The following is a 57124-nucleotide window of genomic DNA, read 5'->3' on the forward strand; positions in this document are numbered from 1 at the left end:
CTGTTCAACTACGTTGATGCGCGGGACGTCGCGGACTTCCTGGACCTGCTGCTCCAAAAGATGGACGCCATTCCCAACGGGGAAACCTTCTTCGTGGGCGCCGCCGACGCCCTCGCAACGGCCCCGCTCGCGGAGCTGATGCCAAGGTACCTGCCAGGCAGCGAAGCGCTCAGCGCGGGCCTCACCGGCACCAGCCCCGCCTTTTCCATCGCGAAAGCCCAGGAACTCCTGGGCTGGCAACCCAGGCGCAGCTGGCGCACTGAACTCACGTCCCACCATCCCCTCAACGACGAGGCTTCCGCGCTGGTTGAGGCCAGCAGCGGCGGCAAGGAGACACCATGAAATTCGACGGCGTACTGTTCTTTCCCGTCACCCCGTTCACGGCCGAAGGCGCCGTTGACGTGGAACTGCTCAGGGAGCACATCGGCTCCCGGCTGCCCTTTGGTCCCGGCGGCGTCTTTCCTGCCTGCGGCACCGGCGAATTCCACGCCCTCAGCATCGACGAGGTCCGCACCGTGGTAGCGGCCGCCGTCGAGGTTGTGGCCGGGAAGGTTCCCGTCGTGGCGGGTGCCGGCGGACCGCTGGGACACGCCCTTGCGGCCGCCCGGGCAGCTGAAGAGGCCGGCGCCGACGCCCTCCTGGTGCTCCCGCCCTATCTGGTCACCGGCCCCACCGACGGCCTGGTGGCCTACATCGAGGCGGTCGCCAACGCCAGCAGCCTGCCCGTCATTGTGTACCACCGCGGCAACGCAAAGTTCACCGCCGCTGCCATGGCCAAGCTGGCCGCGAACCCCAAGGTCATAGGCTTCAAGGACGGCCTGGGCGACGTTGGCCTGGCCCAGGAAATCGTCACTGCCGTCAACGCAACGGGCCGAACCGACTTCGCCTTCTTCAACGGACTCCTCACGGCTGAACTGACGCAGGGCGCCTACCGCGGCCTGGGCATCCCGCTGTACTCCTCCGCGGCGTTCGCCATGGCACCGGAAATCGCAAAGGCCTACTACGACGCCTACGCAGCGGGGAACGAGGACCGCCGCAACGCCCTGCTCGAAGGGTTCTACGCGCCCCTGGTCCGCCTGCGCGACCAGACTCCGGGGTTCGGGGTGTCCCTGATCAAGGCCGGCCTGCGGCTGGGTGGACTGCCAGTCGGTTCGGTACGGCCGCCGCTGGTGGATCCCACGGAGGACCAGCTGGTGGAGCTCAAGGCCATCCTCGCCAGGGGCTACGAGCTGGCCGGGCACTGATGAGCGCCCCGGCGGCCGCGGCCACACGAAGCACCCCTCGCATCACCGGCCTGTCCACCCGGCTCCTTACCGTGCCGCTGCGCCGGCACTGGGGCGCGGAGGCGCCGGAGAACCACGTGATCGTCACTGAGCTTCACACGGACGACGGCGGTGCGGGGCACGGTTTCTCCTGGACGCCCACCATCGGCCCGCAGGCGGTCAAGGCGCTGCTGGACTACGACATCGCTCCGTTTGTCAGCGGCCTGCCGTCGAACCCCGAGACTGTCTGGGACGCCCTGTGGAAACGGCTGCATGAAGCGGGCGGGGGCGGCCTCACCACCATTGCGATGGCCGGCGTGGACCTTGCGCTGTGGGACCTGCAGGCGCGCGGCGCTGGGACGTCCGTCACCGGCCTCCTGGGCCAGCGGCAGGATTCGGCTGAGGTCTACGGCTCCGGGGTGAACCTGCACTACACCCTGGACGAGCTCGTCGCACAGACCGAACGCTGGGTCGCTGCCGGGCACCGCGCGGTCAAAATCAAGGTGGGCAAGCCGGACCTGCGCGAGGACGCCGAACGCGTGGCAGCAGTACGGTCAGTCCTGGGACCGGACCGCAGGCTCATGATCGACGCCAACCAGCGCTGGGACCTGCCCACCACCCTGCGCGCGCTGGAAGTCCTGGGTGAATTCGGGCTGGACTGGCTGGAGGAACCCCTCCGCGCGGACGATCTGTGGGCCTACCGCAGGCTGCGCAAGCATTCCCCGGTCCCCATCGCCCTCGGCGAAAACCTGCACACCATCTACAGGTTCCGCGATTTCATCGAGGCAGAGGCGGTGGACATTATTCAGCCGAACATTATCCGGGTGGGTGGGATCACCCCGTTCCGGCGGATCGTGGAGCTCGCCCGTACCCACAGCATCAAGGTCATGCCGCACCTGCTGCCGGAACTCTCCGGCCAACTGGCACTGACCCTGGCGGAGGCCACCCTGGTGGAGGACGTCGAGGAGGCGTCGTTCGGGCAGCTGGGGATCCTGGACGGGCCGGCGCCCGTGCGGTTCAGCAACAGCCGCGTGACCCTCACGGACCAGCCCGGACTGGGGTTCCGCTTCCGGGACGCTTTGTAGCCAAGAATTCCAAAAGAACAGGTACCTGACGTGACAACAGCAACGCTTTCCCTGCCCGGACTCACCACCGCCGCCACGGCGGCAGCCAGGCTCTCCGCCGCCGCTTCTGATGTTGAGCGTGCGGGATGGCTTCACGCGGTGGCCGACGCGCTGGACGCCAACGCCGCCGAGCTGGTGGAGATCGCCGACGCCGAAACCAGCCTGGGCGTCCCCCGCCTGACGGGGGAAGTGGCACGCACCACCGGCCAGCTGCGGCTGTTCGCGGGCGTCATCACCGAGGGCTCCTACCTCGAAGCGATCATCGACCACGCGGACCCCTCTGCCACCCCGCCCAAGCCGGACCTGCGCCGCATCCTGCGGCCCATTGGCCCCGTCGCGGTGTTCTCAGCCTCGAACTTCCCCTTTGCCTTCTCCGTGGCCGGGGGCGACACCGCCTCGGCGCTCGCCGTCGGCTGTTCCGTGATCGTCAAGGCGCACTCGGGCCACCTCCGCCTTTCGGAACGGACCGCCGCCATCGTCGCGGAGGCTCTCCGCGGGGCGGGCGCACCGGAATGCCTGTTCGCACTGGTCAGCGGCCGCGACGTGGGCACGGCACTGGTGCAGGATCCCGCCATCAAAGCCGTGGGCTTCACCGGGTCCATTCCCGGCGGCCGTGCCCTGTTCGACCTCGCCACGTCCCGTCCGGACCCCATCCCGTTCTACGGCGAGCTGGGCAGCCTGAACCCCGTGGTCATCACGGCGGCCGCGCTGCGTGAGCGCTCCGCGGAACTCGCCACGGGGCTGGCCGGGTCCTTCACCCTTGGTGCCGGCCAGTTCTGCACCAAGCCCGGCCTGGTGTTCATCCCCGCCGGAACATCCTTCGCGGCCGACGTGGCCGAGGCCAGCAAGGACAAGCCCGCCCATGCCATGCTGACCGGGAGGATCGCGGAGGCGTACCCGGCCGGGCTGCGCAGCTTTGCTTCCGTGGACGGGGTGGACGTGGTGGGCGGCACCGTGGACCAGGACGCAACCGCCAACGGTGCGGCCCCGGTGGTTTTCGCCACCACCGCGGCCAACGTGCTGGACAATCCGGAACAGTTGCTCGAAGAGTGCTTCGGCCCCACCACCATCCTCATCGAGTACGCGGACCAGGACGAGCTGTCCGCAGTGCTGGCCGCGGTTCCGGGGAGCCTGACGGCCACCCTCCATGCCCAGCCCGGCGAGGACATTGCCGGCCTGGTGGAGCAGCTGTCCGGGCTCGCCGGACGCGTCCTGTTCGAAGGCTGGCCCACGGGTGTCGCCGTGAACTGGGCCCAGCAGCACGGCGGTCCCTACCCGGCCACCACATCGCTGTTCACCTCGGTGGGCGCGACGGCGGTCCGCAGGTTCCAGCGCCCCGTGGCCTACCAGGACGCCCCCGAATCCGTCCTGCACCCGGCACTGCACGACGGCAACCCGCTGCGCATTCCCCGCCGCGTGGACGGTGAACTGCAGCTGCCGTAACCGGCCAAGAAGAAATCCCCCGCAGCCATTCGGCTCCGGGGGATTTCTTTGTGTTTCCTACAGTTGCAGCGTCACCGGCCGGTCCAGCCCGTTTACGGTGGCCACCGGCCAGCGCGGGTCCACGGTGAGGACCTGCAGCCCGTTCTCCGTGAGCTGCACCGTGTCCTCGATCTTGACGCCCGGACCGGACGGGTTCCAGGTGAAGGCCTGGGCCGGGACCACCGTGTCCGTAGCGGCGGAGGTCACCCTCGGGTCCCGGCCCGCGTAGCCGGCCGGCCCGCCCTGATGGTGCTGCTCCCACTGGTCCGCCCCGAAACCATGGCGGACATAGGCGGCCTGGATCTCGGCGAAGATCCTGTCCAGCCGTGCGCCGGGGACCGTGGCGTCGAAGATGTCCGCCTCAACTGCCGCGATGCGGGCCTCGGCGTCGCGCTCTTCGGGGGTGCCGTCGTCGAACCTTATCCAGCGGGTGATGTTGGCAATGAGGCCGTCGCGGCGGGCGCAGACCACCGCCATTGCACGCCTGCCGAGGGGGGAATGCGTTGCCAGCGGGTGGCGGAAGGTGCTGCGGGAGCTGCCGTTGCACAGGAGCACCAGGGGCTCCGCGCCGGCCGCCACCACGCGCCCGGCAAGAGCTGCAGCGAGTTCAAATTCCGTGGTGTCCGGCCGGGCAGCGGACAGGACGTCCGTCATGATGCCTGCCAGCTCCGCGCCCAGGCGGGAGTAGCGGCCGCTCTCCGCGGGAAGGAGCCGTTGGCGGGCGGCGCGCAGTTGGAGAGCAGCGTCCGCTTCCGCCAGCGGTGGAGCGGAGGAACTGCCGACGGCGGCCGCAGCCTGGTGCAGGTCCCCGTACCAGGGGGCGGTGTGCAGGGTAACGCCGGCCGGCAGCTCTTCGGCAGCAATCCGGGCAGCTTCATTGTTGAAAGTCACCAGGTGGTCGCCATCGCGGTCCACCAGGAGGGCGGCGATGGGGTCTCCGGCCAGGCTGATGTGCACCCGGCTGCCGTCCAGGTACCAGGTGAGGGCCGTGTTCGTGGTCAGGAGCAGGGAGTCGCGGCCCGCGGAATCCAGGATGTCCAGGACGCGCCGGCGCTTGATGGCGCGGTCTGCCGGCGCTCCGGGAGCCAGGCGCCGCTCCTGCCCGGGAACAGCCGTGGTTGTTGTCTCGGTCATGAGGGGTCCCCCTGCTGATGGATCAATGTTTCAATGTCGGGCGTGGCCAGGAAGCCGTCGGCCAGGAAAACGGTGATGCTGCGCCGCACCGGGCTGCCCGGCCGGGCGATAACGGGGCTGTCCCACGCCAGGGACTGCCCGACGCCCGGGTAGCCGTCCACCCGCACGAACCACGGGTCCGCAGCATGGTCGGGGGCGGCGAACACCAAGGTGGCCGGGCCGCCGTCGAATGTTCCCGCCCAGGCGAGCCAACGCGTGACGCTGCCATGCGTTGCCGACTCGCCGCTTCCCGCCGGCGTCCAGACCGTGGCCCCTTCGCAGGCGGGCAGGCGCCAGAAGAATCCGCCATATCCGCCTTCGAACCGGCCGTTGGAGCCGGGGCTGCCAAGGCTGACCGGCTTGTTTCCGGCGGGGGAGAGAGCGAAGTCCAGGGACAGGCGCCAGATGGCGGGCGCGACGCCGGACCACGCCCAGGTGCGTTCCTCCACGAGGATGGGGGCGCCGTCCGGGCCCTTCCAGCTCAAGGTCTCCTGCAGGGTTCCCCCGTGTCCGCCGGCGGCATCGGTCTGCTGTACGGCCGTGGCGCTGATGCTGCCGTGGTCCGGGCGCCATACGTATTGCCCGGCGTCACGGGTGTAGGTGCGTCCGCCCCAGAAGTTCACGCCGTCCACATCCTGCAGGGCCACCCCGGCGCCCAGGTGCCACACATGGTCCAGTGGCTGGTGGTCCGTGACCACCGTGCCGCCCAGGGTGCGGACCGGATGCAGGTAGGGACGCGGGGAGGAGACTGCCCGGATGTGGCTGCCGTCCTGGTACTCGGCTACGGGGCTGCCGTCCACGCTCAGCGTATGGACGGGCGGAAGGTGCCGGGCCCAGGGGACGCCGAGTTCGGCGAAGGTGGATTGTGCCTTGACAGCGCGCTGGATCAGGTCTGGGATGCCGCGAACCACGGGGTGGGCGTCGTCGCCCTCGCCGTCCCAGGACAGGTGTTCCGCGCCTATCGGGGCCGGTGCGGGGGAGGTGCGGATGGCCTCCAGCACGGTGGTGAACGCACCGGTGTCCTCCAACCCGCACAGCAGCGGCTCACCGGTGGCGCGGGCGGCGAGCAGGTTCTCCAGCAGGTCGGTCCGCCCGTACGACTCGCGGCGCTCGCCGTCCGGGGAGGTGATGACCACCTCGTCTTTCGTGTAGGAGAGGGTGATGTCGCCCAGCGTCCCGTGCACGGTCACGGTGGGGTCGAGCTGTTCAGGCGCGCAGAGCGTCAGGGCACACAGCAGCGTGGTTCCCTGCGCGGTGCGGACCCGGATGATGGAGGTGTCATCGCTTTCGGTGCTGTTGGCCCGGTACAGGTCAGTTTCCACGGAAGTGACGTCGGCAGCAGAGTGCGCGCCGGCCAGATGCAGCCCGGTGGCAACGGCGTGGGCCAGCGCATTGGTTGCCACGCCATCCACCACGTCGGTGCCGTCCAGGCTGCGTTTCCCGGCCCAGCGCGACCGCTTAAAATAGGCCTTGGTCCGCAGCCACTGTCCGCTGGCACTGATGCCCAGGACGGTACCGATGTTCCCTGCGTCCACCATCTCCCTGATGGCCGGCAAGGCGTGGGAGCCCAGGCTCTGGAAGCCCACCTGGACCAGGCGGCCGCTGCCTTTCGCGGCAGCAACAACCTGCTCAAACTGGGCCAGCGACGCTACGGGAGGCTTTTCGACGTAGACATCCATTCTGGCTTCCAGTGCCGCGGCCGCCAGCGGGGCATGCGTCTGGATGGGGGTGGCAATAATGACGACGTCGGCCCCCGGCTGGGCGGCCAGCAGCGCGGCAAGATCGGGGAACACGGCGACCGACCCGGCGAGGGTGCCCGGGTGCGGCGGGTTTGGATCGGCCACAGCTACCAGTTCAAGGGCGCCGGCTTTTTCAAGCCGCGCAAGGTTGGCGAGATGGCGCTCGCCGAAGCCGTGTACGCCTACCAGGGCCACCCGCGGGATGGCGGCGGAATGCTGTGTGGTCATCGGGGTCCTTGGGGAGTGTTGTGAATGGGCCGCAGGGCCAAGGCCTGCGCCAGGAAAGCGAGGGCTTCGTCCTGCATGGCAGCAGTGAATACGTGGCCCCCGGGCCACAAGCTGCCCGTGTACCTGTCGGTGCCGGCATGGATTGATTCCAGCAGTTGGTGCGCCTGGCGCATACCGTCCTCCGGAAAGAGTTGATCGGCCAGGGCGTATTGCACCAGGAACCGGGCGGCCGCCGACCTGCCGGTCAGCTCCGGCCAGTCGCCCAGCTTCCAGAGGCCGGGAGTCTGAAGCAGCCACGAGTGTGCGTCCAGGTAGGCGGGGAGGAGGGATTCGAAAGTGGTCATCATGCATGCCACCACGGAGGCCTTGATCCGGGGGCTCAGGGCCGCCAGGGTGAGCGAGCGGCCCCCTCCGCCGGAGAATCCGATGCAGCCCAGCCGGTCCTGGACCACGCCTGGCTGGGCGGCCAGGACTTCCAGGGCGGCGAGGTCGTCATGGGCCACCATGCCTGCCAGGCTGGTGCCCAGCAGTCCTGCAGTTTTGGCAACCGTGTCCTCGTGGAAGCCCGCGGCCACGTTGTATTCGTCCGCAGCGGAAGGAACGACGCCGTCCTCCCGCCATTGTGCGTGCTGCGCCTCGACTGCCGCTGCAGTACGCCACGGAGCTGCGGAGAGGTCGAAGCGGCGGCTGCCCCAGGCGAAGGTGTCGTGGGCCAGGACAACAAAGCCTTGTCGGGCGATGTCAGTAGCCAGGGCGCGGCCATCGTAGTGCCCGGCACGGGCGGATGCGGCTGACGGGTGGTTATCGGGGAGCTCCACCAGCCGGTCCGCGCCGCCGAACTTGTTGCCGCCGTGGCAGTGCAGTGCCAGGACGCCCGGCAGGGGATCCTGGATCCCGGCAGGCCGCACAAGCCAACCCGTGGTGCGCGGCCCAAAGCCCAACTGCCAGCTGAGCTGGGAGGTGGTGGCGCCGTCGTCCGTTTGGTCCCACTGCACCGTCACTTCCGGCGGTGCCACCGAACCCGGCACACCCAGGGCGTCCGATAGTTCCTGCGCCGCTCCCGACGACGTCCGGTGCCGGGGGTTGCTGCGCACGTAGGCAGGCCAGTCCTCGTAGCCGGCGATGGCACTGGGCCGTGGTGGTGGGCTCATTGTGGCCGGCTCCTTCCTCGGATCGCGTATTGGGTGGGACCAGTGGCCCTGGCCGTTTCCACGGCTGGCGTAGATTCCAAGAAAACGGTTTCTGCCAACTTAACAAAGGGTTGTTGGCGCGTCAACCGGTGGCCGTTCCAGGTTGCACGGGCCCCTACGGGCCTGGGACTGAACGCGCTTGGCGGCCGGGACGCTGTCGCTTCCAATTTTCCGGTGGAGCACCTTGTTCTACAAGTTTAAAGCTTGTAACATCAGTTCCGGAAAGCGCTTTCACACTCTCCCTCACATTCAGCAGCCATCCCCAACAGATCAACGATGATCGGAGTACACAGTGCCACGTTCACCCCGTCCTGCGCCGCCTGCACATCAGCCCCCAGAAGCATCTGCACCCGGCGCCCCCAGCCGCTCCAGAAAGGGCCGTGTCCGATGGGCGGCCGCGGTTGCTGCCGCGACGGCTGCCGTCCTGGCCCTCAGCGCCTGTGGCGGCGGAGCAGCACCGAAAAGCGCGGACGGCAAAGTGGAAATCCGCTTCACTTGGTGGGGTGGTGACAAACGCGCGCAGCTGACCCAGGCGGCCATCGCAGCGTTCGAGGCCGAAAATCCCAACATCACGGTAAAGCCGGAGTTCGGTGACTGGAGTGGCTACTGGGACAAGCTCGCCACCCAGACGGCGGCCAACGATGCTCCCGACGTCATCCAGATGGACGAAAAGTACATCACCGAATACTCAAGCCGCGGCGCGCTCCTCGACCTCTCCAAGTACGGCATTGACACCTCAAAGCTTGACCAGGCAGCGCTGAATGCCGGCAAGAGCGACAAAGGATTAACTGGCATTGCTGCCGGTATCAACGCGGCCACCATCCTGGCCAACCCCGCGGTCTTCCAGGCAGCCGGCGTACCACTGCCCGATGACTCCACGTGGACCTGGGAGGATTTTGGGCGCATCGCGGCGGACATTACTGCCAAGTCCCCGAAGGGTACGTACGGTTCGGCCGCCTACGGAACCGACGAGGCATCCCTCGGTGTGTGGCTCCGACAGAACGGTAAGTCCCTGTACACCTCAGACGGCAAGCTGGGCTTCGAACCGGGTGACATCGCCGGCTGGTGGGCCTTCCTGAAGCAGTTGAGCCAAAACAAGGCCGTGCCCCCTGCTGCCGAAGTGGTGGAGGCTGATGCCGCGCCGCTGGACCAGAGCGGCCTGGCAACCGGAAAGAACGCGATGGCCTTCTGGTGGTCCAACCAAGCGCCCGCGCTGGAGAAGGCATCCGGCGGCGACCTGAAGATCCTGCGCTTCCCCTCCAAAGCCGGTGCCGCCGATGAGGCCCAGCTTTGGTACAAGGCCTCGCAGTTTTGGTCTGCCTCTTCACGCACCAAACACCCGCAGGAGGCGGCAAAGTTCATCAATTTCCTCACCAACAATGTGAAAGCCGGCGAGGCACTCTTGGCGGACCGCGGCGTGTATCCCAATTCGGATGTCCGTGCGGCTATCGCTCCCAAGCTGACCCCGGCCGATACCAAAGTGGTCAAGTTCATTGACGAGATCAAGGATGAACTGGGCGAGGCTCCGGCCCCGCCGCCGAAGGGTGCCGGTGCCATCCAGGAGATCATCAAGCGGTACACCTCAGAGGTCCTCTTTGAACGCTTGTCCCCGGATGAGGCCGGCAAGAAGGCAACAGACGAAATGAAGACAGCCATCCGCGGTTAGGCAGTGCGCAAATATGCCAACCCGGTTCTGCCCCGGGGGGACTAGCGGTTCCCCCGGGGCGGAGCTGTTTAAGGGCAGAGCAGTTCGAGCCAAGCGCAGCTGCCTGACGTTGGTTCCCTATGGGACGCTGCTCTCCCTGGGCCGCGACCGCTGCCGACCATCCCCCGGTCCGTGGGCCCGTGGTGCTGCCACCCTTCCCAGTACGTGGACGGCGGGGCCCTTCAACCGCTTACCGGGCTCCAGTCCGTACTCGCCCCGAAGCGGCGGGCATTCCTCGCGGCCCCGCTGCGGCACGTTGGCGGACGGCACGTCGGCGGTCGGAAGTGCGGTGCCGGGGAGCGGTGGGGCTGTGGAGTGGCAGGTGTGGCCGGTGGGGGTGGTGGTTGCGACGGTGTGGCGTGGGCCGGGGATGGTTTTGGCGGTCCAGCCTGGTGTTTCCTTGGTGTGGTTGCAGGCTTCGCAGAGGCCTTGGCCGTTGCTGCTCGTGGTGGGTCCGCCGTTGTGCCAGGAGGTGATGTGGTCGTGGTGCCTGATGGGGGCGTCGCAGTACGGGGTCCGGCAGGTGTCATCCCGGACCTGGAGGAGCCGTTTCAGTCCGGCCGGGAAGAGCCGGGCTTTGGAGTCCATCGCCACGAGTTCGCCGCTGCCGGGGGCGGTGTAGAGCCGGCGGACCCACAGCTGTAGTTCGTCCGCACCCGCGTGCCCGGCCGCCGGCGCCGCGGCCATTGTGGATCCTCCGGTGAGGGCGATGGTCCGTGCCCGTTCGGCGGGGATGGTCTCGTAGCCGGGGAGCCGTGCTGGTTCTGCATCGGCCTGGAAGAGGGTGCGGTCGGTCATGACGAGCTGGATCTCCACCCCGCTCATGCCGCCGGGGGTACCGGTGAGGCGTTCGACGAGGGTGTCGGCCATGACCTGCCCCCGCGACCGGTCGTCCCCGGCAGTCCGGGTAGTGTCGGCGTCCCGAACCAGGGCTGCGTAGGCGGCGACGCCCTGGGCGGCGGGGAGCAGCGCGGTCAGGTAGGTCATAGTGTCAGGGGCCGGGCGCAGGCTCACACCCCGTTCCGTGACAGCCCGGGCTGCCCGCTTCGCCACGGAGGCGGGGTCCCTTCGGTACGCCGCGGCCCGGACGGCGGCGATGATGGCTTTGTCTCCCGTGCCGTTCAGGGTGCCGGTATCAGGGGCGAGTTCCTCATCAACTCCGGCCCGGTCCTCGGGGGTCAGGCAGATGGTTTCCTTCACGATCAGTGTTACCCGCCACTCGTTCAACAACCCGGTCCGGAACGCGGCGAAGGTGTGCGGCATTCCGGTCAGGGCTTTGGCCAGGCCCAGCAGCCGGGAACCTTTTGCCGGGGACTCCCGCCGCGCCAGCGCGATCTGCGCCGCGACCCCGGCACCCTGCTCGACGGCCGGGACCCCGGCGTCGGCCTGTTCCCGCCGCTGCGATAGATCAAAGGCCACAGTTGTATCGGCCTGCCGGGCACAGGCGAGTGATTTCAGGTCTTCGAGGCCGCGAATCTGGTCAATCATGCCCGCAGCATCAGCAGGAAGCGGGACCCGGGCAAGCAGCGCCAGGACATCCGCGATGGAAGGTACCGGAGGCTTCGCCTCCAGTACTGTTGCCGCCCCCATAACCGCTTCCATAGCCAGAGTCTTCCAGCACCCTCCGACAATTCCATTGGTCTTTGCGTCCTATGTGGAAAAGGCGGCTTCTAACCATCCCCGTCACTGCTGAAAGTGGTTGATTGATGGGTACTCCACTCGGCGGCGGACAGGATTCTTGAGTTCGGCATGGACGCTGGCCCCGGTGACTGTCCCGTAAGAGGATCCCCTACCGGACGCCACACTGTTGCGAACCAGGACACTTGCCCGCGGGTCTTCAGTTAAAGCTGACCGGCACGGGCTTGAACCTGAATGGGCCCCCGCATCCGACACCGAATGGATGCTCTCCAGTAGATTCCGTTTCCACTGGCAAGTTAAGGACTGTTCGGCCGCCGAGCGCAGAAGTCGCTTCAACATGGATTGAGCTGACGCTGACCGGCTGGGTTCGGTAAGGCGCAGATTGAGGTACCAACCACTTCCGCTCGTCATCAGGTTCAACCGCTTGAGGCATGCACCCTTCCCCAAAACACGCTGCCACGGATTCCGGTGGAGTTGAGAAGAGCAACTCCACGGGACCTGTGTAGGCATAACCAACGGCTGGGCACACTCTGGGATCCCGGGACATGCCGGCGATTACAGTGATGACCATCAGCACTGCGGCAATGATGCCGCCTGCCAGGAGGAATGCCCACCTACGCCTCATGAAGTGAGACTAGTCCTCGATGTCCCTGTGCCGGATCCTTTACCCAACTACTGAGACTGTCTTTTTCGAATCTGAGTAGCCCAAACGGCGACTGCATTCGTATCCCGCCGGGACAGCTTGGCTGTCAGGGACTGCATCGCAGAGCGATCCCCGAGCGGGCGCGCGCTGTGATTGCGCTGCAGACTCAACCTTCCGGGGCCGAAGAGGTGATTGAGCTCAGCTGGCGGGGCGTGAGAACAGGTTGACAAGGTTTCCATCAGGATCGCGGAAAAGCGTCGACCTGTTTCCCCACGGCATGGTGGTCGGTTCGAGCACGATATTTTCCAGCGCAGCTTGGAGTCGAGCAAAATCGGCGTCCACGTCCGGCACGAGGAATTCGATGATGAGACTGTCATTGCTACCGGACCTGGGAGCCTGGTCACCAAGCATGCTCACGGTCTCTGTGCTCCCGATCGCGATAACGCATGTCCCGCTACGGATCTCTGCGAACACGGGAGCCGGCCGCAGAGCGGTCGCGCCCGTGACTGTCTCATAGAAACGGGTGAGCCGCTCTACGTCGTGGGTGATGATGCGGATTGATGCGAAGTCCATAGGTGCTCCAGTATGTAGGGGTCTTGCCTCGACCCGTCCAGCCTAAATTGATGTCCCGACACCGTAGTGTCGGTGTTTAGCGACTTCTCCGTTTGGGTTGACCTCGCGGAGAACCCCATGGACTATGCCGAGGTCCTCGGGATGCAGTGGGCGCTGCGGCGGCTTTTCGCCGGTCGGTTCAGCCATGCTGATGCGATCGCCACGGAACGCACGAACGCCTTCCCGGAGACGGCACCAGGCGACCAGATACCAGTCGCGGCCCTTGCCGATGTAGCCCATAGGTTCGACTTCCCGCGAAGTCATGATGGTGTTCCTGTCGACGTAGGCGATGCGAAGGACCTGCCCGGATCGGAGTGCCTTTGCGAATTCGTCAGGCACCACTGCCGTGGGGCCCTCGTCAAGGAGATGGATGCGCATAGCAAGTTCCGCAGTCTCTCTAACATGTCGATCGTCCATGACGGCAGCGACTTTCCGGAGCGCAGAACTGGCCGCGTCTCCGAACGGAGACGTCGCCAGCATCCCAAGCGCGATTGTCACGGCGAGAGCTTCGTCAACGGTGAACCCGAGCGGCGCCAGGGTGTGCGCCCTATCAAGACAGTAGCCACCGGAACGTCCAGGTTCTGCCCAAATAGGGACGCCACTCTGTTGGAGCGCCGACAAGTCCCGCTCAATGGTGCGCGCACTGACACCAAATTTCTCGGCAAGCCACCGGGCACTCCTAGGGCGCGGCGCCACAGCTCGCAGCTCCTCAACGAGTGCGTAGAGCCGGTCCGTGCGAGTCACGTCTCGATCCTATAATTCCTACCCCCTAAACCAGCCTGGTGATTTTCGCGGAAGAACTGCTGCGACGCCGGTTAGAAACCGCCAATCATCCGAAAGAGGCGCAGCAGCCTCTAAAACAGAAACAGCTACCGGCCAACAACGATCCAGCCACAACGGCGGCACCCTAAGCCGAGTGCCGCCGTCGGGTGTTCCAGGACGCGTGTGCCTAGCCCTCGGCGACTACCGCAACACCGCCGGCCGGAACCGCGCCGCCAAAGGGCTCACCCGTAAGCAGGTCGGTGCCGGTGGCAGTAACCGAGGCATCCGAGCGCGTGTGGTTGATCGCGAACAGGAAGCCCTTCCCGTCCTCGGAAAGACGGCGGACAAGCTCCACCCCCGCATCGGCCTCGGCAACAGCGGCAACCCCGGATTCGGCGAGCAGCCTGTCCAAGAGGGCATCGATCCCGTCCGGGTCCGGGAACGTGGCAAGGTACCAGGCCGCCCCGGAACCCACGGGCCGCCGGGTGAGGGAAGGTACGCCGTCCAGCGGATACTCCGTAAAGGTCTGTACCGCCTCGGCGCCGGCCAGATGCACATGCTCGCTCCACACCGACGAGACCGTCCCGTCGCTGAGTTTCAGCTGGGACCCGTCGAGCAACGGGTGGAACTCTTCCACACGCACGCCCAACAGCTCGCGGAACGCACCCGGATAGCCGCCCAGCCGCACGTGGTCCTGCATATCCACAATCCCGCTGAAATAGCTCACCAGCACCGTGGCCCCGGCTGCGGCGGCCGCAGCGATGTTGGCGGCGGAGTCATCGGACACGGCGTACAGCGTGCACACCAGCACCAGGTCATACCCCTCCAGCGACGCGGACGGGTGCACCACGTCCACGGAAATTCCGCGGAGGAACAGGGCACGGTGGAACGCCCGCAGCAGGTCCAAATACTTCACGTCGATACTGGGCTTCGAATCAATCTCGCTGGCCCACCACGCCTCATAGTCGAAAACAATGGCGGCCCGGGATTGAACCCGCGAACCGCGGACGGGTTCCAGCCGTCTCAGCGCGGCGCCCAGCTCCACAACCTCGCGCCACACCCGCGTGTCCCGGCCGCCGTGCGGCACCATCGCGGAATGGAACTTTTCCGAGCCGGCAAAGCTCTGGCGCCACTGGAAGAACATCACGGCGTCCGCCCCGCGCGCCACGTGCGCCAGGGAATTGCGCAGCATCTCGCCGGGCAGCTTGGGCTGGTTGCGCGGCTGCCAGTTCACGGCCGACGTCGAATGTTCCATCAGGATCCATGGGTCACCGCCCGCAATGCCCCGGGTAAGGTCCGCGCTGAACGCGAGTTCCACCTGCCGTTCAGGGTCGGCGGCCACGAGGTAGTGGTCGTTGGCGATGACGTCCAGATCGTTGGCCCACGCGAAGTAGTCCATGGACTTGGTGGCGCTGGAGGCCATCAGGTTGGTGGTGCAGGGGATGTCCGGGGTCACTTCGCGCAGCACAGCCACGAGGTCCCGGTAGTAGTCCATCAGGGCCCAGGAGTTGAACCGTTGGAAGTCCAGCTGCTGGCCCGGGTTGAGCGTGGACGGGGCGACGGACGGCGGCAGGATTTCGTCAAAGGAACCGTAGTTCTGGGACCAGAACGCCGTGCCCCAGGAGGCGTTGAGCGCATCGACGGTCCCGTACCGGCGCTCCAGCCAGGCGCGGAAGGCGGCCGCGTCCTCATCCCCGTAGAACTCGGAGATGTGGCAGCCGAGTTCGTTGTCCACGTGCCACAGGGCCAGGGCCGGGTGGTCCTTGTAGCGTTCGGCGATCACGCGGGTAATGCCGGTGGCGTAGCGGCGGTACACGGCCGACGACGGCGTATAGTGCCGCCGCGAGCCCGGCCCCAGCACGGTCCCGTCAGCCGTGACCGGCAGGATTTCCGGGTGCTTGCGGACCAGCCAGGCCGGGGGAGCGGCGGTGGCGGTGGCCAGCGCCACCTTCACCCCGATGCCCGCGAGGTTGTCCATGACCTCGTCCAGCCAGCCGAAATCGTACCGACCCTCGGCCGGCTCCAGCAGGGCCCAGGAAAAAATGCCCACGCTGAGGAAATTCACCCCAGCCTCCTGCATCAGTTCCAGATCCTCCGCCCGCACGCTGCGGGGCCACTGTTCCGGGTTGTAGTCGCCTCCGAAGGCGAGGCCCTGCACCCTGCTCCAGACAGGGGACGGGCCGCTGGTTTCCTGCATATTTGGGGCTCCTCGTGTGTTCATCTGGCTTCTTCACTCCGGCGCGAAGGTCCACGTTCCAGTGTGGACCCGGAATTCCCTGGTGGTCCCGGCAGTACTGGCTGCACCTTCCGGAAGCGACCTGGGGGCCGGCCCATCCGGCGTCGGCCCCTTGACCTCGTAGGGACCTGCCGGCAGCCGGACTGTAGCCAGCACTCCCGGCGGCACGCTGCACTCCACCTCCACGAGGGGACCGTGCCGGCGCCAGCTGACGTCCGCCCAGCCGTTCCCGGCGGGCACACGGCCCCGGGCGTGGTCCAGGCAGCACAGCGGCGGCTCAATCAGGACTTCGCCGGGCGTCACGTTCCGGACGCCCAGCAGGTGTTCGAGAATCTCCTGGATTACCGATGCGGACCAGGCGTGGGACTGGCTGTAGTCGGTGCCGTCCACCAGGTCCCAGGCCTCCCAGGTGAATGTGGCGCCGCGTTCCAGGAGCCGGGCCCAGCCTGGCTGGCCGCTGTTGGTCAGCAGGTCCAGGACCGCGTCGGTCATGCCCTGGCCCAGCAAAGCGCGGACCAGCCGGTGCACGGTCATCGGCCCCTGCCGCATCCCCATGGCCGCGATCCGGACGGCATCCTCTTGGGCGTCGGCCGGATCGGTGATGCCCAGGGACAGCGGGAAGGAGGTGGCGTGCTGCGACGCGTGGGAACTGGGTGTCCCGTCCCCGTGGAGGCCGTCGATCATCACCCCGTCAACCCGCAGGCGTGACCGGATGGCACCGGCCAGGGTCCGGGCCGACGCCGCATAGCGGGCTGCTGCATCCGCGTCACCAACTGCGCCGCAGAGCCGTGCCGTTGACATCAGTGCCGAGTACGCCTGGGCGTTGACTGTGGTTTTGGCCGCACACTCCATGTCGTACCCGAACCGGCCAGGCGCGGGCCAGTCGACAATGCCGTGCAGGTAAGGGCCGGAGCCGCCGCCCAGCCTGGTGACCAGCCCCGCCGTCGGGCCTTCCCCGGGAATGTACCGCAGCGCATAGTCCGCCGTATCGCAAAGGTGCGGCAGCAGCTCGCGGATGAGCGCGAGGTCCCCGGTGCGGCGGTGGTACTCCTCGGCCCACTCCGGGACCATCAGGGAGAAATCGGGAATGTCGCGCTTGCCGTCCCCATTGGGGTAGACGGCGTTGTAGCGCCCTTTGTCCTCCCCATCGGTCCAGTAACGGCGCGCAGACCAGCCGAACTCCCGCAGCGCCTGCGCCGTGTAGGCATGCTCGCCGAACAGGGCCATGGTGGCGTAGGAAATGTTCGCGGCGTCAGCCAGGAACTGGCCTTTTTCCCGCGTTGGTGTGTCCACGAACTGCTCCTGCACCCCGTACAGCGCCGAATCCCGCAGCAGCCGGAAGACGGCGTCCAGGGTCGGGTCCGAGCTGGAGAAGCTGCCCTCGCCGGGATGGCGTCCGCGGACCACCACAGCACCGACCCTGGACACCTCAGCAGCATCAACGCCGGGAAGCTCCAGGTAACGGAAGCCCAGGTGCACGGTGGCGCGGAACTGCTGGGGCCCTGCCGCCTGGGTATAGGGGAAGGACATGTCAGTGTTTTGGCTGGCCGTCTTTCCGGCGTCCACCCGGCCGTCCGGGCGGAGGACGTAGCCGGCCCGCAGCATCACGGTGCGGCCGGGGACGCCGTCCAGGAAGTCGACCATCGGGCGCCCGGGCAGGACCTGGCCGAAGTCCGCAACCAGGGTGCCGTCGCCGGCCGCCAGGAATTCGCGCGGAGCCACGAACTCCTCAGCCAGGGACGTGCGGCGCGGGTGGAGGCGGGGAAAGTCCGACGACGGGTGGTGGCCGCACAGGATGGCGGCGGGCAGGTGGTCGGCAGGGTTGAGGGACGCAGCGGCCTCCCCGTCCAGGTGTTCCACGGGGTCGCCCTCGTCGTTCCGGTACCCCGACTGCCGGTACGGCGCCTCACCTGCGGACCAACCGGGACCCGAACCGAACACCTCGCGGCGCCCGTCCGTGTATTGCACGCTGAGCCGGGCCAGGAGGCCCGGAAGTCCCGCGGCCCTGCCCTGGCCCGGGCCGTACCAGTGCAGCAGGGCTGTCACCGGGACCGCCGTCCCTTGCGGCTGTGCGGCCAGCACGACGGTGACGTCCGCGGCGTCGTAGTAGCCTTCCCCGGGGTAACCGAAGGACGTCACGCTGAGGCTGTGGACCCCTGCGATCGACACTTGTGCGTGATGGTTGGCTGCCAGGTACAGGCGCGCCCGTTCGACCTCGCCGGTGAGCTCAATGGTGGTGCGGAACAACGTCCATTCGTCAGGCTGGCGGAAGGCAGTGGTCCGGGTCCAGGCGGCCAGGCTGTCGCACCCGGCCTCCGCGCCGCCGTCGAACTTTTGATCCATCAGCGGCGAGCCCCCGGCGACAACCCGGAGGGACGCGTACTCAGCCTGGCTGCGCGGGCCTTGGTGCAGGGCCAGGCGCCCCTCCAGCCCGGCCGGCTCCTGCACCGCCATCAGCTCGGCGCCGTTCACGCACACCGTGATGCGGTTGCCGTCGTCCGCCACGGCCACGTCCAGCCAGCCCCCATCCGGCCCCGGCTGGATCCCCGCATCCGCACTTGCCAGCACTGTGGTGGGCGGAGTGGCTGCGGCGGGAATCTCCCATGCGGGAGTCCGCCGCAGCACCACGGTGCCGGCCTGGTCCAGTTCGAGGAGCACACCGGTCCCTGGTCCGCCGCTACGCAGGATCATGCCCGCCCAGCCCATCACGGGCCGGAGCCGGGCTTCCAGCGTGAAGTTGCGCACTGGCGGGCAGGGGAGGGGGAGGAAAGGCGATCCGGCCACGCGGAGCGCGCCGTCCAGAATCTCGAGCGGTGCCCGGCCGCCGGGAGTACGGCGGATCCATTCCGCCTGCCAGGAGGCGTCATCCAGGCCCGTGCTGAATGGGCTGGCAGCCGACCATTCGCCGGCGGCTCCGGTGGCGTCCCGGACCCGGACGCGCCAGGCATAATCCGCATCGGTTTCCAGCCCGGGACCGGTGTAGGGGATATGCCGGTGCTTGTTGTCCGCAACCCAGCCGGAGCTCCAGGCCTTGGCCCCGGAGCCGTCCTCCAGCGCTATTTCATAGGCGGCCTGCCGGGCCCGCCCGGGGTCGTGGTCCCCGGCCTGGGCCAGGTCCCAGCCGAAGGTCGGGTGGCCGGAGGCCGTGAGGCATTCTTCGAGCCCGTCCGTCAGGAGGTGGACGGCCAGGAGTTGGCCGGAACTGGATTCATCGTTCATGGGGCCGCGGGAACCGTGAAGGCCACAGGAGCCGAGTGCGCCCAGGGAAGTCCAAGTTCGCTGAACGTGGCGTGCTGCCGGCCGGCCTGTTCAAGGGCCGCCTCGATCCCCGCGACCACTGCATGCGCGGCGTCGCCTTCGCCTTCCCAGCGGACGTGTTCCGCGGCGATCAGTGCGGGCGCCGGTGCGGTGCGGATGGCCTCCAGGACCAGCATGAAGGCGCCGCTGTCCAGGAGCGGACTGATCAACGGCGTGCCGTTGCTGCGGTGGGCCAGGAGGTTTTCCGTAAGGTCGTCCCGGCAGAAGGTCTCTTCCGTGGTGCCGGCTTCCGTTGAAACGGTGAGGCGGTCTTCGGTGTAGTGGAACACCGCTGTTCCCGCGGTTCCCTGGAGGGTCACGCAGGGTTCAACGGACCCGGCGGCGCACAGCGTCAGGGCGCAGGTGATGGGCAGGCCTGCGGTGGTGCGGATCCTGATGACGGATGTGTCGTCGGATTCGATGCCGTTGGCGCGGTAGAGCTCGGTTTCCACGGAGGCGAGATCGGAGGTGGTGCGTGCACCGGCGATCCGGAGGGCTGTTGCGACGGCGTGCGCCAGCGGGTTGGTTGCCACGCCGTCCACGACGTCCACGCCGTCGATGGTGCGCTTTCCGGCCCAGCGTGACCGTTTGTAGTAGGCCTTGTCCCGGACCCAGCGCCCGGTCGTGGAGATGCCCTGGAGCGTGCCGATTGTACCGGCCGCCAGGAGGTCTACGATCGCCGCCAGGGCGTGCGAACCAAGGCTTTGGAACCCGATCTGCACGCTGCGGCCTGACGCCGATGCCGCCTCTGCAAGGCGCGTGAAGTCGGCCAGGGATGCCACGGGCGGCTTCTCCAGGTAGAGGTCCGCGTGGGTGGCCAGCGCTGCAAGTCCCAGCGGTGCATGGGTCTGGATGGGGGTGGCCACAATGATGGCATCCAGGTCCGGGGTATGGGCCAGGAGCTCGGGCAACCCCGGGAAGACCATGGACGACGCCGGCAGGGACCCCGGTGCGGGCGGATTGGGATCTGCTGCGGCAACGAGTTCGACGGCGCCTGCCGTGGCGAGCCGTTCAAGGTTCAGCAGGTGCTGGGCACCGAAGCCGTGCACGCCGACCAGCGCCACGCGCGCCGGCGCATTTCCCTGTTGGGGCCGGCCGGTCCTGCGGTCCCCAGATTCCCGTTCAAGTGTTGTTGGAAGTGCCGCGCCGGCAGGCGTTGCCATGGTTCTCCATTCGGCCCAGCAGGGCAATCAGGTCTGGGGCGCCGTCGTCTGTGGCTGGCGCGCTTCAAAATAGGGGCCCGCCGGGACGTGCAGCGGGCAGGCAAAGGCCGGGGTGCTTGTTTGGCCACGCACCCCGGCCAGTGCTTATTTGATGCCGGTGGTGGCGATGCCTTTGACCAGGAATTTCTGGCCGACGAGGAAGGCGATGAAGACGGGCAGCAGGGTTACGACGGACATCGCGAACATGGAACCCCAGTCGGTGCTGGATTGTGCGTCGACGAAGCTGCGTAGCGCGACGGGGACGGTGAACACGTCAGGGGAGGTGAGGTAGATGAGTTGGCTGAAGAAGTCGGACCAGGTCCAGATGAACGTGAAGATGGTGGTGGTGGCCAGGGCGGGGGTCATCAGGGGGAGGATGACCTGCAGGAAGATGCGGGGGTGGCCTGCGCCGTCGATCCTGGCCGCTTCATCGAGTTCGCGGGGGATGCCGCGGATGAACTGGACCATGAGGAAGGTGAAGAACGCGTCGGTGGCGAGGAACTTCGGGACGATCAGGGGCGCGAAGGTGTTTACCCAACCGATCTGGGAGAACAGGATGTACTGCGGGACGATCACCACGTGGATGGGGAGCATGATCGTGACGAGCATGGCACCGAACATCCATTTTTTGCCACGGAAGTCCAGCCGGGCGAAGGCGTACGCGGCCATCGAGCAGGAGACGAGGTTGCCGATCACGGCGCCCAGGACCACGAGGGCCGAATTGATCAGGTAGGTGCTGAACGGTGAGGTCAGGGCGTTCCAGCCGGTGGCGTAGTTCTCCGCGTGGACCTCGGTGAGCCACAGGCCCGGGGCCCGGAAGACGTCCTCGCTGGGGCGGAACGAGGACACGACCATCCACAGCAGCGGGTAGATCATGATGATTGCCGTGGCGATCAGGACCGCGTGTTTCAGGACGCTCTTGGCCCGGTGCTTGGGGCGGGGCGGATTGCCGGCCGGAGTGTTGGGCTCCCGGCGGCCGTTTGCGGGGCCCGGGGTGGACAGGGGGGCGTCGGTGGTGACGCGCGGGGCTGATTCAGTCGTCATAGAACACCCAGAATTTCGATGCGTAGAAGTTGACGGCGGTGAAGGCGCCGACGATGACAAGCAGGACCCAGGCCATCGCCGAGGCGTAGCCCATGTCGAACTGGCCGAAGCCTCGCTGGTAGAGGTACAGGGTGAAGAACATGGTTGAGTCGGACGGGCCGCCGGTACCGCCGGAGACGATGAACGCCTGCGTAAAGGACTGGAATGCGCCGATGATCTGCAGCACGAGGTTGAAGAAAATGATCGGGCTGAGCAGGGGCAGGGTGATCTTCAGGAAGCGGGTGGTCCGTCCGGCACCGTCCACGGCTGCGGCTTCGTAGTACATGGTGGGAATCTGCCGCAGCCCGGCCAGGAAGATGATCATGGGCGAGCCGAAGGTCCAGACGTGCAGCAGGATGATGCTGCCCAGGGCGGTGCTGGGGTCCGAGATCCAGCCAGGGCCGGTAATGCCGACCATGGCCAGGAGCTGGTTGACCAGGCCGGAGGTTCCGAACATCTGCTTCCAGAGGATTGCAACCGCCACCGAAGAGCCCAGGAGGGACGGCAGGTAGAACACCGAGCGGTAGAACGGCAGGCCCTTGATGCCTTTGTCCAGGGCCATGGCCACGGCCAGTGCCAGGCCGAGCTGCAGCGGGACGCCGACTATCACGTATGTCAGCGTGACCCGCAGGGAGTTCCAGAACCGGTCGTCCTGCATCATGCGGGTGAAGTTGTCGCCGCCGATGAAGTTCGGGTCCTGGATCAGGTTGTAGTCCGTGAACGAGAGGTACAGGGAGATCAGCATCGGCCCGATGGTGATGGCGACAAGGCCCACGATCCAAGGGGCTAGGAACACCATGGCGGCGCGGTTGTCCTTGAAGGTCCGCTTGACGTTGTCACGTCCGCCTCGGGATTTCTTGCCGAGGCTGCCCAGCTCGGTGAGGACGCTCATTTCTTGGCACTCTTGATCATGTTGTCCGCTTCGGACTTGAATGCAGCGGCTGCATCCTGGGCGCTGGCGCGCCCGAACAGGACATCGGTGGCGTGGCGGCCCAGGGCGTCGGCGGCCTTGCTCGACCCCGTCGGCGGGACAGCGGGCGCGTCGCCGAGCTCGGGCTTGATCGCCGTGAGGTAGTCGAGGGCGGTCTTGTCGGTCGGGGTGAGCTGGGGCTTGATGGCGTCCTGGATCTTCGCGGATGTCGAGAACCCGCGCTCGGTGGTGATGATCTTGGCAGCGTCCGTGCTGTTGACGAGGAAGTCGATGAACGTCGCCGCTTCGGCCGCGTTCTTCGAGCGGGACGACGCGGACCAATACATCGAGGGCTTGTAAAAGAGCCCGTCATCCTTGGGGTTGCCGTCCTGGCTCGGAACGCGCAGCAGCTTGATGTCGCTGCCGGTGGCCTTCTGGAGGGCGCCGAGCTGATTGGTCCACCAGAACGACATGCCGGTCCGGTTCGTAGCGGCGAGGGTCTGCTCGACGGGGGCGCCGATGTCCTCTTGCGCCACGCTCGCCGGAGGCGCCGCATTGGCGTCCATCAGTTTCTTCTGGAACGCCATGTAGGAGGCCACGCCGTCCACGGTGAAGCCGGTTTGGCCATCCTGCGTGTAGAGCTGCTCTCCCCGCTGGCGCAGCCAGATGTTGAGGCTCTGGTCCGTCAAACCATACGAGGATCCAAAGGTGCCAGTGGCTGCCGCGAGAGCCTGGGCCGTCTTCAGGTAGTCGTCCCACGTCCACTTCGAGTCGTCGGGGATGGCGACGCCGGCCTTCTTGAACAGGTTGACGTTGGCGAAGACGGCAAGCGCGTTCTGGCCGGTGCTGATGCCGTTCAGCTTGCCGTTGTACTGGCCGGCCTTGATCGTGTTCTGGTCGAAGGCGGACAGGTCCAGCTGGTTCTGCTTGGAGAGGTCCAGGAGCGCGCCGCGTCCGCCATACTCGGCAATGTAGGCGAGATCCATCTGGATCACGTCAGGGGCATCGTTTGCGGCGGTCTGGGTGGCCAGTTTGTCCCAGTACCCCGACCACACGCCGGGCTCGCCCTGGATCTTGATGTTCGGATGGGCCTGCTGGAAGGCGTCGATAACCTGCTGGGTCTGGCTATTACGCACGTCGTTGCCCCACCAGGAGACACGCAGTGTTACGGAACCATCAGCGTTCTTCGCGCCGCCGCCGGTGCCGCAAGCGGAAAGCGCCCCCACAGCGGCAGTTCCGGCAAATAGTGCCAGCGCCGATCGTCGGGTAAACGTTGTCATTGTCTCTCCTTTGAGGTCATGAGTTGCTGTGCTGCGCATCCGCTATGGAATCGGGGGATGCATGTGTTCTACGCCACGTTCTTCTCCCTACTAGGAAAGCGCATTCCGGAGCACTTGGCAAGGGCTTTCCCAATCCGCATCGCAGGTTGCCTGATTCGACCGCGCAACTGCGGGGCATTTCCATCCATGGGGTGGCTCAAGAATTTGCGGGGAAGCGCTTTCCTCCTTGCACCGCAAGGGGAGCAAGCTTGGGCGATGGGCTTATGTAACGATTCAAAATTGCACTTGACCAGCCGGCACTCCGGGTCTAGATTTTCGAGAAACCGATTACTGGGGTGGAGCGGACGCGCATATTCCGCACCCGAAGCCATGAAGAACAGAAGGGAGCCGTGCCATGTTGTCCGGAACCTTCAGTGCGCGTGCCTACGCATTTTTCGACACGCTCTTGTGGATAGCGGGCCTGAACCTGCTGTGGATCGCCTTCACGCTGATGGGCGCCGGCGTACTTGGTGCCGGACCCGCCACCGCCGCCGCGCACATTGTGGTCCGCAGGAGGGCCGCCGGGGACGGCGCTCCGCTGCTGCGCGGGTTCACCTCGGCCTACTTCCGGAACTTCGCCAGGGCCAACCTCCTGTCGGTTCCGGTCATGGCCGTCACGGCGGCGCTTGTCCTGAACTGGAACTACTTTGCGGGAAGTGGCGGAATCTTCGCCCGGTCCATGGCGGCGGCAGTCCTTGCCGCGGCAATCTTCCTGGCCGGCGCAGTCTGCTACCTGTTCCCCATGTACGCCCGGTATGAGCTGCCATTGCCGCAGTACCTGCTGATGTCATCCCGGTTCGCCGTGCGGCACCTGGCGGGAACGGTCATCCTGCTCTTCGTCTCCGCGGCAGTGGTATTTGCCAGCAGTTGCCTCCCGGGACTGGTTCCGTTCTTCAGTATCGGAGCCTGGCTCTACCTCACGGGCTGGTTGTGTGACCGTTTCTTCACGGCCAATGACCAGTCGGTGGCCCCGGACGGTGGACCTGCCGCCGGAAGCACCCTCCAGGGAGCGTCCACCGCCTGACAATCCGTCCGGCTTCCGGGCGGTTCCAGTACTCTGCGCGGAAGCGCAAATGAAACGTATCAATCGCGGGTCCAGCGAACCCAACCCCCAATGAAGTGGAAAAGGAAGAAACATGATCCATCGGAAACTGACCCTGGCCGCCGCCGTCGTCACTGCCACTGCGCTGTCCCTCACGGCGTGCAGTGGTGGAAACGCCCCCGCCGCGGACCTCACCTCGGTGTCCATCATGGCGCCGTTCCTGGAAGCCCAGCCGCCGGCAGCGGACGGCGCGGTCCAGAAGAAGCTGGAGGAGCTCACCGGCAAGCAGGTCAAGATCAACTGGGCACCCAATGCTTCCTATGAGGACAAGACCAACATCACTCTTGCAGGGTCCGACATCCCCCAGGTCATGGTGATCCAGACCAAGAGCCCCGGGTTCGTCAAGAACGCCCAGGCAGGTGCGTTCTGGGACCTCACCGACAAGCTCGACAAATACCCGAACCTCAAAACCACCTTCCCGGACATCCAGAAGAACTCCAGCGTCAACGGAAAGGTCTACGGCCTGTTCCGTGAACGCTCTCCGATGCGCACCGCCGTGATGTTCCGGCAGGACTGGCTGGACAAGCTGGGCCTGCAGCCGCCCAAGACCGTGGAGGACCTGTACAAGGTGGCAAAGGCCTTCACCGAACAGGACCCGGACGGGAACGGCATCAACGACACTTGGGGCATCACCATCCCCAAATGGGGTGCACTGGGAACCAACAGCCCCTACGACGTGATCGAGGAATGGTTCGGCGCCGGAAACCGGTGGACCGAGCGGGACGGGAAGCTGGTTCCCAGCTTCGAAACCGACGAGTTCCTCCAGGCCGACCGGTTCATCAAGAAGATGGTGGACGAAAAGCTCATCAACCCTGACTTTGCCACCTTTGATCCGACGAAATGGAACGAGCCGTTCTTCAACGGCAAGGGCGGCATGATTGTCGACGTCGATTCCCGCGTGAGCGTCCTGGTCAACCTCTTCAAGCAGGCAGACCCCAACAACTTCCAGAACAAGGTGGGCTTTGTCGGTAACCTGGTCGGCCCCGACGGCAAGCTGCACGCCCATCCCACCGACGGCTACTCGGGCTTCCTGGCAATCCCCAAGGCGAGTGTGAGGAGCGAGGCCGAACTGGACAAGGTCCTGGAGTTCCTGAACACCATGAACGGCAAGGACGTTGCCGTGTTGCTCAACAACGGCATCGAGAACGTGAACTTCACGGTGCAGGACGGCAAGGCGGCGGCCATCAAGCCGGAAACTCCTGAAGGAAAGGCCGTGAGCACCGACATCAAGAGCTACGCCCAGCTGGGCATGAACGTCGCCGGGAACCAGTTCTACCCCGTCAAGCAGCCCACCGACTACGAACAGCAGGTCTTCGACAAGCGCACTGACGTCATGGCTGAGGACCTCAAGAGCGCCGTCTACAACCCGGCCGCACCCTACGCATCGGCCACCTACGTGGCCAAGGGCGCGCAGCTGGACAACATTGTGGCCGATGCCCGGATCAAGTACCTTGCCGGGCAGATCGATGAGCAGGGCCTGAAGGACGCCATCAAGCTGTGGGACACCAGCGGCGGCGACAAGGTCAAGGAAGAGATCAACAAGCTGTGGCAGGACAACAAGTAAATGGCCACCCCTGTCATTGACACCCTCGCCGGGGAGCGGGCGGGAAAGACCCCGCCCGCTCCCCGGAAAGGGGGCAGGTTCTCCGTCCACTTCGCGCACTACAAGTGGCTCTACCTGCTGCTGGTGCCCGGCGTGGTGTACTTCGCGGTCTTCCGCTACGCCCCCATGTACGGGGTATCCATCGCCTTCAAGGACTACGTCCCGTTCCTCGGCGTGAACGGCAGCCCCTGGGTGGGGCTCCGCAACTTCGAGGACTTCTTCGCCAACCCGGACTTCCCCCGGCTGCTGGGCAACACCCTGATCCTGGCCTTCCTGAACCTGGGCGTGGCCTTCCCGCTGACCATCGTCCTGGCGCTCCTGCTGAACGAAGTCCGGCTGTCCATCCTCAAGCGCACGGTCCAGACGCTGGTGTACATCCCGCACTTCCTGTCCTGGACCATTGTGGCCTCGCTGAGCTTCCTGCTGTTCGCCCTGGACATCGGACCGCTGTTCCAGTTCCTGAACAACACCATGGGTACGCACATCGATTTCCTGAGCGACCCGGCCTGGTTCCGCCCCCTGATCGTGCTCCAGGAGATCTGGAAGAACACCGGCTGGGGCACCATCATCTTCCTGGCTGCCCTCTCCACCGTGGACCAGGACCAGTACGAGGCCGCGATCATCGATGGCGCCGGCCGGTTCCGACGGGTCTGGCACATCACCCTGCCGGCAATCCGCTCCACGATCATCGTGATGCTGATCCTGGCCATCGGGCAGATGCTCAACACCGGCTTCGAACAGATCTACCTGATGACCAACGCTCTGAACCGGGAAGTGGCGGACGTGTTTGACACTTACGTCTACTTCGTGGGCATCACCCAGGGCGCGTACAGCTATTCCACCGCGGTGGGCCTCTTCAAATCCGTGGTGGGCATCGTGCTGATCTTCGGCACCAACTGGCTGGCCAAGCGATTCAACCAGAGCGGACTGTTCTAATGAAGATCCATAACACCCGCGGCGGCCGCATCTTCGACGCCGCCAACTACGTCTTCCTGTCCCTGATCGGCATCATCACGCTGCTGCCGTTCGTCTACGTCTTCGCAGGCTCGTTCGCCACCGAAGCCGAAATCACCCGCCGGGCATTCTTCGTCTGGCCGGAGCAGTTCACCCTGGGTTCCTACGAGTACATCTTCGCCACCCCTGCGTTTGTCCGGGCCCTGGTCACGACCATCCTGGTCACCGCGGTGGGCACCCTGGTCCAACTGGCCTTCACCGTGACCATGGCATACCCGCTGGCCAAGAAGAGCCTGCGCGGCAGGAACGTGATCCTGTCCCTGGTGGTATTCGCCATGGTCTTCTCCGGCGGCATGATTCCCACGTTCCTGCTGGTCAAGGACCTGGGCCTGCTGAACTCCTACTGGGCGCTGGTCCTTCCGGCGGCCATCAATCCGTTCAGCCTGATCATCATCAAGAACTTCTTCCAGGAACTCCCGGCGGAACTCGAGGAGTCGGCCAAGATGGACGGCGCCACGGAGATCGGGATCCTGTGGCGGATCCTCCTGCCGCTGTCCAAACCGGTCCTGGCCACGTTCGCGCTGTTCTACGCGGTGGGCATCTGGAACGACTTCATGTCGCCCCTGCTGTACCTGAGCGACAACTCCAAATGGACCCTGCAGATGTACCTGCGGCAGGTCACGGCGGCCTCGGACCTGCTGGGCACCGGCAACGTTGATCCCAACTACATCCCGCCGGAACAGGGCGTCAAGTTCGCCGTGATCGTGGTGGCCACCCTGCCCATTCTCATCTTCTACCCATTCCTGCAAAAGCACTTCGCCAAGGGCATGCTCATCGGCTCCGTCAAGGGCTGATCCTGCCAGCGCCTACTAGGGAAAGATCAATCATGAAGATCCTGCTGGCCGGAGATTCCACCGTGGCCACCTGCCCCACCCACGAGTTCCCGATGAGCGGCTGGGGCGCGCACCTGGCACGGTTCACCTACACGTGGGGGACTGTGCACAACTTCGCCAAGGGCGGCGCCAATACCGAATCCTTCCGCGACGAGGGGCTCTGGGCGGACCTGCTCGCCACAGCAGGCGCCGGGGACGCGGTGCTCATCCAGTTCGGCCACAACGACCAGAAAAAGCTGCATCTTGCCGCCCGCACGGGCTACGCGGCGAACCTGCGCACCATGGTGGGGGAGGTGCGTGGCGTGGGCGCGGCTCCGGTGCTCTGCACATCGGTGGAGCGCCGGCACTTCCGGGACACGCCGGCGTCGGACGTTCTTGAGGAGAGCCTTGAGGACTATCCGGAGGTGGTCCGCGAACTGGGTCCGGAGCTGGGGGTCCCGGTGATGGACCTGAACGCCTGGACCCGGCGCCTCTATGGTCGGCTGGGGCGGGAGGGTTCCGGGGAGCTCTTCTGCCACTTTGCGCCGGGGGAGCACGCGGCCTGGCCTGCCGGGTTGGCCGACGATACGCATTTCTCGCAGCAGGGTGCCACCCTGGTGGCGGCGGAGGTGGCGCGCCAGCTGGCGGGCCTGGGCTACGGCGCGTCCCGAACCCAGGAACCATCCGGTGCCGGGGAATTCATTACGACGGCGGGACGCCGCTGAGTGGGCGCCACAGGCCTGGGGACAAGCGTCCTCTACCGCAATCCGCTGGCGGGGCCCGGCGACGTTGCCGGGTGGGTGGCCGAAGGGCCGTTAAGCCGGGGCAGCCATAACGGGGCGCTGGAACTGTCCGGCATGCTTGACGACCGGGAGTTCGGCGACCACGCGCACTGGACCTTCTGGTGCCCGGAAGAATTCCCCGACCACATCCGCATCAGCTGGGAGTTCCTGCCGCTCGCGGAGCCCGGCCTGGCGATGCTGTTCTTCGCGGCTGCGGGCCACGGCGGGCGGGATCTCTTCAGCCCGGCCCTGGCGCCCCGGACAGGCTACTATCCGCAGTACCACTCGGGCGATATCGACGCCCTGCACGTCTCCTACTTCCGGCACAAGTTCCCGTCCGAGCGGGCATTCCGGACCTGCAACCTGCGCAGGAGCGCGGGCTTCGAACTGGTGGCGCAGGGTGCGGATCCGCTTCCGCCCACGGAGGACGCCACGGACTTCTACCGCCTGGAGCTGGTGAAGGACGGGCCGGTGGTGGAGTTTTCCATCAATGGGCTGCGCCTCTTTGAGTGGCGTGATTCCGCCGGCAAGGTACTTGGCGGCGGACGGATTGGTTTCCGGCAGATGGCTCCGCTCCGGGCCGCCTACCGGAACCTGGTGGTGGAAAGTCTCTAGGCAAAGACAAAGATGGGCAGTCCCGGGGGACTGCCCATCTTGCTGCCGGTGGACTTCCTGGAACTAGAGTCCCAGGAGCCGGTTGAGCAGGTTGGCCAGGCCGCTCAGGCCGTTGCCACCGTCCAGGAGCCCGGTGACGGCGCAGAGCAGGTTACCCACCAGGTTGCCCGCGCCGGTCTGCGAGGTGATGTTCAGAACCACCTGGTTCAGATCGACGTTGAGGCCCAGCAGGTCCAGGTGCAGTGGGCCGAGGACCAGGTTCAGGACGTCGCAGCTGCCGCCCGAGGCCAAGGCGGCAGCGGTTGAGGGTGCTGCCGCGGCAGTTGTGGTTACCGACTGGTTGACCGGGGTGGGATTACCGGTGAGGTCGGTGAGGGTACCCTGCACCAGGCCTGTGACGTTCAGCTGGCCGTTCTGGGCGCTGAAGCCCGTCGGCGTGAACGAGCCGACGAACGTGCCCACGCCGTCGATGGTCTGGCTGATGGTGCCAGAAACGTTGGCGGTTTGTGTTGTCTTGGAGGCGGCGGAAGGAACCGCGGGTGCCGCTGCTGTCGCCGGGCCTGCCATGCCAAGGAGCATGGCGCCGGAGAGGGCAATGGCGGTGACTGAAGCTGAGACCTTTGTTCGCATTTTCGGTAGATCCTTTCAGCGCCGGGCTGCGGCGCAACGAACCCCCGAGGCTCCGCCCCCATGGAGAACCCCGGCGGAACTGTCTGTTTCGAATGCAGTACATTTCAGATGCAGCCCTTGCGGGCCGCGACACGTGGCCTTGGAAGGTGATCCAGGCCACGGGCACGTCGACCAACCTATTAGTAAGCATGCTGATGAGTCAAGCTGGGTGTCGGGGAAACGGGTGGCCTATGGTGGAGCGATGGGCGCCCTTCCAGTCCCTTGTGGGGCAAGATAGAGGAGTTCAGGAACTGCCCACTGGAGGGAGGCGGGGTATGGAGCCGGTAGTGGTCGACGGCGGCAAGGGCACGGTGGAACTGCGCGCTGACGGGGTCATCCACCTCATCTGGGAGCCCAAGGTCCGCATCGAAGTCGAAGATGCGCAGGCGGCGATGGCCGCGGTAAACCAGATAGCGGGAGACGCAAACTACCCGATGCTCGTGGACATGGCCACCACCGAGAACGTGAGCATCCAGGCCCGCTCAGTGTTCTCCATCCCATGTGCGGCCAACAGGATCGCCCTGCTGGGGACAAGCCCGGTGGACCGGATCATCGCCAACTTCTTCCTGGGCGTCCATGTCCCGCCCTGCCCCACCCGCTTCTTCACCTCGCGGACCGAATCCCTCAAATGGCTGCAGCCCGCGGAGAACTAACCAGCGGCGGCGGTGCTCTGCCGGACCACCAGTTCCGGGGTGAACACCACGGAACGGTGGACGGGGTTCTGGGACTCCACCTCTTCGGACAGCAGCTCGATGGCTGTCCTGCCCAGCAGCTGCGTGGGCTGGCGGATGGAGGACAGGGGAACCACCGCGGAGGCCGCAAAGTCGATGTCGTCGTAGCCGATCAGCGCCACGTCCCCGGGAATGCGGAACGTGTGCGTCATGGTGAGCGACTGCATGACGCCCAGGGCCAGGAGGTCGTTGGCGCAAAAGATGCCGTCCGGCAGATCTGCCCGACCGCGCTCCACCAGCATGTCTCCCACGCTGCGGCCGGCCAGGACGGTCTGCCCCTCCGCATCCAGGACTTCCAGCGTGGCGTCCGGTTCCTCCTTGACGGCCCGCCGGGCCCCCTGCAGGCGGTCCGCCACCTGGCGGATGGAGGTGGAGCCGCCAACAAAGGCGAGCCGGCGGCGTCCGGTGTCCAGCAGGTGCCTGGCCGCCAGGTATCCGCCGGCGTCATCGTCCACGGCAACTGAGCTGAACTTGGACTCGTCGGCCTGTCGGTCCACCAGTACCGTGGGGACGCCACGCTCGCGGAGGAGATCCAGCCTGTCCGTAACATCGCCCACCGGCGATATCAGCAGCCCCTGCACACGCTGCTCCTGGAAGAGGTCGATGTAGTTCGCTTCCCGGCCGGCGTTGTGGCCGCTGTCGCCCAGCAGGACGGCGCTGCCCTGCAGCGCTGCGGCGTCTTCCGCCGCCCGGACAACGGACGTGAAGAACGGGTTGCCTACGTCCAGGACGATAAGCCCGATGGTGCGGCTGTGCCCCACGCGAAGCTGGCGCGCGGCGTCATTGCGGACAAACCCCAGTTCATCGATGGCTGACAGGACCCGCTCCTTGGTCCTGTCCGACACCCGGTCGGGATAGTTGAGGACGTTGGACACAGTGCCAACGGCCACGCCCGCGTGGGTGGCCACGTCCTTGATGCTGGCTGTGCGGTTCATCGGTTCTCCGTGCTGACATTCTGCCGCCGGGAAGATCCCTGCGGCAGATCAAAAGTTTCTGCCATTGCTTGACACCTGCTCAAATCCAAGAGTACTTTGAATCGTACCAATGAAACGATTCAAAAAATCCTGGCGTTTTGGAAGGGGCACCGATGAGGGTGTGTTTCCGTTCTTCGGTCCAGCCGCAGCTGATTGATGAATACCGGCGCCGGCACGCCGCAGTGTGGCCGGAGATGCTGCAAGCACTCAAGGACGCGGGCTGGCACAACTACTCCCTGTTCCTCGGTGGGGACGGGCTCCTGGTGGGATACGTCGAGTGCGACGACTTTGACGCAGCCCGGGCCCGGATGGCCCTGACGGACGTCAACACCCGCTGGCAGGCCGAAATGGCCACACTGTTCGAGAACACCGCCCAGGCGCCCGACGAGGGGTTCCAGGTCCTGGAAGAAGTGTTCAACCTCGACGGCCAGCTTGCAGCCGCAGGCTCCCCAACCCAGTAGTCCACAATCCAGTAGTTCCACACCCCGGCAACCACAGCGAAACCCAGCTCCTGCAGCGGGGCAGCACCAACAGACCACAGCACAAGACACCGGAAAGAACCATCATGAATGACGTAGCAAAGGCGCTGGGCAGGCTCGGGGAGCTTGCCATCGAGGTCCCTTCGTGGGCCTATGGGAATTCGGGCACGCGGTTCAAGGTGTTCGGCACGCCGGGCACGCCCCGCACGGTCCAGGAGAAACTGGCTGACGCAGCCAAAGTCCACGAGCTGACCGGCCTGGCGCCCACCGTGGCCCTGCACATCCCGTGGGACAAGGTGGATGACTACTCCGCCCTGAAGGAATACGCCGCCGGCCTGGGCGTGGGCCTGGGCACCATCAACTCCAACACCTTCCAGGACGACGAGTACAAGTTCGGCTCCCTGACGTCCTCCAACGGGGCCGTCCGCCGCCGCGCCATCGACCACCACCTGGACTGCATCGACATCATGCACGCCACAGGCTCCCGCGACCTGAAGATCTGGCTTGCCGACGGCACCAACTACCCCGGCCAGGACGACCTCCGCGGCCGGCAGGACCGCCTGGCCGAGTCCCTGCAGGAGATCTATGCAGCCCTGGGCGATGAGCAGCGCCTGGTGCTGGAATACAAGTTCTTCGAACCGGCTTTCTACCACACGGACGTTCCGGACTGGGGAACTTCGTACGCCCAGACCCTGGCCCTGGGGGAGAAGGCGTTTGTCTGCCTGGACACCGGGCACCATGCCCCGGGCACCAACATCGAGTTCATCGTGATGCAGCTGCTGCGGCTGGGCAAGCTGGGCTCCTTCGACTTCAACTCGCGCTTCTATGCCGACGACGACCTCATTGTGGGTGCCGCCGATCCGTTCCAGCTCTTCCGCATCATGCACGAGGTGATCCGTGGCGGCGGGTTCGGCAAGGACTCCGGTGTGGCCCTCATGCTGGACCAGTGCCACAACCTGGAGGAAAAGATCCCGGGCCAGATCCGCTCCGTGCTGAACGTCCAGGAAATGACGGCACGCGCCCTGCTGATCGACACCGCGGCCCTTACCGAGGCCCAGCGCGCCGGGGACGTCCTGGCCGCCAACGGCATCTTCAACGATGCCTTCTACACGGACGTCCGGCCCATCCTGGCTGAGTGGCGTGAATCCCGCGGCCTGCCCGCGGACCCGATGGCCGCCTACAAGGCCAGCGGATACCAGAAACAGATCAACGAGGACCGCGCAGGCGGCCAGCAAGCCGGATGGGGCGCCTGAGAAGTTATGACGAACAAGACTGTTGAAGAGCTGATTTCGCGTTCGAACCGTTTGGGTGCGGACAAGCGGAACACGAATTTCGCCGGCGGCAACACCTCGGCCAAGGGCACCGAAACGGACCCGGTTACGGGCCAGGACGTGCAACTGCTGTGGGTCAAGGGCTCCGGCGGCGACCTGGGCACCCTGAAGGAGCAGAACCTTGCGGTGCTGCGCCTGGACCGGCTGGCCGCGCTGAAGAACGTCTACCCGGGCGTTGAGCGCGAGGACGAGATGGTGGCCGCGTTCGATTACTGCCTGCACGGCAAGGGCGGCGCGGCCCCGTCGATCGATACGGCGATGCACGGGCTTGTGGACGCCGCGCACGTGGACCACCTGCACCCGGACTCCGGCATCGCCATTGCCACTGCCGTGGACGGCGAGGCGCTGACCGGGAAGATCTTCGGCGACAAGGTGGTGTGGGTGCCGTGGCGCCGTCCCGGGTTCCAGCTGGGCCTGGACATCGCCGCGATCAAGGACGCCAACCCGCAGGCCATCGGCACCATCCTGGGCGGCCACGGCATCACCGCCTGGGGCGCCACCAGCGAAGAAGCAGAGGCCAACTCGCTGTGGATCATCGACCAGGCTGAAAAGTACATCAGGGACAACGGCAAGGCCGAGCCCTTCGGCGCCAAGCTCGCCGGTTATGGGGCGCTGCCCGAGGCTGAGCGCCGTGCCAAGGCAGCCGCCCTGGCACCAGTGATCCGCGGCCTGGCCTCCACGGACAAGCCGCAGCTGGGGCACTTCAGTGATGACGCCGTCGTCCTGGACTTCCTCGAAGCAGCCGAACACCCGCGGCTCGGCGCGCTCGGCACCTCCTGCCCGGACCACTTCCTGCGCACCAAGGTCAAGCCGCTCATCCTGGACCTGCCCGCCGACGCCAGCGTGGAGGACTCGATCGCACGCCTGCACGAACTGCACGCCGACTACCGCGAGGACTACCAGGCCTACTACGACCGGCACAAGGACCAGGACTCCCCGGCGCTGCGCGGCGCGGACCCGGCCATCGTGCTGGTCCCCGGCGTGGGCATGTTCTCCTTCGGGGCGAACAAGCAGACCGCCCGGGTGGCCGGCGAGTTCTACATCAACGCCATCAACGTCATGCGCGGCGCGGAGGCAATCTCCACTTACGCCCCGATCGAGGAATCCGAGAAGTTCCGGATCGAGTACTGGGCGCTGGAGGAAGCCAAGCTCGCCCGGATGCCCAAACCCAAGTCCCACGCCACCCGCATCGCGCTGGTGACCGGCGCGGCCTCCGGCATCGGCAAGGCCATCGCAACACGGCTGGCGTCCGACGGCGCGTGCGTTGTCATTGCCGACCTGAATCTTGAGAACGCACAAAAGGTCGCCGAGGAGCTGGGCGGTGCCGACGTCGCCATCGGCGTCCAGGCGGACGTCACCGACGAGGCCCAGGTCGCCGCTGCGATCGACGCCGCTGTCCTGGCGTTCGGCGGCGTGGACCTGGTGGTTAACAACGCCGGCCTGTCCATCTCCAAGCCGCTGCTGGAAACCACCGAAAAGGACTGGGACCTGCAGCACAACGTCATGGCCAAGGGCTCATTCCTGGTGGCCAAGGCCGCCGCGAAGGTCATGATCGCCCAAGGCATGGGCGGGGACATCATCTACATCTCGTCCAAGAACTCCGTGTTCGCCGGCCCCAACAACATCGCCTACTCCGCCACCAAGGCCGACCAGGCCCACCAGGTCCGGCTCCTCGCGGCCGAACTGGGCGAGCACGGCATCCGTGTCAACGGCATCAACCCCGACGGCGTGGTCCGCGGCTCCGGGATCTTCGCCGGCGGCTGGGGCGCCAAACGCGCCGCCGTCTACGGCGTGGACGAGGAAAAACTGGGGGAGTACTACGCCCAGCGCACCCTGCTCAAGCGCGAGGTCCTGCCCGAGCACGTGGCCAACGCCGCCGCCGTCCTTACCAGCAACGAACTGTCCCACACCACCGGCCTGCACATCCCCGTGGACGCCGGGGTGGCGGCGGCCTTCCTGCGGTGAGTGCCTTGCCTGCCAATGCCGACGGCGGCGTGCCCACCCCCAGGGTGTTTGCCGGCGTCGACATCGGCGCCTCCTCCGGCCGCGTGATCCTTGGCCGCGCTGGCGGGAGCGGAGTCTCCCTGGAGACCGTCCACCGCTTCCCCAACGGCGTGGTGGAGCACGGCGGCGGCCTCCGCTGGGACTTCGACGCCCTGTTCGCGGAAGTACTTAAGGGGTTGGCTGCCGCGGCGACAGTCGCCGCCGTGCAGGGGGAACGGATCGCCAGCATCGGCATCGACACGTGGGCCGTGGACTACGGACTGGTCAACAAGGCCGGTGAACTGGTGGACCAGCCCTACAGCTACCGCGACGACCGCAGCCGCGCCGCCGTCGCGCCCGTACACGCCAAGCTGGACCCCAGCCGCCTGTACCAGACCACAGGCCTGCAGTTCCTGCAGTTCAACACCATCTACCAGCTGGCCACCGAGAAGGACCTGGACGGGCTGCAGGCACTCCTCATTCCGGACCTGATCGCCTTCCGGCTCACCGGCGCGCGGCGGACCGAGGCCACCAACGCCTCCACCACCGGACTGTTTGACGCCGTGGCGGGGGAGTGGGCCACCGAGTTCTTCACGGCGCTGGGCCTGCGCAAAGACCTGTTCCCGCCGCTGATCCAGCCCGGCGAAACCGTCGGAACACTCCTGCCGAAGGTTGCCGCCGCCGTGGACCTGCCGCAGGACACGAAAGTCGTGGCCGTCGGTTCACACGACACCGCTTCAGCGGTCGCCGCGGTCCCCGCGGACCAGGAAAACTTCGCGTACATCTCCTCGGGCACCTGGTCGCTGGTGGGGCTGGAACTGCAGCACCCGGTCCTGACCGGGGGCAGCCGGGAAGCGAATTTCACCAATGAACGCGGCGTGGACGGCACCACCCGCTACCTGCGCAACGTGGGCGGACTGTGGCTGCTGAGCGAATGCCAGCGCACCTGGGCGTCGGAAGGGTTCAAACCCGACCTCACGGCCCTGCTGGCCGCGGCCGCCGCACTGCCCGCCGGCGGACCCCAAATCAACGCCGACGATCCGTACTTCATCTCCCCGGACAACATGCCCGAGCGCATCCGTGCGGCGGTCCGGCGCACCGGCGATGTCCTGCCCAACGATCCGGCCACCATCACCCGCTGCATCATGGACAGCCTCGCAGCCGGCTACGCCAGGACCATCACCGCTGCGGAACGCCTCGCGGGCCGTTCCGTGGACGTGGTGCACGTGGTGGGCGGCGGCTCCCAGAACGCCCTGCTCTGCCAGCTCACCGCCAACGCCACGGGACGTCCCGTCGTCGCCGGACCGGTCGAAGCCACCGCCCTGGGCAACGTGCTGGTCCAGGCGCGGGCCGCCGGGGCCGTCGACGGCGGGCTGGCCGAGCTCCGCCGGATCGTCGCCACCGGAACCAGCCTGGACCGGTACCAGCCACTTGTCGCTGCGCGCCAAGGATGCGTGAATTAGGAATGCCCCTCTTCGACCTTCCCCTGGCCCAGCTGCTCAGCTACACCTCCGGGGTCACGCCGCCGGGGGACCTCAAGGCGTTTTGGGATGCCACGGTGCGGGAGGCCCGGGCGTATCCACTGGCCGCCACATTCGAACCGGTGGAGAACTACCTCACCGTGATTGAGACCTTCGACGTCACGTTCTCCGGTTTTGGCGGTGCTCCGGTCAAAGGCTGGCTGCATCTTCCCGCCCACCGGGAGGCTGGTGTCCAGCTTCCGGTGGTGGTGCACTACATCGGCTACTCGGGCGGGCGGGGCCTGGCCAACCAGGACACCCGCTGGGCGCAGGCCGGGTACGCCCACTTCATCATGGACACCCGCGGCCAGGGGTACGGCGGCATGGTGGGCGACACCCCCGACCCCCACCCCTCCGCCGGGGACGTGGCACACGCAGGCCTCATGACCAGGGGCATCGCCAGCCGGGAGGACTACTACTTCCGCAGGGTCTATGTGGACGCCTTCCGCGCCGTGGAGGCGGCGCAGGCACACCCCGCCGTCGATCCCGCCAAGGTGGTGCTGGCGGGCGTCAGCCAGGGAGGCGGCCTGGTGGTGGCCACTGCAGGGCTCACCGCGGGACGGCTCGACGGCGTCATCGCCGCGCTGCCCGATGTCCCCTTCCTGCAGGACTTCCCCCGTGCCATCGACATCACCCCACGCGGCCCGTACCCGGAGATCGCCCAGTTCCTCGCCCGGCACCGGGACCGCTACGACGCCGCCCTGAAGGTCCTCAACTATTTCGACGGCGTCAATTTGGCCCGCTGGGCCTCCGTTCCGGCACTGTATTCCGCTGCCCAGATGGATGACATCTGCCCGCCGTCCACGGTTTTCGCCAGCTACAACGCCTATGGCTCCGCGGCAGCATCGGGCAGCACTCCCGGCAAGGAGATCGAGGTGTACCGATTCAACAACCACGAAGGCGGCCAGGAACACCACTGGATCCGGCAGCTGCAGTTCCTGCGCAAGCTCCTTGGGTAGGCGAGTGCACCGGAATGTGACGCAACCGATTTTGCGGCCTCCGTGTGCCGGGTTTATGGTCACTTCCATGACTAACCGTTGGTATGCGTATTTTTCGTTGGCTCTGGAGGAGCCCGCGTCTAACTGACACGCATCCAACTTCCTTCAGAGCCAACAGGGCAGAGATCATTCTCTGCCCTTCGCCGTTTCTCCGGCGGGTTCTGAAATCCGGGCCCGCTTCCCATCTGGAACAGGACCCCGAACATGAGCACCGCAACAGCAGCAGCACCGGCCAGCGACACCAAGTCCACCTCGAACCTGCGCGTCAGCGAATTCACCCCGCTGCCCACCCCGTCGGCACTCCTCACCAAACTGCCCCTGGACGCCCGGGCCGCCGCCGTCGTCGAACGCGGACGCGATGAGGTGCGCGCCATCATGGACGGCGTGGATGACCGCCTGCTGGTCATCGTGGGTCCCTGCTCCATCCACGACCCCAAGGCCGGACTCGAGTACGCGCGGCGGCTGGTCAGCCAGGCAGAGAAGCACAAGGAAGACCTGCTGATCGTCATGCGGACCTACTTCGAGAAGCCGCGCACCACGGTGGGCTGGAAGGGCCTGATCAACGATCCCCGGCTGGACGGCAGCCATGACATGGTCACCGGCCTCCGCACGGCCCGGCAGTTCCTGCAGCAGGTCACCGCGCTGGGCCTGCCCACCGCCACCGAATTCCTGGAGCCGATCAGCCCCCAGTACATGGCGGACCTGATCTCGTGGGGTGCCATCGGTGCGCGCACCACGGAGAGCCAGATCCACCGGCAGTTGGCGTCCGGGCTTTCCATGCCCATCGGGTTCAAGAACGGGACCGACGGCGCCCTGCAGGTAGCCATCGATGCCTGCGGTGCCGCCGGGGCGGCGCAGGCGTTCCTGGGGATCGACGGCGAGGGCCGGGCAGCGCTGGTGGCAACGGCAGGAAACCCCGACACCCACGTCATCCTCCGCGGCGGCCGGAAGGGCCCCAACTACTCAGCGGCCGATGTGGAACGCGCCTCCACCGAACTGGCGGGCAAGGGGCTCAATCCCCGCCTGATCGTTGACGCGAGCCACGCCAACAGCGGCAAGAGCCACCACCGGCAGGCGGAGGTCGCATTGGAGATCGGTGCCCAGCTTGAGGACGGGGGAGTGGCGGCCCGGGCGGTTGCCGGCGTCATGCTGGAAAGCTTCCTGGTGGGCGGAGCGCAGAACCTGGACGTTGCGGAGCACGCCGCGGGACGGGCGGAACTGGTCTACGGCCAGAGCGTGACGGACGCCTGCATGGACTGGGATGTCTCGGCGTCTGTCCTGGAGCAGCTCGCGGCGTCGGCGCGGAAGCGGCGGCAGCAGAATTAGGGGGCGAAATAGGGGAGGCCACTACTTTCACATCTGCCACATGAACATCTAGAGTATCTATTTAGGTGGTTGGTGGATGGCTCAGCATCGGAACACCGCATCGGCACGTACCTGGGGTCACTGTTGTCCATCCGTCAGCAAAGGAAAATAGGGAAATGTCGGCAGAACAGAACTTCTCCAACGCGAAGTTCCTCACCGTGGCTGAAGTGGCCGAGGTCATGCGCGTCTCCAAAATGACTGTTTACCGCCTGGTCCACTCCGGCGAAATGCCCGCGGTGCGCTTCGGCCGCTCCTACCGGGTCCCCGAAAACGCCGTCGAACAGTACCTCAAGGGTGCTGTTGTGGACGGCCACACCGAGACCGCCTGAGGCCACCTGTCCTGAGCCGCTCCCGATAAGCGGTACCCTGTTAAGGAACGTTTTACGTCATTGTAAGAATCTGTCAGTTGTTCAGTTCGTAGCTTTGTCCACGGACATTCCCCATCAGGCAGGTACTGCATCTAGTTTGTAAGGAACTTTCGTGGGTTCAGTTATTAAGAAGCGTCGCAAGCGTATGGCCAAGAAGAAGCACCGCAAGCTGCTTCGCAAGACCCGTCACCAGCGCCGCAACAAGAAGTAGCGATACTTCGAACAGCGTGGAAATGCCCGTCGCCTTCCAAGGCGGCGGGCATTTTTTTGGCTACGCCCGGGGGCCGCGGATGCGGGCGAAGCCTTTCCAGAGGCCGTAGATGGCGCCGCCGAAGGTCGCTGCCTTCAGACCAAGGGTGGCGGCGCGGCGGCCGGCGCGGAAATCATAGACCGGCCAGTTCCGGTCGCGGGCGTGGCGGCGGAGCTTGGCGTCCGGGTTGATGGCCACCGGGTGGCCTACGAGCGAGAGCAGCGGAACGTCATTGTAGGAATCGCTGTACGCCCAGCAGCGCTTGAGGTCCAGGTCCTCCTGGTCCGCGATGGCCTGCACGGCTACCGCCTTGGCCGAGCCGTGGAGGATGTCTCCCACCAGGCGTCCGGTGTACATGCCGTCCGACACTTCCCCCACCGTGCCCAGGGCCCCCGTCAATCCCAGCCGGGTGGAGATCACCGTGGCCACTTCGATGGGCGTGGCCGTTACCAGCCAGACGCGGCGGCCCACGCGGAGGTGCTGTTCTGCCAGCGCCTTGGCACCGGGCCAGATCCGCGACGCGATCATCTCGTCGTAGACCTCTTCACCCAGCGCCTTGATGTCGTCAACGGTGATGCCGGCGGCGAGGGTCAGGGCCGAATCGCGGACCGCATGGACGTCGTCGATGTTTTCCCCGCGCGCCACGAACTTGAACTGCTTCCACGCGAACCCGGCAGCCTGGATCAGCGTGAACGCCCCCCGCTGGTGCATCTTGCGGGCCACATGGAAGAGGCTGGCACCGCGCATCAGGGTATTGTCCACGTCGAAAAACGCCGCCTCACCGGGCTGCGGCGCAGCAACCGGCCGTGTAACGACGGCGACGTATTTCTCCTCGGGCATGGACTTGAGTCTAGTCAATCCACCCGCCCGGCGCCGTCGGCGTCACCTGCACCGCGCGAACGGCGATACCGTTAAGCCATGGCTACCCCCCGCGTCGTCCTGGTCACCAAAGCTGACTGCCACCTCTGCGAAGAGGCGCGCGACGCCGTCGGCCGGGTCACGGCCGCGTTGGGCCTTGAGTGGAGCGAAGAGCTGGTGGACAACCAGCCCGAACTGCGGGAGCGCTACGCCGAAGAGATCCCCGTGGTCCTGGTGGACGGGGTGCAGCGCGACTTCTGGAAAATCGACGAAGCCCGGCTGGAACGCGTCCTGCAGCGCGCCATGGCCAAGTAGGGGGATGCCAGTGACGTCCTTGGATTCAACCCCCCAGCCTGTGCCGGACGTTCCGGATGCCGCGGGCACACCGGCCAAGCAGATTCCTCCCGCTGCCGTGGCCCGGTTGACGCTCTACCTCCGTGCCCTGAACACGCTGCTGGCCGAGGGGGTTGAGCGTGTCTCGTCGGAATCGCTCGCAGAAGCCTCCGGCGTCAGCTCCTCCACGCTGCGCAAGGACCTGTCCCACGTGGGGTCCTACGGCACCAGGGGAGTGGGCTACGAGGTGCAGTACCTGAGCCGCCACATCGCTGCGGCCCTGGGGCTGACGCATGACTGGAAAGTGGCCATCGTTGGAGCCGGAAACCTGGGCAAGGCACTGGCGCGCTACGGCGGCTTCGAATCGCGGGGCTTCGACGTGGTGGCCATTTTCGACGCGGACCAGATGGTGGTGGGCAACGAGGTGGGATGGCTGCGGGTCAGCGACGTGGCAGACCTCGAGACCGTCCTCCACCGCACCGGGGCAAACATGGTGGTGCTGGCCCTTCCCGCGGCCGTGGCCCAGGGCATCTGCGACCGGGTGGTGGCTGCCGGCGTGCACAGCGTGCTCAGCTTTGCTCCCGTCATGCTGCAGGTCCCTGAGGGAGTCAACCTCCGCAAGGTGGACATGGCCACCGAGCTCCAGATCCTGGCCTATCACGCCCAACGCGCGCAGGCGCCGGGACAGCCGGCCTGAGGACAGGTCTAAAAGCGGTGGCCCGGGATGCTGGACATCCCGGGCCACCGTTGCAGTCTGCCGTAGGCTTTACCGCCCGTAAGGGTTGCCGAAGCCGCCGGAATAGGGGTTGGCGAACGGCTGCTGCTTCCGGAAATACGGGGCAGCGGCCGGGAGGTAGAGCAGGACAATGGCGGCAATGCCCAGGACCGTCCCGAGCGTTCCGAAGGTGGGGACCCCGAACAGGCCCAAAACGGAGAGTGCCGCGAACACGGTTCCGAGGATGCGTGCCCAGTTCCTGCCCTTGCGGATGAAGAACGCCACCAGCAGGTAGAGCGCGACGCCGATGATCGCGAAGACGACCAGGGTGCCGGCGATGACGCTCTTGATGTCGTCATACGTGACGGCTGCTCCGCTGGCTTTCACCTGCTGCTCGAAAGCCTGCCGGAACTGTGGATCATCGAGTTGGGTGAGGCCGGCGAGCACGGAAACGACAAAAATCACCGCGGACGCGATCAGCAGCCAGAACGAGATGTTCACCAGCTGCGGGATGCCGTTGCTTCCCGCCGGCTGTGGCTGCTCCGAGGGGTACTGGCCGTACGGGGACTGCCCATACGGCGCCTGCCCGTACTGGGGTGCATTCTGGGCATACTGGGAACCGTACTGCGGTGCATTCTGGCCATACTGCGGCGCTGCGGGCGGCTGCGAACCGTACTGGGGCTGGTTCTGCCCGTACTGCGGTGCGTTCTGGCCATACTGGGGCGCATTCTGGCCGTAGCGCGGCTGCTCGGGTCCGGGCTGCTGGCTGCCGGACTGGTCATTGCCGGAGTAGGGATCTTGGGGCGCGGGAGGCGGGACGGGAGGAGTACTCATGGGCGTTCCTTCTGCAGGTCGGGATCCAGGTAGGCTGCCGGGAATCGGTCCTCAGCCTTCCCCCCAGCATGGCTTAGCTCCACCGTACCCCCGGCAGGCGGAGATGTGGGTGATTCGGGCGGCATTCACGCCCACGACCGTGCCTGCAGGGCGTATTTAAACAGCACACCCCGGCACCGGGCCGAAAAGGCCTGGTGCCGGGGTGCGCCGGGTGGTGAAAGTTATGCTGCGGGCGCGATGAAGGCGAGTTCGAGGTTGATGGCAACCTTGTCGCTGACCAGCACGCCGCCGGCTTCGAGGACGGCGTTCCAGGTGAGGCCGAAATCCTTGCGGCTGATGGTGGTCTCGGCGGTGAGGCCGGCGCGGGTGTTGCCGAACGGATCGACGGCCACGCCGTGGAGCTCGGTCTCGAGGGCCACGGGACGGGTGACGCCCTTGATGGTGAGGTCGCCCTGGAGCTCGTAGGCGTCGCCCTTGGGGACGATTGCATTGGAAACGAAGGAGATCTCCGGGAACTTCTCAACGTCGAAGAAGTCTTCGCCGCGTACGTGGCCGTCACGGTTGACGTCGCCGGAGTCGAAGCTGGAGGTCTTGATAGTGGCGTTGACCTTGGAGTCGGCCACGTTCTCGGCGAGGTTCAGGGTGGCCTCGGCCTCTTTGAACTGGCCGCGGACCTTGCTGATGCCCGCGTGACGGACGGTGAAGCCGATCTCGCTGTGGGAGTTGTCCAGGGTCCAGGTGCCGGTGGTGACGTCTGCGGGAAGTGCCATGATGTTGCTCCTTGGTGTGAATGCCTGCTGTAGTCCTGCGGTTGAACCTTCATCGGTTGAAGCCTCAACTATCTTGCTGCATCCAGTATAAACATGCGTTTGCATGTTTTGTTCCCGGTTTCGGAACATTTCTTCAGAAACTTAAGTTCTACTCTTTGTAGAAAGCGCGTCCGGGAGATTTCGGATCGCACGCCATCTTTGAGAAACTGGTAAACATGCCCCAAGCCACTGTCCATCTGCTCCGCCACGGCGAGGTCCACAATCCCGACGGCGTTCTCTATGGACGGCTCCCCGAATTCCACCTCTCCGATCTGGGGCAGGAGATGGCCCGCACCCTGGCCGACCACTTCCGGCAGCGCGCCGAGCGCGGAGCCCGGATCACCTACCTGGCCGCCTCGCCGCTTGACCGTGCGCAGGAGACGGCACGGCCGACGTCGGAAGCGCTGCGCCTGCAGATCCACACCGACCAGCGCATCATCGAAGCGGAAAACTACTTCGAGGGCATGAAGGTCACCAAGGCCGAACTCCGCCGGCCGAAGCACTGGCCGCGCCTGGTCAACCCGCTGCGCCCGTCGTGGGGCGAACCGTACAAGGAGCAGGCGGCGCGGGTAGCGGCTGCTGTCCAGGACGCGCGGCTGCAGGCCATCGCACTGGCCGCCGGCGACTTCGGTGCCGCAGGCCCCGAGGCGATCCTCGTCAGCCACCAGCTGCCCATCTGGGCAGCCCGGCTGAGCGCCGAAGGCCGCCCCTTGTGGCACGACCCGCGCAAGCGCGAGTGCACCCTGACATCCCTTACGTCCCTGGTTTTCGACGACGACGGCTCGCTCTTGCGGGTCGAGTACAGCGAGCCCGCGGCGTCCCTTCTTCCCGGTGCCGCCAGCACCCCTGGAGCCTAGCAGTGAGCAACAACACCCTTCCCTCGCGCCGGAGCCTGCTTTCGGCAGGCGGCCTGGCCCTGACCGCGCTGACCCTTGGCCTGTCCGGCTGCGCCCAGGAGGATGCGCTGGCCAAGCAGGCCAAGGCCGGCGACAACAAGAACTATGTTGCCGGCGACGGCTCCGTAACCGAGTTCGCCGTCGGGGACCGCAAGGAAGCCGTGCAGATCCAGGGAGCGCTTTTCAGTGGCGCCGCTGTGACCCCGGCCGACTTCCAGGGCAAGGTCAGCGTCCTGAACTTCTGGTTCGCCGCCTGCGCACCGTGCCGTGTGGAGGCGCCGCTCCTGGAGGAGCTGCACCAGGAGTTCAAGGACCAGGGCGTACAGTTCTTCGGCGTCAACCTCCGGGACGAGAAGCCCACGGCCGAAGCGTTCGAGAAGACCTTCAACCTGACCTACCCCAGCTTTGACGACAAGGACGGCGGCGTCCTGCTCTCCGTTTCCGGCCTGGTCCCGCCCGGTGCCGTACCCACCACGCTGGTGCTGGACAAGCAGGGCCGCGTGGCCTCCAGGGTCCTCGGCGAAATCGAGAAGGGCACCCTGAAAGCCCTCATCACCGCCGCCGTGGCGGAATAGGGACGGGCCGGGACCGTGAACAGCCCCTTCGCCGAAGCCATCCTCAGCGGCTCCCTCCTGCTCGCCATTCCGGTGGCCCTGCTGGCAGGACTGGTGTCGTTCCTTTCGCCCTGCGTCCTTCCCCTGGTGCCCGGCTACTTGGGCTATGTGACCGGACTGAGCGGCGTGGACCTGCAAAAGCAGAAACGCGGGCGGATGCTGGCGGGCATTGGGTTGTTCGTCCTGGGCTTCTCCGTGATCTTCGTCCTGCTGGGCGGTGCATTCGGCCAGCTGGGCACCCTCATCACGGGCAGCCAGAATGCCTGGATCACCCAGCTCCTGGGAATCCTGGTCATCATCATGGGGATCGTCTTCATGGGCGGTTTCGGCTGGCTGCAGCGTGACGCGAAGATCCACGCAAAGCCGCCCGCCGGGCTCTGGGGAGCGCCCCTGCTGGGCCTGACCTTCGGCCTGGGCTGGGCCCCGTGCATAGGCCCCACCTATTCCGCCGTGCAGTTGCTCAGCCTCTCCGGCGGGTCCTCTGCCGCCAAGGGTGCATTCCTGGCTTTTGTCTACAGCCTGGGACTTGGCATCCCGTTCCTGCTGATCGCCCTGGCCCTGCGCCGGGGCCTGGGCGTCATGGCATTCTTCCGCAAGCACCGCGTGGCCATCCAGCGGACCGGCGGCGGGATCCTGGTGGTGCTCGGGATACTGATGGCCACCGGGGTGTGGGGTGCCTGGGTGACCGGGCTGCAGTACTGGTTCCAAACCGACGTGAAGTTGCCGATCTGATGAGCGAGCGTGTGAACGTAAAGAAGAAGCAATCCGCCCCTGTAGCAGAGGCGAAAGCCCAGGCCGCCCTTCCGGCCCTGGGACCCAAGGGCATGCTGCGGTGGGCCTGGACCCAGCTGACCAGCATGCGCACCGCGCTGTTCCTGCTGCTGCTCCTTGCCGTCGCCGCCGTCCCCGGATCGCTGTTCCCGCAGCGGCCGGCAAACCCGGCCGTGGTGACCCAGTACATCAAGGACCACCCGGACTACGGCAAGCTGCTGGACTCCCTGCAGCTCTACGACGTCTACTCCTCGGCCTGGTTCTCGGCGATCTACCTGCTGCTGTTCATTTCCCTGATCGGCTGCGTGGTGCCCCGCGCCATCGCCCACTACAAGGCCATGCGTTCCCAGCCGCCGCGGACCCCACAGCGCCTGTCCCGGCTGCCCGAATACGGCACCCTGGTGATCCCCTCCGGTGCCGCCATCCCGTCGTCGGACGCCATTAACGGTGCCGCCCGGGTGCTGCGTAAGCGCGGCTACCGAGTGGAGGTCAGGGATGCCGACGGCGCCCTTCCGTCCCTGGGCGCCGAACGCGGCTTCATGAAGGAAGTGGGCAACCTGGTCTTCCACACCTCGCTCATCGGCGTGCTGGTGTCCGTGGCAGCCGGCGGCCTGTTCGGGTACAGCGGCCAGCGCATCCTGGTGGAAGGCGACACGTTCGTGAACACCCTGGTGGGCTACGACCAGTTCAACCCTGGCACCAACTTCCAGTCCAGCCAGCTCCAGCCCTACTCGCTGCAGCTGGACAAGTTCAACATCACGTTTGACCGTGAATCCAAGGGCAAGTTCGGCCAGCCCATCGACTTCGCCGCCACGGTGACCACCAAGGAAAACCCGGACGCTCCGCCCAAGCAGGAGACCCTCAAGGTCAACGACCCCGTGAACCTCGGCGGCACCAGCATCTACCTCACCGGCAACGGCTACGCCCCGGTGGTGACCATCCGGGACGGAGCGGGCAACGTGGCCATGCAGGGCCCCGTGGTGGCAAAGCTGCAGGGCGAGAACTACTACTCCTCCGTGGTGATCAAGGTTCCTGACGCCCAGCCGGACCAGCTGGGCTTCGTGGGCTTCTTCCTGCCCACCGCGTTCGTCACGGACAAGAACGTCTCCTTCAGCGCAGACCCCGAGCTGTTCAACCCGCAGCTGACCCTGAACTCCTACTATGGCGACCTGGGCCTGAACAAGGGTGCGCCGCAGAACGTCTTCGAACTGGACGTCAAGAACCTGACCCCGCTCAACGCCCGGAACCTGGCAGCCGGCGGCATCACGCTGACCCCCGGGGCAACGGCCACCCTTCCGGACGGCAAGGGCAGCATCAGCTTCGACGGCGTCAAGCGGTACATCGGCGTGGACATCCACCACAACCCGGGGCAGCTCTACGCCCTGGTCTTCGCCCTGCTGGCCGTTGCAGGCCTGATCCTCTCGCTCTACGTCAACCGCCGGCGCGTCTGGGTACGCACCGGCACCGCCGCCGACGGCCGCACCATGGTTGAATACGGGCTCCTGGCCCGCGGCGAGGACCACCGCCTGGCCGGCGAGGCAGCCGCGCTGCGGAAACTCTTCGCCGCAGAGTGGCAGCTGCCTGAAGAGGGCACCCCTGAGGATGCCGCTTCCGGGGACGCCGCCCCGTCCCAGCAAACTCCCAGCCGGACAGGCGATAATGTCGCAGGCTCCGTCAGCACCCCAGCAGGCCCCACCGGGCCCGAAAAGGACCAGTAATGCCATTTGGAATCAACGAAACCATGGGCCAGTACAGCGAACTCTTCATGCTGCTGGCGGCGGGTACCTACACGGTGGCCTTCATTGCCTTCGCCTGGGACCTCGCCAAGAGCAGCAAGGCCCTGCGCGCCGTGGACCTCAAGGCCGCGCAGGCCGGGACCGCCGCCAAGGTTCCCGTGGGGGCCGGCGTTGCCACGGGTTCTGCCGGGGGCCGCCTGAGCGGGCCGGCCGACCGTGCCGAGCGCCCGTCGTCGTCCACTGCCAAGGCCGGCGGCGCAGGAACCGACGGCATCGTCACGGCCGACGGCGATATGAAGTATGCCGCGGAGCGCCGGGTTCCGGCGCGGGTCGCCGTTGCCCTGACCACCCTCGCCGTCCTGATCCACGCCGCCGGCGTTGTCACCAGGGCGCTGGGAGCCGGGCGGGTGCCGTGGGGCAACATGTACGAATTCCTCACCACCGGCGCGTTCCTGGTGGCGGCCGTCTTCCTGCTCTCGCTCATCCGCCGCGACCTGCGCTTCCTGGGCACCTTCGTGGTGGGCCTGGTGATCATCATGATGGTGGCCGCTTCGGTGGCCTTCTGGACCCCCGTTGGCCACCTCGTTCCCGCCCTGCAGAGCTACTGGCTTGTTATCCACGTTTCCATCGCGGTGCTTTCCTCGGCCCTGTTCACCCTGACGTTCGCGATGTCGGCGCTCCAGCTGGTCCAGTCCCACCGGCAGAAGACCGTTGCCGCCGGCGGGACCGACAAGCTTGGTTTCATGCGCCTGGTGCCCTCCGCACTGAGCCTTGAGAACCTGTCCTACCGGATCAATGCCATCGCCTTCATTGGCTGGACCTTCACCCTCATGTTCGGCGCCATCTGGGCCGAAAAGGCCTGGGGCCGGTTCTGGGGCTGGGACACCAAGGAGGTGTGGACGTTCGTGATCTGGGTTGTCTACGCAGGCTACCTGCACGCCCGGGCCACCCGTGGCTGGACCGGAACCCGCGCTGCCTGGCTGTCGATCGTCGGCTACTTCTGCGTGATCTTCAACTTCACCATCGTGAACACCTTGTTCAACGGGCTCCACTCCTACTCCGGCCTCTAGGAGGGCCTTTCCGGCCTGCAGCGACCGGGAAACCACGCACAATGCGGCACCTGGCCGCCAAATAACCATTCGATGTAGCAACAGGGCTGTCCCCGGGTCCCTCGGAATGCTACGTTGGTGACGTTCACTGTGATGAAGCTTGCATGTGGACGGCCAGCCTTCCGAGGTAACAATGAGCTACGCACTCGCCGTAGACGTCGGGACCAGTTTCACGGCAGCCGCCGTGGTTCGCTTTCACCAAGGTCCTTCCGCTGTGCCCGAGTGCCTGCCCCTGGGCGCGCGTGGAGCATCCGTCCCCTCCGTGGTCTACTTCCCCGAGGAAGGCACCGTCCTGGTGGGCGAGGCTGCGGAGCGCCGAGGACTGGACTCACCGGAGCGAGTTGCCCGGGAATTCAAACGCCGCATCGGCGACGACGTCCCCATCATCCTGGGAACCCTGGCGCTTCAGCCGGAGGACGTCTTCGCCACCGTAGCCCGCTGGGTGGCAGACCGGGCCGCCGAACGTGAGGGCGGTCCGGCGTCGGCCGTCTTCCTGACCCACCCCGCCGCGTGGGGCAGCCACCGGCTGTCCGTGATCCGCGAGGCCCTCACCGCCCACGGCGTGGAGAACGTGACCCTCCTCCCCGAACCGGAGGCCGCAGCACTGCACTACGCATCCCAGGTGCGGGTGGAGGAAGGCAGCACCATCGCCGTGTACGACCTCGGCGGGGGCACCTTCGACACCGCCGTCCTCAGGAAGGCCGGCAGCAGCCGCTTCGAACTGCTGGGCCGCCCTGAGGGCATTGAAGACCTTGGCGGTGCCGATTTCGACGCCGCGGTGTTCAGCTACGTCGCCGCCCACACCGGCAATGCCCTGGCGGACCTTGACGCCGCCGATCCCACGGTCCTTGGCGCCTTGGCCCGGCTCCGGCGCGAATGCGTGGAAGCCAAGGAAGCCCTGTCCGCGGACAGCGAGGCAAGCATTCCGGTGCTCCTGCCCGGCGTGCAGCAGCAGGTCCGCCTGGTCCGTTCAGAGTTTGAGGCCCTGATCGAAGAGCCCGTGCGGGAAACGGTGGACGCCCTGGAACACTCCCTGGCGCAGCTCCACCTTGCCCCGGCGGACCTGTCCACGGTGCTGTTGATCGGCGGCTCGTCGCGGATCCCGCTGGTGGCGCAGGTGGTCTCCGAGGAGCTGGACCGTCCCATCGCGGTGGACGCTGACCCCAAGTCCTCCATCTGCCTGGGGGCGGCCGTGGCGGCACTCCTTGCCCACACCGCAGCAGCCCTGGAAACGGCGGAACCGGCAGGAACCGAACCCGTAGAAACCCCTGCCTCGCTGGCTGAAACGGTCACCGCAGGGGCACCGCCCGTCGTCGTACCCGCCGTGCCACCGGCCCCCACCGGCCCGGCAATGCCCAGCTGGTCGCGCAAATATGCGACGGCGGGAGCCGGGCCCGGGCAGGGCGCCGGCCGGCGTGAGTGGCATGGTGAAAGGGGCGCCCATGCCCCGAAACCCACCGTCCGCATCACTGCCGTCGCCGCGGCGGCTGCCCTCCTGACGGTCCTTACGGCCACTGCCGCGCAAAGTCCCGACGGCTTCGGAAGCCTGACCGCCATGTTCGTGCCGCAGGCCGGCGCGAGCACGGAGGGTGGCTCCACCGGCCCGGCAGCTGCGGGCGCAGGGGGAACCCCAACAGCGGGTGCCCCCCAGCCACTCGCAGGCATCGAAGCAAGTGTCCGGAAGCCGATCGGGCAGGAACCGGGACTCGACGTCTCCGCCTCACCCACCACGCGCCAGGCCCCGGGCGGTGAAGCCGCCGTGGGCGGAGCAAACCCGGGCGGACCGGCGGCCGCCGGCGGGAATCCACCTCCCGGAACCGACGCGGGTGCCACAGGGACGGGCATTGTTCCCGATTCAGCCACCGTGGGTCCGGCAATGCCGCCAGGCACCGCCGACCCCATGCCAACAGACCCTGCCCCCGTTGACACGGCGTCGCCGGACACCACGACGCCCACGCCCACGGACAGCGCCCCGCCAACAACGACGGACCCGGGAACGTCGTCGCCCAGCGGCACTGTCGACCCGTCGGGCTCCGGCACCCCTACTCCTGATCCCGGCACGTCGTCCCCCGGCACCGGGGAAACGACCCCCACCGTAGTGCCCACCACCATGGCGGCTCCGGACCCGACGGGTGATCCCGCCGTTTCCCCCACGGCTGACCTGACGCCTACCCCGGCCGTTGCACCGTCACCCACTCCGGAGGACACCACCGCCAGTCCCATTGAAACTGCCGTCGCGACGGCCTCGACCACCTCACCGGGGGCCTGACATGGATGGAAACCTGCAGCGGGCAGAGCGGCCCGTACCACTGCACACCGCACCGGACCACCAGGGGCACCCACCCCATGTGGCCGAGCTGATGGCCAAACAGCTGAAAGGCGCGAACGCTGCCCTGCGGGAGCTGCTGCTGGCGCTCTCGGTTGGCTTCGCCCTGCCCGGCCCGCTGCCCGCAGACCTCCAGCACAAGCTCATGAGCGGCACCGTGGAGGACCTCGATTCCCTGGTGGACCGCGCCGAAGCCGCCGGACTGCTGACGCCGGACGGCACGGTGGTGGGGACCGCCCAGCACGCGCTGCTGAGCGCCGCGCCCACCGCCAAAGTCCACGCGCTCCAGCGCGAGCTCGTGACAGTATTCGCGTCCTCGGGCCAACCACTTGGCCACCTGGCCCGCGAGTTGGCCAGGGGCGGCCTGGCGGATCCCCGGGTGGCCGCGGAACTGGAGCAGGCGGCGGACGCCATGTTGGAAACCGACCCCCGGCTTGCATCGCAACTCTACGAGGAAGCGCTCCTGGCCGGCGCCGATCCGCTTGCCTTGGCAGCAAGGCGCGCCCAGGCCGCGGCCGGTGACGGGGAACTCGACGCAGCGGCGCGCATCATCGATGCCCTCCTGGTCAGCCCGGACCCGCCGGACGTGCGCCGCGGGGCCGACGTCGCTGCTGCCGTGTGGGCGCAGCGCGGCATGCTGGCCCGGGGCGCGGACGTTTACAGCTGGCTGGGCCCGGGACGGGTGGGACCCTCCGCGCCGCTCGCTGCCGTGGCCATGATCGGCGCCGGTGACCGGGCAGCGGCGGAGGCCTTCTTCCGGCCCGAGGCTCCGGCGGCCTCGCCAACGCTCCTCGCGGCCGCACTGGTGCAGACCGGCCAGGGAATCCTCGCATCCCTGGGAGACAAGCCGCACCAGGGCATCTCCATCCTGATCCACGCCTCGGACATGCTGAACTCTGCGGGCACGGCCCTTCCGCTGCCCGAGACGCCAGCTGCGCTGGCGGCACTGCTGGCCCTGCACAGCGGGGAACCACACCTGGCCGAAACCGTCTGCCGGGCGGCCGCAGCTGCCGGGCAAGGCGGCCATACTGCCCAGCCCCGGCTCCTGCTGCTCCAGGCCTGGGCAGCCATGATGCAGGACAAACTCGAGGACGCCCGCCTGGCCGCCACGGAGGCGGCCAAAGCAAACCATTGGCCGCTGGTCCCGCGCGATGAGTTCATGAGCGCGGCCCTGGAAGTGGGGCTTGCCCGCAGGAACGGCGACGTTCCTGAACTGATCAAGGCCTGGGAACGGGCGCGCGAAGCCATGCTTCACACATCAGTGGACCTGTACAACCTGCTGCCGTGGGGGGAACTGCTGATCGCGGCGGCCAGGCTGCGCGAGACGCGCCGCGTGGCGCAGTATCTCGAAGACGCCTGGAAGTTGCTGGGCCGCCTGGGCGGCCCCGCACTATGGGCTGTTCCCCTGCACTGGTCCGCCGTGCAGGCTGCGCTGCTGAGCGAAAGCCCGGCCGATCTCGCCCCGCACGCAACCGCATTGGCACGGGCGTCTGCCCACAGCCAGCTCGCCGCCGTCCTCGCCACGGCAGGCAAAGCCTGGGTCTCCGTGCTGGCCGGCCGCTTCCGGACCGCGGAGGTGGAGGGTGCGGCAAGGCTGCTCGGTGCGGTGGGAATGCCGTGGGAGGGTGCCCGGCTCGCCGGCCACGCTGCAGCCCGTGCCGAGGAGCGGCGCGACATGATGCGCCTGCTCTCGTGCGCCCGGGACCTTCATCCGCAGGGAAGCCCCGCCGGCGGGGCGTCGGGGGCAGCGGAAGTGCAGGCAGGCAACAGTGCCGACAACGGAGGCAAAGGGGCCCAGCCAGACGCGTCCGGTTTGAGCGAGCGGGAAAAGGAAGTGGCCAGGCTGGTGCTTGAAGGCAAGACGTACCGGGAGATCGGCGAGGCCATCTACATCTCACCCAGGACGGCGGAGCACCACATCGCCAGGATCCGGCGCCGGCTGGGGGCGGAAAACAGGTCCGACCTGCTGGCCCGCCTGCGCCTGTCCCTTGGCGTGGAACATTCCCAGCAGCTGAATCCACAGCAGGAATAACCCTAATACCCCTAGGCGCGGGGGTGTTGGTGCCCCGGAACGGCATTTACGCGTAGGGGGGATGCGCCCGATGCCCTGTCCCCGGTGACGAATCTAGGTTGGAACCACTTGGATACGTTCACCGGATGATCCACAACTCAATGAAGATGTGAGGACCACTCATATGCCAACACTCGCAAATGACCTCGTCCAGTTCCTCATGCAACTCTTTGGGAACCGGGAAGCGATCCAGGAGTTCCTGGATGACCCGGAAAGGGCGCTCGAGGAACACGGGCTGGCCAACGTATGCTCGGCTGACGTTGACGCCGCGATGCCAGTCGTCCTCGACTACGCGCCCATCACCCTCAATGCCCTGTCCTTTGTCCGGGGCAACGCCGGCAGCATATGGCCCGGGTCCGCAGGTGGTTCGGCCACACACGCCGGAAACGCACCGGCCATCCACGCCGGCGGGATGGCTGCAGGCTATGGCAGCGCCACCTACGACCACGATGACCACTCCCATGCGGTACAGCAGCTCCAAAACGTGGTGAACCACTTCTCCTACACCACGCAGACCACCATGCTGGACGACCGGGATACCATCACGGACCAGTCAGTCAGCCAGAACATCTGGGCGCATGGGGACGTGGAGCAGTGGTTCGACAACCACGCCGCGGTGGCTTCGGGCGACCGCGCGGTCGCCGCCGGTGACGACGCCGCAGTCCGGGACTCCAATAACGTCAGGGATTCGTACAACACCGACCATTCGACCGATAACTCCACGGACAACTCCGTCCATGCCGGCGGCGACGTCAGCATCGGCACGGAGCAGACGGACATCTCCGGCTCCTTCAACACCGACCTCGGCCTGGACGTGGACGATTCCTTCAACGACAGCTCGGACAATTCCTACCACCCGGACTATTCGGACCATTCCGTCAGTACCGACATGGACCTCGACGCCAGGGACTCGTTCAACGATAATTCCGACAACTCCACGAACAGTTCGGTGGAGGTGGACGATTCCTTCAACCATGACAGTTCCACCACCACAGCAGTGGAAGTCCACGTGGACGATTCCTTCCAGGACAACCCGGCCACGAGCATCGTGGAGGACAACCTGGTGGTCGCGGACAACCCGCTCGATTTCACGGAGGACAACTCGACGCACCCAGATGTGGACCTGGACAGCCACGCGACCATCGATGATGCAGTGGTTGACGACTCCACCGCGCTGTAACACGCTAGTTCGGTAAGGCGAACCGCCCGGCGGGCGGGCACTGGGCAGGGGGACACGCTGTGGCAGAGGAAGGACCGGCAAGGCCAACGGGGCCCATGACATCCGGGCAGCTGGTGAAGCTCCTGGAACAGGGGCTTCAGCTGGTGGGCGACCGGGACCGTGCCGACCTCCGCCGGAGGCTGGGCCAGGCCATGGCCCGGCTGCAGGACCCCAGCATCCGGGTCATTGTGGTGGGGGAGTTCAAACAGGGCAAGAGCAAGCTCATCAATGCCCTGGTGAACGCTCCGGTCTGCCCGGTGGACGACGACATCGCCACCTCCCTGCCCACCATCGTCCGCTATGGCGAACCGGCCTCGGCCGCCGTCCTGGTCCCCACAACGGATACGTCTGCCGGGGACGCTGCCGGCCATGCCGCGGAGGACAGCGTGGAGCGCCGGCCCATCGAACTTTCAGACTTGCCGGCTTTTGTCTCCGAGCAGGGCAATCCGGGCAATAGCCGCAAGCTCACAGCCGCCGAAGTCTGCCTGCCCCGCCGCATCCTGACCGGGGGCCTCACGATTATCGACTCTCCGGGTGTTGGCGGCATGGGCTCGGCCCACACCCTGACCACCCTTACCGCCCTGCCCACCGCGGACGCCATGCTGCTGGTCTCGGACGCATCCCAGGAGTACACGGAACCGGAGCTGCGGTTCCTGCGCCAGGCCATGCGGATTACCCCCAGCGTGGCCGCGGTCCTGTCCAAGACGGACCTCTACCCGGACTGGCGGCACGTCGAGGAGCTGGACAGGGCCCACCTGGAGCAGGTGGCACCGGACATCCCGCTGTTCCCGTTGTCAGCCGACCTCCGCCTGGAGGCTTCACGGCTCCAGGACGCAGAGCTCAACAGCGAATCGGGCTTCCCGGACCTGGTGGCCCACCTGCGCAACGACATCGTGGGAAAGGCCCAGCGCATCCAGCGGCGCTCCGTCAGCCAGGACCTGCTCTCCGTCACCGAAAACCTCCGGCTGTCCCTCCAGTCCGAACTGGAGGCGCTGGAGAACCCCGGCGGCACCCCGCAGATGCTCGCAGCGCTGGAACAGGCCAAGACGGAAGCCGATGAACTGCGGAAGCGCTCCGCCAGGTGGCAGCTGACGCTCAGCGATGGCATCAACGATCTCATCGCCGACATGGAATACGACCTCCGTGACCGCCTGCGCCGGATCCAGCGGGAAGCCGAGACTGCCATCGACCAGGGCGACCCAGGGCCGGTCTGGACGCAATTCTCCCAGTGGCTTGAGGAATGCGTTGCCGCTGCGGTTTCGGACACGTTCGTCTGGACCAGCGAGCGCTCGCAATGGCTGGCGGCACAGGTGGCCGAACACTTCGCCGCCGACGAGGTTGCCCTGCCCGTCCTGCATGTCTCGGAGTCCGGGGACGCGCTGGACCCGGTGGACCAGATGCCGGAGCTGGACCCCGGCCGCGTGAACCCGATCCAAAAGGTCCTCATCGGCATGCGCGGGTCCTACGGCGGCGTCCTGATGTTTGGGCTGCTGACCGGCATTTTCGGAATGGCCCTGATCAATCCGCTCTCGGTGGGCGCCGGGCTGCTGCTGGGCCGCAAGGCCTACCGGGAGGACAAGGAAACACGGCTGAAGCGCCGGCAGGGGGAGGCGAAAGCGCTGGTCAGGCGGCAGCTGGACGATGTGACGTTCCAGGTGGGAAAGCAGTTGAAGGACAGGTTGCGCCTGGTGCAGCGCACCATCCGGGACCACTTCACCGAGATCGCCGACGAATACCACCGGTCGCTGTCGGATTCGGTGTCAGCGGCCCAGAAGGCAGCCAATTCCTATGCCCAGGAAAAGGAGGGCCGCATTCGGGACATCAGGGCTGAACTGAGGAAGGTGGATGCCCTGCACCGCGCCGCGGCAGCGGTGTCCGCCGAGGTTTCCGCTGCCGGAACCCGTTCTGCGGCGGGGGTGGGATGACGGCGTCCACCACGGCCGGAGCCGCAGGGCTGATCCGCGAAGCCCTTGAGGTGTATGCCGATGACCCGCTCGCCATCAAGGCGCTGCAGGGCCATGCCCAGCGCTTGGCCGAGCCTTTGAGGATTGCCATCGCAGGGATGGTGAAAGCAGGGAAATCCACCCTCCTGAACGCCATCATCGGCGAAGAAATCGCACCCACCGACACCGGCGAATGTACGCGGATTGTCACCTGGTACCGATACGGCCACACGCCCCGGATCACGTTGCACCCGGTTGGGGGCGAGCCCCGGAACCTTCCCCTGAAGCGCGTGGACGGCCGCTTGGTCTTCGTCCTCGACGGCGCGCGGGCGGAAGAGGTGGAGCGCCTCGACGTCGAATGGCCTTCGCCGGCCCTGCGGGCCATGACCCTGATCGATACCCCCGGGATCGCCTCCCTTTCCCAGGAGGTGTCCGCACGGTCGGTCAGGTTCCTTACCCCGGAGGATTCGGCCTCGGAAGCTGATGCCGTGGTCTACCTGCTGCGGCACCTGCACGCATCCGACATCCGGTTCCTGGAGTCCTTCCGTGACACGTCGGCCGGCCGCTCGGGCACCGTCAATGCCATCGCGGTGCTGTCGCGGGCGGACGAGGTGGGGGCCGGGCGCATCGACTCGCTGCTGTCCGCCGGGGCCATCGCAGAACGGTACAGCCGGGACCCCAACCTGCGG

At 66.5% G+C, this 57124-nt stretch carries 49 protein-coding genes (2 of these 49 cut by a window edge); 32 read left to right on the plus strand and 17 right to left on the minus strand.

The annotated features are described in order from the left end of the window. The 4 genes in view from AC1DIP_RS15180 to AC1DIP_RS15195 are tightly spaced (at most 30 nt apart) and all read left to right on the plus strand, a layout consistent with a single transcriptional unit that may run on beyond the window. A protein-coding gene (locus tag AC1DIP_RS15180) for an NAD-dependent epimerase/dehydratase family protein (protein ID WP_477734211.1) crosses the window boundary here: on the plus strand, positions 1-342 show its end. 624 nt of this gene lie to the left of the window's left edge; the window shows 342 of its 966 coding nt (coding positions 625-966); its start codon lies off the left edge, out of view; the stop codon is at positions 340-342. Then, positions 339-1244: a 5-dehydro-4-deoxyglucarate dehydratase gene (locus AC1DIP_RS15185; protein WP_477734212.1), complete on the plus strand. Its 906-nt coding sequence runs from the start codon at positions 339-341 to the stop codon at positions 1242-1244. Before AC1DIP_RS15180 ends, AC1DIP_RS15185 begins: the two co-directional genes overlap by 4 nt. Then, positions 1244-2347: a mandelate racemase/muconate lactonizing enzyme family protein gene (locus AC1DIP_RS15190; RefSeq protein ID WP_477734213.1), complete on the plus strand. Its 1104-nt coding sequence runs from the start codon at positions 1244-1246 to the stop codon at positions 2345-2347. The genes AC1DIP_RS15185 and AC1DIP_RS15190 overlap by 1 nt, the downstream gene beginning before the upstream one ends. Before the next feature lie 30 nt (positions 2348-2377). Next, positions 2378-3829 (plus strand): aldehyde dehydrogenase (NADP(+)), encoded by a 1452-nt coding sequence (locus AC1DIP_RS15195; RefSeq protein WP_477734214.1) that lies wholly within the window; start codon positions 2378-2380, stop codon positions 3827-3829. A 57-nt stretch (positions 3830-3886) separates the two neighbouring features. Here the strand turns inward: AC1DIP_RS15195 and AC1DIP_RS15200 are convergent, their stop codons facing one another. The 3 genes from AC1DIP_RS15200 to AC1DIP_RS15210 are packed head-to-tail and all read right to left on the minus strand — an operon-like array spanning position 3887 to position 8159. Further along, positions 3887-5002 carry a M24 family metallopeptidase gene (locus AC1DIP_RS15200; protein ID WP_477734215.1) on the minus strand — a complete coding sequence of 372 codons (1116 nt, stop codon included), beginning with the start codon at positions 5000-5002 and terminating at the stop codon, positions 3887-3889. Beyond that, complete coding sequence (locus AC1DIP_RS15205) at positions 4999-7008, minus strand: DUF6807 family protein (RefSeq protein WP_477734216.1); 2010 nt, start codon at positions 7006-7008, stop codon at positions 4999-5001. The genes AC1DIP_RS15200 and AC1DIP_RS15205 overlap by 4 nt, the downstream gene beginning before the upstream one ends. Continuing rightward, positions 7005-8159: a dienelactone hydrolase family protein gene (locus AC1DIP_RS15210; RefSeq protein ID WP_477734217.1), complete on the minus strand. Its 1155-nt coding sequence runs from the start codon at positions 8157-8159 to the stop codon at positions 7005-7007. The genes AC1DIP_RS15205 and AC1DIP_RS15210 overlap by 4 nt, the downstream gene beginning before the upstream one ends. A 331-nt stretch (positions 8160-8490) precedes the next feature. On the opposite strand from AC1DIP_RS15210, the gene AC1DIP_RS15215 reads away from it, so the two are divergent. After that, a complete protein-coding gene (locus AC1DIP_RS15215; protein ID WP_477734218.1) occupies positions 8491-9864 on the plus strand; it encodes an ABC transporter substrate-binding protein in 1374 nt (457 codons plus the stop codon). Positions 9865-9981: 117 nt separating this feature from the next. On the opposite strand, the gene AC1DIP_RS15220 is transcribed toward AC1DIP_RS15215, so the two are convergent. The 9 genes from AC1DIP_RS15220 to AC1DIP_RS15260 form a co-directional block, all read right to left on the minus strand. Beyond that, on the minus strand, positions 9982-11505 hold the full coding sequence (locus tag AC1DIP_RS15220) for an HNH endonuclease (protein WP_477734219.1): 1524 nt from the start codon (positions 11503-11505) through the stop codon (positions 9982-9984). A gap of 877 nt (positions 11506-12382) precedes the next feature. Further along, positions 12383-12757 (minus strand): VOC family protein, encoded by a 375-nt coding sequence (locus AC1DIP_RS15225; protein ID WP_477734220.1) that lies wholly within the window; start codon positions 12755-12757, stop codon positions 12383-12385. A 42-nt stretch (positions 12758-12799) separates the two neighbouring features. Further along, positions 12800-13540 carry a helix-turn-helix transcriptional regulator gene (locus tag AC1DIP_RS15230; protein ID WP_477734221.1) on the minus strand — a complete coding sequence of 247 codons (741 nt, stop codon included), beginning with the start codon at positions 13538-13540 and terminating at the stop codon, positions 12800-12802. A 205-nt stretch (positions 13541-13745) separates the two neighbouring features. Then, on the minus strand, positions 13746-15755 hold the full coding sequence (locus AC1DIP_RS15235) for a beta-galactosidase (protein WP_477734222.1): 2010 nt from the start codon (positions 15753-15755) through the stop codon (positions 13746-13748). 33 nt (positions 15756-15788) lie between these two features. Beyond that, entirely contained in the window at positions 15789-19013 is a 3225-nt protein-coding gene (locus AC1DIP_RS15240; protein ID WP_477734223.1) for a family 78 glycoside hydrolase catalytic domain, read from the minus strand. Beyond that, the gene (locus AC1DIP_RS15245) at positions 19010-20254 is read right to left on the minus strand and encodes a Gfo/Idh/MocA family protein (RefSeq protein ID WP_477734224.1); all 1245 of its coding nucleotides are present in this window, start codon (positions 20252-20254) and stop codon (positions 19010-19012) included. The genes AC1DIP_RS15240 and AC1DIP_RS15245 overlap by 4 nt, the downstream gene beginning before the upstream one ends. A gap of 144 nt (positions 20255-20398) precedes the next feature. Further along, positions 20399-21337 (minus strand): ABC transporter permease subunit, encoded by a 939-nt coding sequence (locus tag AC1DIP_RS15250; RefSeq protein WP_476207123.1) that lies wholly within the window; start codon positions 21335-21337, stop codon positions 20399-20401. After that, positions 21327-22268: an ABC transporter permease subunit gene (locus AC1DIP_RS15255; RefSeq protein ID WP_476207121.1), complete on the minus strand. Its 942-nt coding sequence runs from the start codon at positions 22266-22268 to the stop codon at positions 21327-21329. The genes AC1DIP_RS15250 and AC1DIP_RS15255 overlap by 11 nt, the downstream gene beginning before the upstream one ends. Continuing rightward, positions 22265-23566 carry an extracellular solute-binding protein gene (locus AC1DIP_RS15260; protein ID WP_476207120.1) on the minus strand — a complete coding sequence of 434 codons (1302 nt, stop codon included), beginning with the start codon at positions 23564-23566 and terminating at the stop codon, positions 22265-22267. Before AC1DIP_RS15260 ends, AC1DIP_RS15255 begins: the two co-directional genes overlap by 4 nt. A gap of 394 nt (positions 23567-23960) precedes the next feature. Between AC1DIP_RS15260 and AC1DIP_RS15265 the strand changes: the two genes are divergently transcribed. From AC1DIP_RS15265 to AC1DIP_RS15290, 6 genes are all read left to right on the plus strand, one after another. Further along, on the plus strand, positions 23961-24629 hold the full coding sequence (locus AC1DIP_RS15265; protein ID WP_476207119.1) for a DUF624 domain-containing protein: 669 nt from the start codon (positions 23961-23963) through the stop codon (positions 24627-24629). A 112-nt stretch (positions 24630-24741) separates the two neighbouring features. After that, positions 24742-26271, plus strand: coding sequence for an extracellular solute-binding protein (locus AC1DIP_RS15270; RefSeq protein ID WP_477734225.1), 1530 nt, complete (start codon positions 24742-24744; stop codon positions 26269-26271). Continuing rightward, entirely contained in the window at positions 26272-27246 is a 975-nt protein-coding gene (locus tag AC1DIP_RS15275) for an ABC transporter permease subunit (RefSeq protein WP_476207115.1), read from the plus strand. Continuing rightward, complete coding sequence (locus tag AC1DIP_RS15280) at positions 27246-28118, plus strand: carbohydrate ABC transporter permease (RefSeq protein WP_477734226.1); 873 nt, start codon at positions 27246-27248, stop codon at positions 28116-28118. Before AC1DIP_RS15275 ends, AC1DIP_RS15280 begins: the two co-directional genes overlap by 1 nt. 32 nt (positions 28119-28150) lie before the next feature. Next, positions 28151-28861, plus strand: a complete 711-nt coding sequence (locus AC1DIP_RS15285; RefSeq protein ID WP_477734227.1) for a rhamnogalacturonan acetylesterase — start codon at positions 28151-28153, stop codon at positions 28859-28861. Continuing rightward, positions 28862-29533 (plus strand): DUF1961 family protein, encoded by a 672-nt coding sequence (locus tag AC1DIP_RS15290; RefSeq protein WP_477734228.1) that lies wholly within the window; start codon positions 28862-28864, stop codon positions 29531-29533. It begins immediately after the preceding gene. A gap of 63 nt (positions 29534-29596) precedes the next feature. Here the strand turns inward: AC1DIP_RS15290 and AC1DIP_RS15295 are convergent, their stop codons facing one another. Then, positions 29597-30163, minus strand: coding sequence for an ABC transporter substrate-binding protein (locus AC1DIP_RS15295; RefSeq protein WP_477734229.1), 567 nt, complete (start codon positions 30161-30163; stop codon positions 29597-29599). A gap of 314 nt (positions 30164-30477) precedes the next feature. On the opposite strand from AC1DIP_RS15295, the gene AC1DIP_RS15300 reads away from it, so the two are divergent. After that, positions 30478-30855 carry a DUF7793 family protein gene (locus AC1DIP_RS15300; RefSeq protein WP_477734230.1) on the plus strand — a complete coding sequence of 126 codons (378 nt, stop codon included), beginning with the start codon at positions 30478-30480 and terminating at the stop codon, positions 30853-30855. On the opposite strand, the gene AC1DIP_RS15305 is transcribed toward AC1DIP_RS15300, so the two are convergent. Next, on the minus strand, positions 30852-31868 hold the full coding sequence (locus AC1DIP_RS15305; protein ID WP_477734231.1) for a LacI family DNA-binding transcriptional regulator: 1017 nt from the start codon (positions 31866-31868) through the stop codon (positions 30852-30854). The two genes, AC1DIP_RS15300 and AC1DIP_RS15305, sit on opposite strands and share 4 nt — an antisense overlap. A 152-nt stretch (positions 31869-32020) precedes the next feature. Between AC1DIP_RS15305 and AC1DIP_RS15310 the strand changes: the two genes are divergently transcribed. From AC1DIP_RS15310 to AC1DIP_RS15345, 8 genes are all read left to right on the plus strand, one after another. Continuing rightward, the gene (locus tag AC1DIP_RS15310) at positions 32021-32368 is read left to right on the plus strand and encodes an L-rhamnose mutarotase (protein WP_477734232.1); all 348 of its coding nucleotides are present in this window, start codon (positions 32021-32023) and stop codon (positions 32366-32368) included. A gap of 104 nt (positions 32369-32472) precedes the next feature. Then, complete coding sequence (gene rhaI / locus AC1DIP_RS15315) at positions 32473-33639, plus strand: L-rhamnose isomerase (RefSeq protein ID WP_477734233.1); 1167 nt, start codon at positions 32473-32475, stop codon at positions 33637-33639. A 6-nt stretch (positions 33640-33645) separates the two neighbouring features. Then, positions 33646-35682, plus strand: a complete 2037-nt coding sequence (locus tag AC1DIP_RS15320; RefSeq protein ID WP_477734234.1) for a bifunctional aldolase/short-chain dehydrogenase — start codon at positions 33646-33648, stop codon at positions 35680-35682. Continuing rightward, positions 35679-37163 carry a rhamnulokinase gene (locus AC1DIP_RS15325; RefSeq protein ID WP_477734235.1) on the plus strand — a complete coding sequence of 495 codons (1485 nt, stop codon included), beginning with the start codon at positions 35679-35681 and terminating at the stop codon, positions 37161-37163. Before AC1DIP_RS15320 ends, AC1DIP_RS15325 begins: the two co-directional genes overlap by 4 nt. A gap of 2 nt (positions 37164-37165) precedes the next feature. After that, complete coding sequence (locus AC1DIP_RS15330; RefSeq protein WP_477734236.1) at positions 37166-38179, plus strand: acetylxylan esterase; 1014 nt, start codon at positions 37166-37168, stop codon at positions 38177-38179. A gap of 243 nt (positions 38180-38422) precedes the next feature. After that, positions 38423-39544 carry a 3-deoxy-7-phosphoheptulonate synthase gene (locus AC1DIP_RS15335; RefSeq protein WP_477734237.1) on the plus strand — a complete coding sequence of 374 codons (1122 nt, stop codon included), beginning with the start codon at positions 38423-38425 and terminating at the stop codon, positions 39542-39544. A gap of 155 nt (positions 39545-39699) precedes the next feature. Next, complete coding sequence (locus AC1DIP_RS15340; RefSeq protein WP_043452394.1) at positions 39700-39912, plus strand: helix-turn-helix domain-containing protein; 213 nt, start codon at positions 39700-39702, stop codon at positions 39910-39912. Between the two features lie 151 nt (positions 39913-40063). Further along, positions 40064-40162 carry a 30S ribosomal protein bS22 gene (locus tag AC1DIP_RS15345; protein ID WP_003792170.1) on the plus strand — a complete coding sequence of 33 codons (99 nt, stop codon included), beginning with the start codon at positions 40064-40066 and terminating at the stop codon, positions 40160-40162. Positions 40163-40222: 60 nt separating this feature from the next. Here the strand turns inward: AC1DIP_RS15345 and AC1DIP_RS15350 are convergent, their stop codons facing one another. Beyond that, a complete protein-coding gene (locus tag AC1DIP_RS15350) occupies positions 40223-41041 on the minus strand; it encodes an HAD-IB family hydrolase (RefSeq protein ID WP_476207089.1) in 819 nt (272 codons plus the stop codon). A gap of 78 nt (positions 41042-41119) precedes the next feature. Between AC1DIP_RS15350 and AC1DIP_RS15355 the strand changes: the two genes are divergently transcribed. Together AC1DIP_RS15355 and AC1DIP_RS15360 are read left to right on the plus strand one after the other, a co-directional pair. Beyond that, positions 41120-41374 (plus strand): glutaredoxin family protein, encoded by a 255-nt coding sequence (locus AC1DIP_RS15355; protein ID WP_476207087.1) that lies wholly within the window; start codon positions 41120-41122, stop codon positions 41372-41374. A gap of 10 nt (positions 41375-41384) precedes the next feature. Continuing rightward, positions 41385-42089: a redox-sensing transcriptional repressor Rex gene (locus tag AC1DIP_RS15360; protein WP_476207085.1), complete on the plus strand. Its 705-nt coding sequence runs from the start codon at positions 41385-41387 to the stop codon at positions 42087-42089. A 69-nt stretch (positions 42090-42158) separates the two neighbouring features. On the opposite strand, the gene AC1DIP_RS15365 is transcribed toward AC1DIP_RS15360, so the two are convergent. Both AC1DIP_RS15365 and AC1DIP_RS15370 read right to left on the minus strand, forming a co-directional pair. After that, on the minus strand, positions 42159-42941 hold the full coding sequence (locus AC1DIP_RS15365; protein ID WP_476207083.1) for a hypothetical protein: 783 nt from the start codon (positions 42939-42941) through the stop codon (positions 42159-42161). Positions 42942-43162: 221 nt separating this feature from the next. Then, positions 43163-43711 carry a YceI family protein gene (locus AC1DIP_RS15370; protein WP_477734238.1) on the minus strand — a complete coding sequence of 183 codons (549 nt, stop codon included), beginning with the start codon at positions 43709-43711 and terminating at the stop codon, positions 43163-43165. A gap of 215 nt (positions 43712-43926) precedes the next feature. Here AC1DIP_RS15370 and AC1DIP_RS15375 point away from each other — a divergent pair, with 215 nt between their 5' ends. The 10 genes from AC1DIP_RS15375 to AC1DIP_RS15420 all read left to right on the plus strand — a co-directional run. Beyond that, positions 43927-44607: a histidine phosphatase family protein gene (locus AC1DIP_RS15375; RefSeq protein WP_476207079.1), complete on the plus strand. Its 681-nt coding sequence runs from the start codon at positions 43927-43929 to the stop codon at positions 44605-44607. A gap of 2 nt (positions 44608-44609) precedes the next feature. Next, positions 44610-45221 carry a redoxin domain-containing protein gene (locus AC1DIP_RS15380; protein WP_476207077.1) on the plus strand — a complete coding sequence of 204 codons (612 nt, stop codon included), beginning with the start codon at positions 44610-44612 and terminating at the stop codon, positions 45219-45221. A 15-nt stretch (positions 45222-45236) separates the two neighbouring features. Then, entirely contained in the window at positions 45237-45992 is a 756-nt protein-coding gene (locus AC1DIP_RS15385) for a cytochrome c biogenesis CcdA family protein (RefSeq protein WP_477734239.1), read from the plus strand. Beyond that, positions 45992-47749 (plus strand): cytochrome c biogenesis protein ResB, encoded by a 1758-nt coding sequence (resB, locus tag AC1DIP_RS15390; RefSeq protein WP_477734240.1) that lies wholly within the window; start codon positions 45992-45994, stop codon positions 47747-47749. Before AC1DIP_RS15385 ends, resB begins: the two co-directional genes overlap by 1 nt. Further along, positions 47749-48837, plus strand: coding sequence for a c-type cytochrome biogenesis protein CcsB (gene ccsB, locus AC1DIP_RS15395; protein WP_476207072.1), 1089 nt, complete (start codon positions 47749-47751; stop codon positions 48835-48837). The genes resB and ccsB overlap by 1 nt, the downstream gene beginning before the upstream one ends. 172 nt (positions 48838-49009) lie before the next feature. After that, positions 49010-51145: an Hsp70 family protein gene (locus AC1DIP_RS15400; RefSeq protein ID WP_477734241.1), complete on the plus strand. Its 2136-nt coding sequence runs from the start codon at positions 49010-49012 to the stop codon at positions 51143-51145. Position 51146: 1 nt separating this feature from the next. Beyond that, positions 51147-53234, plus strand: a complete 2088-nt coding sequence (locus tag AC1DIP_RS15405) for a LuxR C-terminal-related transcriptional regulator (RefSeq protein WP_476207068.1) — start codon at positions 51147-51149, stop codon at positions 53232-53234. Between the two features lie 163 nt (positions 53235-53397). After that, positions 53398-54453 carry an IniB N-terminal domain-containing protein gene (locus AC1DIP_RS15410; protein ID WP_477734242.1) on the plus strand — a complete coding sequence of 352 codons (1056 nt, stop codon included), beginning with the start codon at positions 53398-53400 and terminating at the stop codon, positions 54451-54453. A gap of 95 nt (positions 54454-54548) precedes the next feature. Beyond that, positions 54549-56417 carry a dynamin family protein gene (locus AC1DIP_RS15415; protein WP_477734243.1) on the plus strand — a complete coding sequence of 623 codons (1869 nt, stop codon included), beginning with the start codon at positions 54549-54551 and terminating at the stop codon, positions 56415-56417. Next, positions 56414-57124 carry the 5' end (the start) of a dynamin family protein gene (locus tag AC1DIP_RS15420; protein ID WP_477734244.1) on the plus strand. 795 nt of this gene lie beyond the right edge of the window, so only the first 711 of its 1506 coding nucleotides appear in the window; the start codon lies at positions 56414-56416; its stop codon lies off the right edge, out of view. Before AC1DIP_RS15415 ends, AC1DIP_RS15420 begins: the two co-directional genes overlap by 4 nt.

It is taken from the genome of Pseudarthrobacter sp. 05T312, from assembly GCF_056396685.1.

What these genes read in the sequence shown, in the direction of transcription:
- AC1DIP_RS15375 (WP_476207079.1), top strand. Translation starts at nt 43,927, where the DNA reads ATGCCCCAAGCCACTGTCCATCTGCTCCGCCACGGCGAGGTCCACAAT.
- resB (WP_477734240.1), top strand. Translation starts at nt 45,992, where the DNA reads ATGAGCGAGCGTGTGAACGTAAAGAAGAAGCAATCCGCCCCTGTAGCA.
- AC1DIP_RS15415 (WP_477734243.1), top strand. Translation starts at nt 54,549, where the DNA reads ATGACATCCGGGCAGCTGGTGAAGCTCCTGGAACAGGGGCTTCAGCTG.
- AC1DIP_RS15220 (WP_477734219.1), bottom strand. Translation starts at nt 11,505, where the DNA reads ATGGAAGCGGTTATGGGGGCGGCAACAGTACTGGAGGCGAAGCCTCCG.
- AC1DIP_RS15370 (WP_477734238.1), bottom strand. Translation starts at nt 43,711, where the DNA reads ATGGCACTTCCCGCAGACGTCACCACCGGCACCTGGACCCTGGACAAC.
- AC1DIP_RS15335 (WP_477734237.1), top strand. Translation starts at nt 38,423, where the DNA reads ATGAGCACCGCAACAGCAGCAGCACCGGCCAGCGACACCAAGTCCACC.
- AC1DIP_RS15405 (WP_476207068.1), top strand. Translation starts at nt 51,147, where the DNA reads ATGGATGGAAACCTGCAGCGGGCAGAGCGGCCCGTACCACTGCACACC.
- AC1DIP_RS15255 (WP_476207121.1), bottom strand. Translation starts at nt 22,268, where the DNA reads ATGAGCGTCCTCACCGAGCTGGGCAGCCTCGGCAAGAAATCCCGAGGC.
- AC1DIP_RS15350 (WP_476207089.1), bottom strand. Translation starts at nt 41,041, where the DNA reads ATGCCCGAGGAGAAATACGTCGCCGTCGTTACACGGCCGGTTGCTGCG.
- AC1DIP_RS15300 (WP_477734230.1), top strand. Translation starts at nt 30,478, where the DNA reads ATGGAGCCGGTAGTGGTCGACGGCGGCAAGGGCACGGTGGAACTGCGC.
- AC1DIP_RS15295 (WP_477734229.1), bottom strand. Translation starts at nt 30,163, where the DNA reads ATGCGAACAAAGGTCTCAGCTTCAGTCACCGCCATTGCCCTCTCCGGC.
- AC1DIP_RS15260 (WP_476207120.1), bottom strand. Translation starts at nt 23,566, where the DNA reads ATGACAACGTTTACCCGACGATCGGCGCTGGCACTATTTGCCGGAACT.
- AC1DIP_RS15280 (WP_477734226.1), top strand. Translation starts at nt 27,246, where the DNA reads ATGAAGATCCATAACACCCGCGGCGGCCGCATCTTCGACGCCGCCAAC.
- AC1DIP_RS15270 (WP_477734225.1), top strand. Translation starts at nt 24,742, where the DNA reads ATGATCCATCGGAAACTGACCCTGGCCGCCGCCGTCGTCACTGCCACT.
- AC1DIP_RS15400 (WP_477734241.1), top strand. Translation starts at nt 49,010, where the DNA reads ATGAGCTACGCACTCGCCGTAGACGTCGGGACCAGTTTCACGGCAGCC.
- AC1DIP_RS15310 (WP_477734232.1), top strand. Translation starts at nt 32,021, where the DNA reads ATGAGGGTGTGTTTCCGTTCTTCGGTCCAGCCGCAGCTGATTGATGAA.
- AC1DIP_RS15200 (WP_477734215.1), bottom strand. Translation starts at nt 5,002, where the DNA reads ATGACCGAGACAACAACCACGGCTGTTCCCGGGCAGGAGCGGCGCCTG.
- AC1DIP_RS15285 (WP_477734227.1), top strand. Translation starts at nt 28,151, where the DNA reads ATGAAGATCCTGCTGGCCGGAGATTCCACCGTGGCCACCTGCCCCACC.
- AC1DIP_RS15320 (WP_477734234.1), top strand. Translation starts at nt 33,646, where the DNA reads ATGACGAACAAGACTGTTGAAGAGCTGATTTCGCGTTCGAACCGTTTG.
- AC1DIP_RS15185 (WP_477734212.1), top strand. Translation starts at nt 339, where the DNA reads ATGAAATTCGACGGCGTACTGTTCTTTCCCGTCACCCCGTTCACGGCC.
- AC1DIP_RS15250 (WP_476207123.1), bottom strand. Translation starts at nt 21,337, where the DNA reads ATGACGACTGAATCAGCCCCGCGCGTCACCACCGACGCCCCCCTGTCC.
- AC1DIP_RS15225 (WP_477734220.1), bottom strand. Translation starts at nt 12,757, where the DNA reads ATGGACTTCGCATCAATCCGCATCATCACCCACGACGTAGAGCGGCTC.
- AC1DIP_RS15365 (WP_476207083.1), bottom strand. Translation starts at nt 42,941, where the DNA reads ATGAGTACTCCTCCCGTCCCGCCTCCCGCGCCCCAAGATCCCTACTCC.
- rhaI (WP_477734233.1), top strand. Translation starts at nt 32,473, where the DNA reads ATGAATGACGTAGCAAAGGCGCTGGGCAGGCTCGGGGAGCTTGCCATC.
- AC1DIP_RS15235 (WP_477734222.1), bottom strand. Translation starts at nt 15,755, where the DNA reads ATGCAGGAAACCAGCGGCCCGTCCCCTGTCTGGAGCAGGGTGCAGGGC.
- AC1DIP_RS15265 (WP_476207119.1), top strand. Translation starts at nt 23,961, where the DNA reads ATGTTGTCCGGAACCTTCAGTGCGCGTGCCTACGCATTTTTCGACACG.
- AC1DIP_RS15205 (WP_477734216.1), bottom strand. Translation starts at nt 7,008, where the DNA reads ATGACCACACAGCATTCCGCCGCCATCCCGCGGGTGGCCCTGGTAGGC.
- AC1DIP_RS15210 (WP_477734217.1), bottom strand. Translation starts at nt 8,159, where the DNA reads ATGAGCCCACCACCACGGCCCAGTGCCATCGCCGGCTACGAGGACTGG.
- ccsB (WP_476207072.1), top strand. Translation starts at nt 47,749, where the DNA reads ATGCCATTTGGAATCAACGAAACCATGGGCCAGTACAGCGAACTCTTC.
- AC1DIP_RS15305 (WP_477734231.1), bottom strand. Translation starts at nt 31,868, where the DNA reads ATGAACCGCACAGCCAGCATCAAGGACGTGGCCACCCACGCGGGCGTG.
- AC1DIP_RS15275 (WP_476207115.1), top strand. Translation starts at nt 26,272, where the DNA reads ATGGCCACCCCTGTCATTGACACCCTCGCCGGGGAGCGGGCGGGAAAG.
- AC1DIP_RS15355 (WP_476207087.1), top strand. Translation starts at nt 41,120, where the DNA reads ATGGCTACCCCCCGCGTCGTCCTGGTCACCAAAGCTGACTGCCACCTC.
- AC1DIP_RS15340 (WP_043452394.1), top strand. Translation starts at nt 39,700, where the DNA reads ATGTCGGCAGAACAGAACTTCTCCAACGCGAAGTTCCTCACCGTGGCT.
- AC1DIP_RS15240 (WP_477734223.1), bottom strand. Translation starts at nt 19,013, where the DNA reads ATGAACGATGAATCCAGTTCCGGCCAACTCCTGGCCGTCCACCTCCTG.
- AC1DIP_RS15330 (WP_477734236.1), top strand. Translation starts at nt 37,166, where the DNA reads ATGCCCCTCTTCGACCTTCCCCTGGCCCAGCTGCTCAGCTACACCTCC.
- AC1DIP_RS15245 (WP_477734224.1), bottom strand. Translation starts at nt 20,254, where the DNA reads ATGGCAACGCCTGCCGGCGCGGCACTTCCAACAACACTTGAACGGGAA.
- AC1DIP_RS15410 (WP_477734242.1), top strand. Translation starts at nt 53,398, where the DNA reads ATGCCAACACTCGCAAATGACCTCGTCCAGTTCCTCATGCAACTCTTT.
- AC1DIP_RS15190 (WP_477734213.1), top strand. Translation starts at nt 1,244, where the DNA reads ATGAGCGCCCCGGCGGCCGCGGCCACACGAAGCACCCCTCGCATCACC.